This is a genomic window from Schaalia sp. JY-X159 (genome assembly GCF_014525425.1).
Lineage (GTDB): Bacteria > Actinomycetota > Actinomycetes > Actinomycetales > Actinomycetaceae > Scrofimicrobium.
The window spans coordinates 1-57,671 of the sequence record NZ_JACEXI010000001.1 but is presented as its reverse complement, the minus strand read 5'-3'; the positions used below and the strand labels follow the sequence as shown (position 1 = coordinate 57,671).

Here is a 57,671-nt window from a genome sequence, read left to right as displayed (position 1 = left end):
CATTCTTCGAGGCACTTGGCGATTTTGCGAGATCATCAACCATCCGAGAGAACTCTGCAGCTGAAACCACGTAGAGACAGCGGTCTTGACCGGGGGTAATTACGAGGCCGTCGGCAAGCTGATCGCGGAACTTCGCAGGCAGGATGACCCGGCCCTTCTCATCCATCTTTGGTTCATAGGTACCCAGGAACACACCCCACCCCCTCTCGATCTGTCCACAATACTCCACTTCCCTCCACTTGTATCCCTTGACGCCGTTATTTCTCAGATTTTGGCCAATAGTCTTTTGAGTATTCCCTGTTCAACCATGGGGGGAGGAAAGTGGGGGTAGTTCTCGAAATCTGGGGATACTTGGGCCCCGGAGGACTGGCTTGCACCCGCCTGGGCGCCACCGCCTGCTCGAAGCACGCCGGGAAGTAGGCACAGAAAAAGCCAACTGAAATCTCAGTTGGCTTCCTAGTTTCCAGTTCTTCGCCGCTACTGCCCTCGGTTCTGCCACCGTTCGCGACGTTGCGCATCCCGCTCTTCTTTCGAGATCTTGGGGGCCTTCTGCGCTTGCCGAACGCCATCATTTGTGGGTAGGGCATTCTTGTCAGTGCTCAAAGCCAAGAGAACACCGCCTACCATGCACGCAAAACCAGCTACACCCAAAAGGATTGTCCATAGCGCCACCCCGATTGTCACCCCGAGCAGAACTACCGCAAGGCCGACTGCCGCAAGGATCGAACCAAGGGCAATGCGACGCGGGGAAAGAGGTGCTGACGGGGCGCGCTCCGGAGCCTTCTCCGGCTCCGGCAATGATGAGGCCATCGTGTCTGCAAGATCGGGATCCTGCTGACGTAAGTGCTGCTCCATCTCAGCCAGAATCTGCTTCTCATACTCTGAAAGAGCCATCACTTACCCCCTGTCCCACATCAACTCGGTTCCCCAATATCACTACCTAGTCTACCCGGATCCCGACGCCCCAACTAACCATGCTTTCCATCTACACGCACCGGGGTGCTACTTCTTACCCGGAAGGAGCGATGCCGGCATGACCGCACCCGCTCCAAATCGCTCTTGAGCAGCATCCATTGCCAGTTCAGCCACCCGCGGACGCGGGTCTTCATCTAACAGCGTAGGAACCCCTCCGTCACCCCCGACCAATGAGGAGACGCCCACACCCGCTAGGCGAACACCACCCGATGGCAGCGAGCGCATCTCAATCAAAGAAGTCGCGACCTGAGCGATCTCACGGCCAACGTCAGTAGGTGCTAAGAGAGTCTTGGATCGAGCAGTGGTATTGAACTTCTGGTCGCGAACCTTTACGGTAACCGTCCATGCAAGGAGGCCCATCTTTCGTAGCCGTCTGGCGCAATCGTGAGCTGCCCTGAGGATAAAGGCCTTGAGAACCTCTGGCGATGTCACATTCACCTCGAAGGTTCTTTCCGTGGAAATCGACTTCTCCCGTTCCCTTGTCGACACTGCCCTGTCATCAACCCCCCATGCCAACGCATTGAGGTGCTGGGCACTGGCATTGCCAATCCATTGCGCCAAGTCACGAATCGGCACATTCGCCAACTGACCAACTGTGTCGATGCCACGTACCCGCAGAACCTCCCCCGTCCTCTTTCCAACGCCCCACAGCGCCCCGATGGGAAGGGGATGAAGGAAGTCAAGTGTCCGGTCCTTTGGTATGAGCAAACGACCATCGGGCTTCGCGTGCGCAGAAGCGATCTTTGCCACGCTCTTCGTTGCCGCAATGCCAACCGAAGCGGGAAGGCCCACTTCCTCACGGATTCTTGTTCGAATGAGGCCGCCAACTTCCACGGGCGAGCCAAACTGGCGGCGAGCACCGCTGACATCCAGAAAAGCCTCATCAATACTGATTGGTTCCACCAGTGGAGTCACGCTGTGCAGCACTTCCATCACCTGTTTGGAGTAGGTGCCATAGAGGTCGTGACGCCCAGGGAGCAAGACAGCCGCTGGGCAGAGTGCGCGGGCGCGCCCAATCGGCATACCCGCACGGACTCCAAACGCCCTCGCCTCATAAGTTGCGGCAGTGACAACGCCGCGGACTCCAATGCCGCCCACAATAACCGGCAGTCCCCGGAGTGCTGGGTTCTGTAACACCTCTACCGAGGCAAAGAAGCTGTCCATGTCGACGTGGAGAATCGGAGCCTCACTGTCGTCACCACCCCACTGACTGTGTACTTTGCCCCGCGGTGAGACTGACATTGCTTCCACCTCCTTACCCACCTACACCGTAGCTAGTACCTCCGACATTTCACGATCACTTGAGACTATGTAGGGTAAGGCAGTGGCCAAGGTACAAAAGAGAACTGCCCTCCCCCATTCGGTGACGCGGATGGGCACGGAGATATCCACCACCGGCTCCTCTCTTAGGGTCAGCGCGTCGGGAATCGAACAATCCGTCATTGACCTCAGTCGCCCAAAGACCATTGAGTTTGAATACCTGCAACATATGGACGTGCTCTTGGACATGGCTAATGAAGCATGGTCCATCCCGCATCTGCGCGCCTTCCACGGCGGAGCCGGCGCCTGCGCACTCCCCCTCGCATGGGAAGCCAAGCATCCGGCAATGTCACAGGTTGCCGTTGAAGTGGACCCTGAGCTCGTAGAAGTCGTTGGTCGGGCCGCCGGTATCAAGAGGAAACCTCGACTCAAGTTGAGAGTAGGAGACGCAGAGCAAGTTCTCGCTGGATCTGGAGCCAAGTACAACGTCATCGTTCGTGACGCGTTTGTTGGCCCCCGAACTCCCCGCCACCTGACAACTCGCAAGTGGACGAACCTGGTCGCATCGCGTCTCCTGGACGAAGGCGTCTACCTTGTCAATGTCGGCAGGGACAGGACCGCGCCGTCAAAGGAGGAAGTGGCAACCGTCCTCGACATCTTCGCCGTGACAACTGTTGTGACAGACCCAAAAGTGTGGCGAGGTGACCGCGGCGGTAACCTCGTCGTAGCGGGGTGGGTTGGCCTGCTACCTGACTTTGACGAACTAGACCGGGTGCTGCGACGGCTGCCCCTGCCTGCACGTCTCTACCGAACCGATGAGGTGAGGCGTTGGCTGGGTGGCGCCCAACCAATCGACCACTAGGGAACTACGCACCGCCCTCGTCCACGGGACCTTCCTTGAAGGGAGGCTCATCTGGCTCTTCGGGCAGGCGATCCAGCTCCCACACGTTTGGCGCACGGTGTCTTGGCCGAGGTCGAGACACGCCAGCTCCGTCCTCCACACCTTCAGAGTTCGCGTCGTCGCCAGTTGATCCTGGGAGTCTCTGCTCGCTTGCTGGCTTCTGCTTGGAGCGTGTCTTCAAGTAGCTCTCGATTGCGTCACCGATCGCATCCGCCATGGAGTCCGTTGGCGTACTATCCATCCGTTCGGCCTCGGGAAACACGGCTTGATCAATGCCAGTCAAGTCATCCCATCCAGGCAGGACCGCCTCCAACTGTGAGGTTGCATCCTCTGCTTCCTCCCCGCGCATCACGGAATCAATCTCGATTCCCTCGGCTGCAGCCAGTGAGATCGAGTCGAAGTGCTGTTCAAGACCCTGAACAGTGCGTTGCAGGTCGGGGTTGACTTCAAGAAGTCTTTCCACCTGGCTCGCGTCCTCGTCCGCCCCTCTCTCAAGGTCACCAATAGGTAGCTGCAGGTCAGCGATCTCCGCTAGACGCCTCAACAGTGCCGACGATGCTCTGGGGAATGTCACATCAGAGAGGTAATAGGGCACTGTCGCAAGCAGCGTTGCGCCAGTGACGCCTTCAAGATGAAGGTGGTACTGGAGGAATGATGTCAGTGGTGCCGGGAATCGAGCGGTGCCCCCCATCAGTGGCTGCTGCGGAATCACGTCGCGATCCGTGCTCTGCAGGTGCACTGTGGCGGGGCGGGTATGGGGAACTGCGGCTGGCAATCCGTGGAACGAAAAGATTGCTTCAACGCCGGCTTCCTCCGCCAGAGTGCCGACAGCATCACGGAAAGACTTCCAGCGAGCATCCGGCTCCGGACCATGAAGTAGCAAGATCGGGGTCCCGGCGTCATCGTGTACGAGGTCGAGGGCGATCTCAGGCTCCGACATGTCAGTCGTCACCCACTCGTCAACCTCCATAACAGGGCGGTGGGAGCGGTAATCGATCAACAGATCGGTGTCAAAAGTGGCGACACGTTCTGGCGACAGCGAAGTGAGAAGCTGAACCACAGCCAAGGTACCGGCTGAACCAGCATCCATGGCGCCCTCAAAATGAGCAATCAGGATTGGCGCCTTTGAACCGGCGGCAGGTCCTTTTGTGTAAAGGTCTTCAATACGCGCCATGATGCTCCCCTCCCGGTCACCAGTCCTAGTGTTCCCTTTCACCGTACTCGTTGCCTCCCTGATTCGGCGAGGAACTCAACAAACATTGCGCTGGAAGGTGAACTGAACTCTCTAAGAGTCACAAAACCTCCGGGTGCCGTCCGGTCCACGTTTAGGGAATAATGGACACTTGGTATTTTTCGGCCGGTAAGGAGCGAGTTTGAACACCGAGACTCCCAATCTTCCCAATCGAGAAGACGATTTGACGCAAGAACAAGAGTTCGTGAGTCACGCCTACTCGGTTCTTGATTCCATGAGGACCGACTACCGGGAAGCGCAGCGCCGTATCGAGGCTCAGGGCGCCTGGGGTTCACCCCAGGCTCGAACCGAGCGTGATGCCCAGGCCTCTCATTTTGGCGATCAGGCCATGCGTCTGGAGCAGATCCAAGACCACCTGGTGTTTGGCCGTGTCGATATGACGGACGCCAGCACCCACTACATCGGCCGCGCAGGCCTGCCGGACTCAACGGGGGGTCGTCTCCTTATCGACTGGCGCGCGCCGGCTGCTCGTCCTTTCTACCAGGCGACCGCCGTCACACCATCAGGTGTCGTACGACGTCGTCACATCGCCACATCAGGAAGCGTTGTAACGGGGATCGAGGACGACGTTCTTGACGTCGATGCCGCAACTGACCAGGGGATGACTTTCCAGGGTGAAGGCGCTCTTATGTCGGCTCTTGCATCTGCCCGTGGCGGCCACATGAGTGACATAGTTGCAACGATTCAGGCCGAGCAGGATGCGATCATCCGCTCCGATGATCAGGGAATCGTCGTTGTTCAGGGCGGCCCCGGCACAGGAAAGACGGCTGTTGCTCTACACCGCGCGGCGTACCTGCTCTACACGCACCGCGAGCGCCTGGAGCGATCTGGAGTTCTGATCGTCGGTCCGTCGCGGATTTTCCTGCGCTACATCGAGCAGGTTCTCCCCTCCCTCGGAGAAAACGGGGTCGTGTCGATTCCAATGGGTGAACTGGTGCCGGGTATCCATGCGGTCGAAACGGACCCCTCGGAAGTTGCATTTGTCAAAGGCAAGACCGCTTGGATAGAGACTGCGAAGGCAGCGGTGCGCGACCTTCAACGCCTACCTGCAGAGACAAAGGCCTTCTCGATAGGTGGCAAAACAGCCACGCTGACCCCGGCGGATGTGGCGGCGGCGCGGAGCCGCGCTCGCAGAAGCGGCAAACCGCACAACGTCGCACGCACGGGATTCGCCCTCGACCTAATAGACGTCCTCGTTAGACAAGTTGCCGGTGCAGATCCCGATTCGGAAGACCTTGACTGGTGGCGGGAGTCCGTCCGCTCCAGTCGCGACGTGCGCAGAGAGATAAATCTGTGCTGGATGCCGACGAGGGCGACCGATCTTCTGAGCCGCCTCTACACAAAACCTGATCTGCTACGACGGGTTGCCCGCGGGCTCTCGGCGCGTGAACAGCTGTTGGTTTCCCGACCGTGGGATGCCCCCTTCACGGTCGCCGACGTTCCTCTTCTCGATGAGCTAGAGGAGCTGCTTGGAACTTCCGAGGAACTACTCAATCAGAAACGCCGCAATCGCGCTGCACTGGAGAACGAGGAACTGGAACGAGTTCGCATGGCCATGGAGGGGCAGAACCTTGGTGGGGGGATAGTGTCAGCCGAGGTGCTCGCCGAACGTGCCCGCGGGGAACGGGAATGGACGTCCCTTGCCGAGCGGGCCGTTGCAGACCGCACTTGGACGTATGGGCATGTCGTTGTCGATGAGGCACAGGACCTCTCTCCCATGGCATGGCACGCGCTCCTGCGGCGCTGTCCGGCTCGCTCATTCACAGTCGTGGGCGACCTCGACCAAGCGCGCGGGCACCAACGTCCCGCAAACTGGGAGAAAGCACTGGGTCCAGCCAAGCGTGGACTGTCATCGGAGTTCATTCTCACCGTTTCCTACAGAACACCGGCGACTGTCACCACGCTTGCGCAGCAGGTTCTCTCCGACCTCGGACAACCGCCACTGTATCCACTGACATCTGCTCGTGAGGTCGAGGACGCCCTGGCAGACACTGTTGTTCAAGGTGGTGACACAAACGGTGACCGGGAGGAAGATCCCCTCTGGAAGGCTGTGCAGGACGTGGTGGCACAGGAGGAAAGCCTCCTCGACGCGACCACGGGCCACGGGATGGGTCGAATCGGCGTGCTTGTCGCTGACGAGCGAGCACACCGTTGGCGCGGTGACATTTTCGGTTCCACCGCCCTCGATCACCGGGTCAGTGTGCTGAGCGTGGCGGGAGCAAAGGGTTTGGAGTTCGACACGACCATAGTTGTTGAACCAACAGAAATCCTCTCCGACGGGCCCGGGGACCTTTTCGTTGCAATGACCCGTTGCACGAAACGACTCCATTCGGTTCGTTCGACTGAACTGCCACGAGCTTGGGCGAAAGCTGTAACTAGTGTTTCTGACGAATGGCACCCAGAAGCAGGCCACTAGTCGGGACCATCCTGCAAATGCTGAAGGACTTCGGCACAATGCTCTGGTGACCAAAGTTCTACTTCTTGAAAATCCCCACCCAATTGCCGCCGAGCTTCTGAAGCGAGACAACTACGAGGTCGAGGTCGTTCACGGCAGCCTTGATGAAGACGACCTCATCGCAGCACTGGATGGTGTCTCCGTCCTCGGCATCAGATCCAAGACGGAAGTGACGCGCAAAGTCCTTGCGCACGCACCAAAACTGGAAGTTGTGGGAGCGTTCTGCATTGGCACCAACCAGATCGCTACGGAGTTCGCGGCCGAACGTGGGATCCCCGTATTCAACGCCCCTTATGCCAACACGCGGTCCGTGGTTGAACTAGCGATCGGCGAGATTATTGCCCTTACGCGCCGTCTCACCGTGAAGAACAGCCGCCTGCACAAGGGAGTATGGGACAAGTCCGCTGATCACGCTCACGAAATTCGAGGGCGGACACTGGGGATTATCGGATATGGCAACATCGGCACACAGCTTTCTGTCCTGGCTGAGGCGCTCGGGTTACGCGTAATCTTCTACGACATTGCCGAGAGGCTCGCCCTCGGCAACGCCCACCCCGCCGCAAGCATGGAAGAGGTGCTGCGGGAGGCTGACATCGTCTCGGTGCACGTCGACGGTAGCCTTTCAAACACCGGCCTGCTTGGCGAACGTGAGTTTGCCATGATGAAGCCTGGCGCAGTCTTCATCAATCTGTCACGTGGGTTCACCGTCGACGTTAATGCACTTCGCAGCGCACTTGAGAGCGGTCACCTTCTGGGTGCCGCCGTCGACGTGTTTCCTGAGGAACCGAAGGCAAACGGGGACCATTTCACGTCGGAACTCGCGGGATTGGACAACGTGATCCTCACTCCCCACATCGGTGGCTCAACGCTTGAAGCCCAGCATGATATTGCCGTATTCGTGGCGGGAAAAGTCCAGGGATACCTCTCCCGTGGATCGACTACGCTCAGCGTCAACCTCCCCAACTTGAGTCTGCCTGCTTCCTCGCCACGCGCCCAACGACTCTGCTTTGTTCACCACAACACGCCGGGTGTCATGGCTCGACTCAACGACGTCTTCGCGCAGGAGGGTGTCAACGTCGAAGGCCAGGCACTGGCGACCTCGGGGTCACTGGGTTACGCCATCACGGATCTGCGCTCACCCCTGAGCGAACACGCCCTCGAACTCATTGGATCGTCATCGTCCTCGGTGAGAATGCGGTACTTTCCCATTAGGTAATAGCCAATACCACCAGGTCGGTGACCTGTGTGTGGGTAAGCAGCTACCATCAAACACAGTCGAGCATGGAGGCACTATGAACCTGACAGAACAACTACGCCAGGGCTACGCTCCGGGTGTCCCATACTTCACGGACTCCGGGTCAACGTTGATCTGCGACTTCCTCTTCGACACCGCTGCGTACTATCCCAAGCGGATTGCCCTGGACTTCCTCAGCCAGCAAACAACCTATGAGGAGCTGGTTCACCAAGTCCGCCAAGCAGCGAGCGTCCTGCGTGATTCAGGTGTGAAGCAAGGCGACCACATTGCGCTCATAATGCCCAACTGCCCCCAACATGTTGTCGCGGTCTTCGCGATTGCCCTGGTAGGTGCGGTGTCGGTCGAACACAACCCGCCCGCTCCCGAAGAGGAACTGAAGAGTGAGTTTGCACGACACAAGTCCAAGACCGTCATCGCGTGGCAGAACACCGTTGAAAAGCTTGGTTTTCTCGGTTCAGACGTGCGGGTCTTCGGTGTCAACCTCGCCTACGCGCTCTCCCGCACTACGCGCATGCTGCTGAGACTTCCACTCAAGTCTGTAAAAGAGAAGAAGAGGATCCTAGGCGCATCCGTGCCAGATTTTGTTCGTTCTTGGGATCATGAGGTGCGTGAAGCGCAGCCCTGGATGGGTGATGCAACTGCCCATGCTGACGATCCAGCGGTCATGTTGCACACGTCCGGCACCACGGGTACACCCAAGGCAGCCGTCCTCTCGCACAAGAATCTTGCCTCCAATGTCTTCCAAGCAATCGCTTGGGTGTCACCCCTTCGCGAGGGCGCTGAGGTCTTCTACTCCATTCTCCCGTTCTTCCATGCTTACGGTTTCACAGTCACTCTCCTAGCCGGAGTTCGCCTGGGTGCAACAATTGCGATCTTCCCGAAGTTCGATGTCTCGCAGGTGTTGCTTTCCCAGAAGAGGCTCCCCTGCACTTTCTTTTTGGGAGTCCCCCCGATGTTTGACCGTCTCCTAGCCGAGGCACCCCACCTCAACGTGGATTTGACATCGATCAACTACACAATTTCCGGGGCAATGCCGCTCTCTGAAGAACTCTCGAAACGCTGGGAGGAGGCCACAACTGGGTACGTAGTCGAGGGCTACGGGATGACCGAGGCATCGCCAATCATTCTTGGCTCTCCCCTGTCGCATGATCGCATACCGGGAGCCCTGGGTATTCCGTGGCCGTCGACGGAGATTCGGATTGTCGACCCGGAGAACCCGGAAGTCGATGTTGAAGAGGGGCAAATTGGGGAGTTGATCGCGCGAGGGCCCCAGGTCTTCCAAGGCTATCTAGACAACCCTGAAGAGACCGCGCTTGTTCTTCGTGATGGCTGGCTATTCACCGGTGACCTAGTGCAGGTTCGGAACGGCTTCGTCTTCATGGAAGATCGCCGGAAGGAACTAATCCTCTCGGGAGGCTTCAACGTGTACCCAAGCCAGGTTGAAGACGTTGTGCGTATGATGCCGGGCGTCGCTGACGTGGCTGTGGTTGGTATGCCTGGGGGCAACAAGGGTGAAGAGGTAGTGGCGGCCCTGGTTCTCGAAGGTGGCGCGTCGGTGACCCTCGCAGACGTACGTGAATGGGCGGAGAAGTCTCTGGCTCACTATGCACTGCCGCGCCAAGTTGTGGTTCTGCAAGAGCTTCCAAAGTCGCAGATTGGCAAAGTCATGCGGCGTTCCGTGCAACAGCAGATTGCTGAGCTTCAGAGCAACTTGGATGCGCGGTTCCCAACTTTGCGGGCCTCCGCTTCTGAGCTCAGTGAGCAGGTAGGTCAGGCAGCCGCAGCATTGAAGGAGTCGGTCGCGCAAGCCAGATCCGAAGCTTCTGAACGGGCCTCTGCGCTGCTTTCACCGGCAACGAAGACAGACGAGGACGACCAGGAGAAAGGCTCTGCCAGCAGCACCTCCGAGCAGTAGGAGGCCCGGCACAACTACGTTACTGTTGCCGTAAGTCGGCTATTGCGCGTTCAAAGTCTTCAAGAGACTGGAATGAGGAGTAGACAGAAGCGAACCGGAGGTATGCGACTTCGTCTAGTTCGCGCAGGAACGGCAACACGGCCTTCCCGACTTCATCTGCGGAGACTGTCGACTGCCCACTGACCCGCAGGGCCTCTTCGACCTGCTGCGCAATGATGGCCAAGTCATGTTCCGAAACCGGTCGACCCTGGCATGCCTTCCGCACGCCTACCGTCACTTTGTCGCGGGAGAAAGGTTCGACAACACCCGAGCGCTTCTCAACAGAGAACGACGATGTCTCGAGTGTTGTGAATCTGCGCTTGCATTCACTGCACTCCCGGCGGCGGCGTATTGTTGCACCATCATCGGTAACGCGGGTGTCGACAACGCGAGTGTCATCATTCTGACAGAACGGACAGTGCAAGGCGGCCCTCCAAATCATTGCTAGCACCTCAGCGATGCCAGTAGGAAGACTCTAAGATGTCCGGGGAGTTCCTGCAAAACCATTTCACTCAGCTGGGAGCAATAGTTCTTGTCCGGGGTGCAGAACATTGGCATCGAGTGCGTTCAACGACACAATGTCAGCCACCACGTCTTCTAAAGCCCGGCTTGACCCAAGGGATTCAGCCAGGCCCCAAACGGATTCCCCGGCAGTTACAGAGTGCACGTACGTCTCACCACCATAGGGCGCGGGACGGAGAGCCAGTCCCAAGCCGAGAGCAACCGAGAAGGCAACGACAACTGCGACGCTCCACGCCACAATCCGAAGTGCTACTGCGGTGAAGTCAACCCGCGGCAGGACGCTTGAAGCGGTCCCGGTAGCCTCAGCAGCGCTACGTGCTCCCGCAACGGCTGCAGACCCCATGGGCGCACGGGTACCAGCCACCGTAGCCGCGTCCGAGTCAACACTGACGTTGCCCGCTGTCTCCCGTCGCAACCGCCGACGAGCTTCATCAATCGAGACAACGGTCGCACCCCCCTGCGTCACGGGCCACACAGACACCTGGGCTGCGAGGGCGCTTCGACGCGGGCGTTCTGAGGGAACGGCCGAGGTCCCTGAAACCTCCAGTAGTGGTACCGCACTCATCACTTACTCCTTTGACACCGGTGGCAACTATGAACTTCCACACCGACAAGTTTCGAACAGTTGTTCGTCGAACACTTGTACGATACCAAGAGGTTCCGACATTTAGAAGACTCGCTCGAACATATGTTTCATTTCTGTGACAATTGCGCCTAAACTGGCGGAAACGGAAAGGGGTCCGCGATGTCTGATGAGTCAACTCTGACAAAGAGGCAACAACAGATTCTGAGTGTCGTTCGAAGCCTCACGGACGAAAGAGGGTACCCTCCTTCGCTCAGAGAGATTGGACGGGCGGTGAACCTCACCTCCCCATCAACCGTTAAGCACCACCTCGATGCACTGGAACGTGAAGGATTTATACAGCGCGACGCGGGGCGCCCTCGTGCCATTGATCTTCGGCGCGAACCCGCTGTGGAAGCACTGCGTCCCACGGAAGTGACAATCCCGGTTTCCCTCGCCGAGGGCGACTATGTGGCAGCGCCACTTGTCGGCCGAATTGCTGCTGGCACACCCATCACTGCGGAGCAACAAGTGGAAGATGTGTTCACGCTCCCAACCCGATTGACGGGGGGAGGCCAGCTTTTCGTCCTCGAAGTACACGGGGACTCAATGGTGGATGCCGCCATTTGTGACGGCGACTTCGTGGTCGTCCGCACGCAGAATGTTGCCGACAGCGGCATGATTGTCGCAGCCATGATTGACGGGGAGGCGACGGTCAAGGTCTTCTCTAAGGCAGACGGCCACGTCTGGCTACTACCCCAAAACGAGGACTACGCGCCGATCCCCGCCGATCACGCAACTATCCTCGGAAAAGTTGTGACAGTCGTGCGCTCACTTTAGGGGCCCTTCTGCGAAAACTCCTTCTTAGGGGCTCTTCTGCGAAAACTCCTTCGGGCCAGCCACCAACCCTAAGGTTGCTGGAGTCAAGTAAGGTTGCCGATATCGCCTAAGGTTGCCCGCAATTCGCAAAAACGGAGGCAACTCTAGGTGATACCGGCAACCTTGGCTGGTCACAAAAGGGGCTGTATGTGGTGCTCGAATCCTCCGGTCTGGAGGAGGCTGCGGTTGATGTAGTTTTGGAGGTTTCAAAATCATAGGGCGATGCCGCGGGGGTGGTCGAGGAGCCGGTTGGGCTTAGCGAGCCGGTTAGGACATACGGAGCCGGTCGGGCCAGCCCACCTTTAGATCTCACCGTTATGCAAGCCTGGTCGGCTCCCTATAGCGTAACCGGCTCCGTATGCCCTAACCGGCTCCGCAAAGCTGGGGAACCCCGCGGGCGCCTTGCACTTGGGCCGCCCCACCGGCACCCACACCCACACCCGCGGCACCCCACCCACACCCGCACCTCAAACCGCGAGATCGCATAGTATCGACAGTTTCAGGCCCAATAACAGTGTAATGTGTCGATACTATGCGATCTCGCGGTTTGAGGTAGGTAGTGACGGCAACGGTGACCGGTCGCAGAGGCGAGAAGGATACCCACAGCCTCTTCTGCGAAGAGCCTTCCACACGGCAAACGCGCCACAACCCAGGAGCTGTGGCGCGTCATGCACGCGCGTGGAACCGCTGCGCCTCAGACCATTAGAACCCGAGGGACTTCGCGACCGCCTTAATCTCATCCGCCGACTTTCGCAGGCCTGCGAACTCCCTACCGGACATCGGAGGAACCAGGGTGCGACCCGCGCCGTTGCGTGTAACCACGGTCGGAGCAGCCATGCATACATCACTAATTCCCGCCCAGTCCTCGAGCAGGCTGGAAATGGTCATGACACGGTGCTCATCCCGTAGAACCGCGGTTGCGATTGCAGTTGAAGCAAGACCGATTGCAAAGTTCGTTGCGCCCTTGCCCTCAATGATCTCGTAAGCAGAGTTCACCACATCCCTTGCGATCCGCTCCTTGAGTGCATCATCGAACGGCTTGCCTGAAAGCGTCGTTCCCCACTCTTGAACCGGGACGTTGCCAATCTCTGCAGACGACCACAAGGCGACCTCGGAGTCACCATGTTCGCCAGCAATAAGGGCATGGATTGACTTGGAGGAAATACCTGTTTCTTGCGAGATCAGGTACCGGAAACGCGAAGTGTCAAGAACCGTGCCCGAACCAAAGACCTGGTTGCGTGGAAGACCCGAGATCTTCAGCGCAGCATAGGTGACGACATCGACCGGGTTCGTTACGAACATGTAGATTGCATCCGGAGCAACCTCAAGCATCTGGGGCACGATGACCTTCATCAGATCGACCGTGGATTGTGCGAGGTCGAGACGTGACTGTCCGGGCTTCTGCTTAGCACCAGCCGTGACAATCACCAGGTCAGAGCCCTTGAGGATGTTGATGTCATCAGATCCCTCAACAGTACCCGTCGGGGTGAACTGAATGCCGTGCGCAATGTCCAGCGCATCCGCCCTCACCTTGGGGCCATTGATGTCGTACAGAGCGACTGAGCGGGCAACGCCCGAAATTGCTGCGGAGTAGGCAACCGCAGTTCCTACAGCGCCCGCGCCAACTACTGTCAGTTTGGACGGTCGGCCCATAGCCTTCGTTGAAGCCGTTGCTTTCTCTGCCATCGTGTCTCCTTCACTAGATGCTGTGATCCCCAGCTACATCTTGGCTGAAAACCGTGTGCCGCAACATGGATTTGGAATTTCGTTCACCGCTAGGTCCAGTCTATGCTCAGACACCCACCTCGCGCAGGCGCGCCGCGAGGTCTTTAGGGACCCGTCCCTTGAGCCGCACGCCAAGGTCGGTCCACTCTTCCTCGTCGACCTCCCCAACATCATGGGCTCTGCTCACCAGCCCCGCGTTCTTGAACGGGACGAGGAGGTCAATTTCAACTTCTGGTCGCGGGAGACGGCTGGCAACCTCTAGACGCAAGGCTTCTATGCCAAACCCAGTTTGAGCTGAGACTTCGAGAGCGTCCGGGTACAGTGCTCGGAGGCGTGCCCGCTCCGTGGCAGACGCAAGGTCTGTCTTGTTCAGGACGACGAGTTCTTTACCGCTGTCAAAGCCCTCTATCCCACTCAAAACGTCGCGAACTGCCTCAACTTGAGACTGAGGGTCAGCGTGAGACGCATCAACAACGTGCAAGACCAGGTCTGCCTCACCAATCTCCTCGAGTGTCGAGCGAAATGCCTCCACAAGCTGCGTCGGAAGGCTACGCACAAACCCAACGGTGTCCGTAACCGTATACTCGCGCCCGTCCTCGGTCTCAACTCTGCGAACCGTAGGGTCCAAGGTCGCGAACAGCGCGTCTGCCGCCATCACATCCGCACCTGTCAGAGCGTTGAGCAGTGTCGACTTCCCGGCGTTGGTGTAGCCGGCGATAGCGACAGCTGGCACCTCTCCTCTACGTCTCGACAGTCTCCGAGTTACGCGACCCGGTTCCATTTTCTTGATCTGCTGACGGAGCTTTGCCATCCGGGTGCGGATACGACGTCTATCCAACTCAATCTTGGTCTCGCCGGGACCACGTGATCCGATGCCTTCACCGCCCGCGACTCGACCGCCGGCCTGCCGAGACATCGACTCACCCCAACCACGCAGACGAGGGAGGAGGTACTCAAGCTGGGCTAGTTCAACCTGCGCCTTCCCCTCCCTGGACTTAGCGTGCTGAGCAAAAATATCGAGAATGACAGCAGTCCTGTCGATGACTTTGACGCCGACTGCGTCCTCGAGCGCACGCCGCTGCGAAGGGGCAAGATCCCCGTCTACAACAACGGTGTCCGACTCCGTCTCATGGACAACCTCCCGTAGTTCCTGCGCCTTGCCCTTGCCCAAGTAGGTCGCGGGATCCGGCTTATCCCTGCGCTGGAGCATCGCCGCGGTCACTGTGGCACCGGCCGTCTGGGCGAGGGCGGCAAGCTCGCGAAGAGAGTTCTCGGCATCCGCCGCAGTGCCTTCAGTGCGAAGGCCAACGACCACTACCCGTTCCAGTCTGACCTGGCGATACTCGACCTCTTGAATGTCCAAGAGCTCCGTTGAGGCAGCTAGGTGAGCAGATCTGCCCACAGAACGACGGTCCTGCCAGTCCTCATGGGAGGAACCTGTCAATCCCAGACCTACGATATCAATCGTGCCCGGGAGGGCCGCTGCATGATCATCCACTTCGGAGAAATCCGACTCATCCCGGGCAAGGATCCGCGCAGCAATCACCTCAGCTCGGGAGACCTGCGCTTCTGACGTCTCTTCACCTGAGTATTCGGTTTCGTCTTGACTCATGCTTCGATGCTAGTACGAAGTATGGCTCTCTTCACATGCCTGGTTCGTTCACACCTGCCCCTAGAGTGAGCACGCAGAGCTTGTAGTCTTAGCGGGTGAGTGAACACTATTTCTCCCCGCATAAGGACACCGATACCAACGATCTGGGAAAGCTACGCGATGTTCGCGTCGCCTACCGTGGTCATGACCTCAACCTTGTGGCGGGAGACAAGGTCTTCTCAGCATCGGAAGTCGATCTCGGAACGGAACAACTGCTTCACAAAGCACCTCCATTGCCAGACGCAGGCACTTTTCTCGACCTCGGCTGCGGATGGGGGCCGGTCGCGCTGACCATGGCTGCGGAGTCTCCGGCCGCAACGGTGTGGGCCGTGGACGTAAATGAGCGTGCTCTGGCGCTGACACGCATCAATGCCCACCGGGCCAGGCTTGACAACCTGCGGATCCTCGAGGCAGCAGTTGCGCTAGAGGAAGCCCGCCAGTCCGGTACGCGCTTCGACGTGATCTGGTCAAACCCTCCGATACGCATTGGCAAGACCTCTTTGCAGAGTCTTCTCCTTGAATGGCTGGATCTTCTGGCGGAGCAAGGCGTTGCATACCTTGTTGTCAATCGTCATCTTGGCGCAGATAGCCTGGCAAAGTGGCTTGACGACCAGGGATTTGTCGTTTCAAGGCTCGCATCCCGCAAGGGCTTCAGGATCCTTGAAGTCTCACGCGGTAAGGACAGAACTTAGGAGTTCCCGCGCGCGCCCCGCCACATCACCCTGGCGATCCACGTCAATCCACGTGATCCGCGGGTCTCGACGAAACCACTTCATCTGGCGACGGGCCAACTGTCTTGTCGCGATTGCCGTTGCCGAAATGGCCTCATCAACCGTCAACACGCCGTCGAGGACGCCCAGCGCCTGCGCGTATCCTGTGGCGCGTCGGGCAGTCTTGCCCTTGCGGAGCCCAAGGCCTTCTAGGCGCCGCACCTCCTCAAGAAGACCCCCGTCGAACATGGACTGTGCACGCCTCGCGATGCGCTCATCAAGGAATTCTTTACCCGCGCGCAGCCCGATCTGAACGGCGGGAAGCGCATAGGTATACCGCGGCAGAGACGATGAGTACGGGCGGCCAGTAAGCCTGACGACCTCCAAAGCACGAACGATCCTGCGTCCATTCGCACTGCCAATCGACTCGGCTGCCTGTGGGTCTAGCGCCATCAGCGTTCTGTGGAGCTGAGCCGGGCCCTGAGCCTCCAGCTCAGCCTCAAGTTGAGCACGAACAATCGTGTCCGTCGGGGGAAACTGCATTTCGTCAAGAAGTGCGCGTAGATACAGGCCCGATCCACCCACGACGATCGCTTGCTTACCGCCCTCTGCGATCCGTTCGAGAATATCGCGAGTCGCCTCCTGGTAGGCGGCAACCGAAGCATCCTCAGTCACGTCGAGGACGTCCAATTGGTGGTGAAGAAAACCCCTGCGGTGCTCTAGAGGCAGTTTTGCCGTCCCAATATCCATCCCGCGATAAAACTGCATGGAGTCAGCGTTGACAATCTCCACACGCTGGGGGCCACCGAACGACTCTGCAAGGTCGAGGGCGAGGTCGCTCTTTCCCGTGGCAGTTGGGCCAACAATTGCGACAACAGGCTGACTACTCACTGCGGTGACGCACCTTTAGCGGGTGCGCAGAACAGGAATACCCAGTGAGACGCCCACTGGATCTGCATCAACGCTGTCTTGCTTTTCCTGCCAGACATCACCTGCCCTTGTTGGACGAACCGTGTACAGTCCCCCATCACTCAGCGCCGAGTCAGCCAACAGGTGGTAGGGGGCTCCGTGAGTCACTTCCACATCGACAAAGTCGCCTGGCCGTGGCTTGGTGGCACCATCAGGCACAGCGAAGTGGATCAGGCGCCCGTCGCGGGCGCGTCCTGACAGCCTGTGACTCTCTCCGGACTTGCGACCTTCGCCCTCGGCCACCAGCACCTCGACCCGCGTACCTACCAGAGCAACATTCTCTTCCAACGAAATCCGGTTTTGCAGATCAAGGAGCCGCGCATACCGCTCAGCTACGACTTCGGGCGGCACGGAGTCCGTTCGGGCGCCAGCAGGTGTCCCAGGACGTGGAGAGTACTGAAATGTGAATGCCGATGCGAATCGAGACTCCTCCACAACATCTAGTGTTGCCTGAAAATCCTCTTCAGTTTCGCCCGGGAAGCCAACGATTATGTCCGTAGTAATTGCGGCATCGGGAATCGCAATGCGCACCTTCTCTAGGATGGAAGCAAACCTCTTGGCCCTATAGGAACGCCTCATGTCCTTGAGAACCCTGTCGGAACCAGACTGGAGCGGCATGTGTAAAGAGGGCATTATGGCGGGTGTTTCAGCCATTGCTTCAATGACGTCATCCGTGAAGGCCGCGGGGTGAGGAGACGTGAACCTAAGCCTTTCAAGGCCGGGGGTTGCTCCAACCTCCCGAAGCAGCTTTGCGAATGCCCCCCGATCACGGAACGAAGCGCCGTAAGAGTTCACATTCTGCCCCAGCAACGTCACTTCGATAGCGCCTTCGGAGACAACGGCTGCGACCTCGTCGAGGACTTCGGTTGGGAGGCGGTCACGTTCACGGCCACGAAGCCGCGGAACAATGCAGAAAGTACAGGTGTTGTTGCACCCCACCGAGATGGACACCCATGCCGCGTAGGCAGACTCCCTGACTGAGGGCAGAGTCGAAGGAAAGACTTTGAGTGACTCTTCGATTTCCACTGCAGCTGCCTGGTTGTGCTCGGATCTGCGAAGCAACGCAGGCAAGACATCCAAGTTGTGGGTTCCAAACACCGCATCAACCCAGGGTGCGCGCTCCACAATACCGTCACGCATCTGCTGGGCTAGGCACCCGCCGACGGCAATCTGCATGCCCGGTCGCTCACGCTTCACAGAGGCGAGCTGTCCGAGGTTGCCGAACAGGCGGTTTGCAGCGTTCTCACGAACGGAGCACGTGTTCACCACGACAACGTCAGCGCCGCCGTCGCCGGCATCGGTTGCCCTCAACATTGCACTGGGCACACTCTCAACTGGCACCAGTCCGGAATCCTCAAGAAGTCCGGCAATACGCTCAGAGTCGTGTTGGTTCATCTGGCACCCGAGAGTTCGAACCAAGTATGTGCGTGGCACATCGGCAGACCCCAGGAGGGACATGGGCTCGTTTGGAGCAGTATTATCATTCATCGCCAAGCCAGCCTAGTACGGTCCGGCGACCATCCCAAGAACGCCATCGCAAACACCTGCGAGTCTGATCAGGTTGAAGAGTGAGTCCCACGTTCATCAACTTCGCACTCCACTACCTCTCCAAGAAGAGTAAGAGCCTCTGCCACGGTGGCTGAGCGCACCGCTGATCTGCCACCAGAAAGGTTCAGCTCGCGTACCGTGATCTGCGAAGGGCCGACGACAGCGATATAGACGAGCCCTTCCGGGCCGTCCTCAGAGTCGCCAGGACCGGCAACCCCGGTGGTTGCCAACCCGTAGTCTGCGCGGCAAAGTCCGCGTACACCTGCGGCCATCTGTCGTGCGACCTCAGCTGTAACAGGGCCGTGCCTGGCAAGGAGGTCCTTATCAACACCAAGAAGTGAGCCTTTCAGATCAGTTGCATAAGCGACGATCCCGCCCCGCACAACCTCACTTGCACCAGGCATGTCTATCAGCCTGGCGCACAGGTCACCGCCGGTTAGCGATTCAGCCGTTGCCACAGTCCACTCGTTGCTCTTAAGAATGTCTGCAATTGTTTCAACGAGGCTCTTGTTTTCACTCAAGCGACACCTCAGCTCCGTGCGCAAGCTCATCTTCAATCTGCCGACACACAGTCAAAACGACCCCCGTCGAGAAGCCTCGACGGGCTAGGAATGACGATAGCCGCCTCTGCCACGTTTCGCGATCAAGTGAGGAGATCTTGCTGATCGGACTATGTTTCCTAGCCGCAGCCAGCGCCCGAGCCAGCTCTTCATCTTCATCTATCTGCTCTACGAGCGCTTCGCTGATTTGCGACGTGACACCCTTCTGCGCCATCTTCCTAGCGAGGCCGCGCCGTCCCAAACCTCGGTTTGATCGCGCCAATAAAACTGCAAACCGCTCGTCGTCCAAGTATCCGTAGCCTTGCAGCCTCCCCAGTGTCTCCTGAACCTCTGCTTCATCAAAGCCACGGCTAAGCAGCTTCTGTTCCATCTCGAAGCAGGAATGATCCCTGACGCCGAGGACGCGCAAGGCTACGTCCATGCTGCTTCCAGCTGCGGCTGCTCCCTTATTCGAAGTCTGGCTCTTCACTTACAGCCGCCTCTGCCTCAGCAACAGGTTCACCAATGCCTAAAGCTGCGAGGATCTTTCCCTCAATCTCATCTGCAAGGTCTGGATTATCGACCAAGAATTGGCGAACGTTCTCTTTGCCTTGCCCCAATTGGTCATTGTCGTAGGTGAACCACGATCCAGACTTGCGCACAATCCCCGCTTCAACGCCCATATCTATGATCGAGCCTTCACGCGAGACACCCTTGCCATAAATGATGTCGAACTCTGCCTGCTTGAACGGAGGAGCCATCTTGTTCTTGACGATCTTCGCGCGGGTGCGGTTGCCGACAGGGGCTCCCGCTTCCTTCAGAGTCTCGATGCGTCGAACGTCGATACGCACTGAAGAATAGAACTTGAGCGCCTTTCCACCAGTGGTGGTCTCTGGGGAGCCAAAGAAGACTCCGATCTTTTCGCGGAGCTGATTGATAAAGATTGCTGTCGTACCGGTCGCAGATAATGCACCAGTAATCTTTCGAAGCGCCTGGCTCATCAAACGTGCCTGAAGGCCCACGTGAGAATCACCCATCTCACCCTCAATTTCTGCCTTAGGTACCAGGGCAGCAACTGAGTCAATGACGATAATGTCAATGCCGCCCGAGCGGATGAGCATGTCAGTAATTTCGAGTGCCTGCTCCCCCGTGTCCGGCTGTGAGACGAGGAGGTTATCCGTGTCAACACCAAGCGCACGGGCATAGATCGGGTCGAGCGCATGCTCTGCGTCGATAAAGGCAGCATTGCCGCCGCCACGTTGAGCGCTTGCAACTGCGTGAAGTGCAACAGTTGTCTTCCCTGAGGACTCAGGACCGTAGATCTCGACAACCCGGCCCCGCGGGAGCCCGCCGATCCCAAGTGCCACATCAAGTGCCAACGACCCAGTGGGAATCACCTTGACTGGTGGGCGCGCATCATCACCTAGACGCATCACCGACCCCTTGCCGAACTGGCGATCAATCTGACTGAGTGCCAGGTCCAGCGCCTTATCCCGATCGCCTCCTGGGGCTATGGTTACTTTCGAACTGGCTGCACGCGCCATAAGTCTTCCCTTCGTCAACAGCCTCTCCGGCTGAGTTACATGCTGGTCTTTGGATTCAGGAACCCTCACCGAGACCTGATACGCAACGATATGCCCGACCACCGACATAATCGGGTCGGTGATTTCCAAGCTGTGGAAAACGCCGACCCGCGCTACCTGGGGATAACCTTACTCGAACATGCGTTCGATTCAAGTTCGACACGCGTCCACGCCTACCTCTTCTTGACAGGGCGTCTATGGACCCAGCGGGCGTCCTCGCCCATCCCAGTCTCATCTATCAGGGCATGCCATATGACGTCGTGCTTGGTGCCTCTCTCAAGTGCTTCTTCAGCGGTTTCGCCCAGCTTTGACAAGTGCAGATCGTGAGCAAGAGAACGCCCTAGAGCGGTTCCAAAAACCTGCTCTAGGGCGTTCCAAAACTCAGATTTATTCACCTGTTAGAAACCAGAGAACCTGCGAGCAGGTCATCCGGAACAGTATCGGGCACAGTGGCTGTATCGAGAACCATCATGCGGTCTGCGACCTCGCGAAGCACGAACCAAAGTGGAACTCCCAAAGCGGAGCAAATCGACTCGAGTAGTTCGGAGGAAGCTTCCTTCTGTCCGCGCTCCACCTCACTCAAATAGCCGAGGGAGACTTGCGCTTGAGAGGAAACCTCACGCAGAGTACGCTCTTGCAAGGTGCGAAGCGAACGCAATACATCACCCAACTCGCTTCGCAATAGTGGTGGCTTTGCGGAAATGACACTCATCATCCCGCTACTGTAGCTCGTCTTGACTCCAGGACGGATAACCTGTCCGTTGCGAGCGCCTGCCCGGGGGCGTGACGGCACGCCCGGCGGGCGGCGAAGTTGATTTTCAGTGTTCATGCACACTAAAACGATGTTCGGCCATGGATTATTGCGTTATCCGCATCACATGCAGACGCCCCGCCCACCCCGAGCCAGACAGGACTTAGCGCGCCCACTAGGCTCACATAACAGTGTCATGTCCAGTGAAGTCGGGCCAACCCGGCTCGCTACGGTGTCGCGGTAAAGCTTGAGCACTTAGGAGCGGCGGTGCTTAGCGAATAGTTCAAGACTGGGCGGCTCCCAAAGGAGCCCGTGTGCCGAGTGGGTCCTTACTCCGAGTGCACCTAGCCTCTGTGTCAGGTAGTTGACTAGGCCCTCAACATCTCTTGCTTGTTGATAGGTGATGTTCACAATGTGCCACCCTAAGTCTTCGAGGTCCTGCTGTCGCTTCACTGCAGCTGCAGCGACCTGGTGTGCCGGGGATTCAATGCCCGGGTCACTCGCATCCAATACAGCAAGTGCGCGGCCAAACCAGTGGACTCTCTTGTCTCGACCTGCGCGTAAGTCACACAGTTCGTTGCGGAGATCCTGCTTGATGTGAGCCGCTTGAGCCTGTGAACGTTCCAGCTCCCACCTGTCAAAACGGGAGTGATAACGAAGTAGCACACTTACGTCGTGGAAAGCCTGAAGCGGATGGGCTGATCTAACGAGGTCAAGAACCAGGATTGGAAGCGGACTTATCGGCAGTCCACGCTTCGTGAACAATGATGTGTCCAGGGAGTCGGCGAAGACGTCGGTCTGTTTGATCCGGGTCTCGGAAACCGTTGTACTACCGACGTGCATGGCCCACATGCCGGTCTTAGTCCCCGAGCGCACCTTGCGGCGTACGCTGACGTCCGGGTTATTCCACCAGGGATCCAGTCCGAGGACGACCAACGCAGACTCACCTGTAAATGCAAAGCCCTCGGAACCAAAGGCGCGAGCGTTGAGAGCAAGCAATCTCGCTTCGGCAACGCGGGCCCGTACGCTCCAAGATGCAGGGTCCGCCGCAAGCTTGTCGACACCGATATAGACTCCCCGGTCTACGCGCAGAAGGCGCTCTTCAGTTACGCGGCGCGGTCCAACACGCACACCATTGGCATTGAGAACCAGATCGCTTGCAGATAGGAACATCCTCCAAGAATGACGCAGTGGATGCTCCCGACGGCGGAGCAGATTGTCATCTCTGTGGAAAACGCCCGAATCGCAGCACTGTGGAGACTGACGCCGACTGCAACGGTCTAGGAGGTCTTGGCGCTCGCTGTGCCGATGACGGCCGAATTTCCCGAGAGGCCTTTGCGTATTCAGAGGTCCGCCAGGATTCTTGCGTCTTGAGAGTCTCGCCACGATTAGCGAGCCACATCGGTCATAGCGAGCCCGCCTGGCCCCACAAACGATCTAATACGGTGTTATGCAAGCCGGGCTGGCTCCCTAAGACCCAGACGGCGCGCTATGGCCAGGACGGCTCGCTGTTTTTCGTCGACCGGGCGGGTTGGGGATCGGGAAGTGGGGTCGGAGGGGTGCAGGTCGGCGGGATCAGGGTTGCGGCGGGGCTGCCGACGCGCGGCCCCAGCCAGTGGGCAGGACGCCACGTAGGAAGGCCGGCAGCCTTCCGGACGCTTGGAGCGCATCGCGGGACGCGCAACCCGAGCCTTTTGTCTCCTACGCCTCATCCCCGTTCTGCTTCTTCATGGCGTGTGCCGCCACGACCGCGTACTGCACCCCGGACCACACCGTTACCACCAGCGCTGCCAGGGCGATTATCCAAATCACGATGAGGAGCAGCTGCAGAATCAGTGCATTTGAGAACGCATCCCAGGGGACGATCAACATCATGATCAACACCATCTGCAAGACGGTCTTGAGCTTCCCACCAGATGACGCCGCCACGATGGTGCCCCGTCTGCGTAGCACCTCCCGCAGGATCGTAATCCCAATCTCTCTCACAGCAACAATGATGGTAAACCACCAGGTCAGGTCGCCAAGGACTGACAGAGCAATGAACGCGCCCAGGGTGAGGAACTTGTCTGCCAGCGGATCGGCAAGCTTCCCAAAGTTAGTAATGATGTTGTGCTTACGCGCAATCTCACCATCGAGATGATCCGTGTACGCAGCAATCGCAAATACGGCCAGCGCCCACCAGCGTGATCCCGTCGTGTTCTCAAGCAAGAGCCACAAAAAGACAGGGACAAGCACAAGGCGGAGGACCGTCAGCGCATTGGGTACGTTCACCGCAGAAGGAGCCTTGTTCTCCCCTTTTCCTTCACCACCGGACATAATGATGCACCCCTAATCCCTGACTCAAAAGCTCCGCGATCCTCATGATATGCCACTTCCGCCACTGAACTCTGGAGTGATACGGATCGGCTTCGTTGCAGCCTCAGCAAACGCCCCCGTGCCCGGACTTTCCCGCTCATCACGGTATGCACTGCCGCGCGCAACCGTGTGCGACTGGAGTGCATCTTCATCGCTCCACCGCGGAGACAATTCGGTGACCTCCTCGACTGCCGCGCCCTCGTCATCCCAGTCATCCCCATCCTGCGAACCGGCATTGCCATCGTCAGCCGTCGTATCCGGCAGACTCTGTGCTTCCCCACGAAGAAGTGCGAGGACGGAAGGGAGTTCCTCGGGAGCCACCAGTACCTCCCGGGCCTTGGAGCCCTGCGAAGGTCCAACGACGTCGCGTGATTCAAGCAGGTCCATCAGACGGCCAGCACGTGCAAACCCAATCCGCAGCTTCCTCTGTAGCATTGAAGTCGATCCCAGCTGGGTGTTAACCACAAGTTCTGCAGCCGACAGGAGGTCATTGAGGTCATCGCCGATGTCGTCCGCAACCTTCGCGGTGCTCTGCTGAGTCATCACGGTTTCGTCATATTGAGGGTCTGCTTGGGTGCGGCAGTACTCCACGGCAGCGCTTATCTCATCCTCATCCACCCACGCGCCCTGAACACGCATCGGTTTAGCAGCTCCCGCCGGAAGATAGAGAGCATCACCCTGCCCAATCAGCTTCTCTGCTCCCGGCTGATCGAGGATGACTCGAGAGTCCGCCAGGGCGGAGGTTGCGAAGGCAAGTCTGGAAGGAACATTGGCTTTGATGAGCCCCGTAACAACATCAACTGAAGGCCTTTGTGTGGCAAGCACCAGGTGAATGCCAGCAGCCCGCGCCAGCTGGGTGATCCTCTGTACAGAGGACTCAACATCGCGCGGTGCAATCATCATCAGGTCCGCCAGCTCATCTACGACCACCAGAAGATACGGGTACGGTTTCAGGCGACGCTTGGATCCGGGCGGAGGACTAACCCTTCCTTCACGGATGGCGGCGTTGAAGTCGTCAATGTGTTTGAACCCGTACTCCGCAAGATCGTCATAGCGTGCATCCATCTCCCGAACCACCCATTCAAGGGCTTCGGAAGCCTTCTTCGGGTTGGTGATAATGGGTGTCACCAGGTGTGGAATGCCTTCGTAAATCGATAGTTCCACACGTTTAGGATCGATCAGAATCAGTTTGACCTGGTCGGGGGTCGCCCTCATCAAAATGGAGACAATCATCGAGTTGATGAATGAAGATTTTCCGGACCCGGTTTGCCCCGCCACCAGAAGGTGGGGGGTACGGGCAAGGTTCGTAACGACGTAACCGCCCTCGACATCCTTCCCAACACCGACGAGCAGAGGGTGATGGTTCTTCTGGGCTTGGCCGCAGCGTAGGACATCGCCGAGGACGACCGTCTCCCGATCTGTGTTGGGAATCTCTACGCCGATCGCAGACTTACCGGGAATCGGAGCAAGTATCCGCACGTCCGCACTGGCAACAGCATAGGAAATATTTCCTGCGAGGGCGGTGATCCGATCGACCTTCACCCCGGATCCAAGAGTCACCTCGTAGCGGGTCACTGTTGGCCCCCGCGAGAACCCTGATACATGAGCATCCACGCTAAACTCATCAAGGACGCCCTGCAGGGTCTCTATCACCTGATCATTGACAGCCGAGCGTGTTTTATGGGGCCTTCCACGCTTGAGTAGATTCGGCATGGGCAACTTGTACTCACGCGCTGGCTGAGGCGGTTCAAGCCACTCATCATCCGTTCGCGGGACATCTGTGACGTCGAGGGCGACGGTGGCACGCTCATCCTGCGGGGAACGCGGGTCCACAGCGGTCTGGTCGAAGGCTGGCGCGGACTGCACGAGCGTCATATCCTCTTCCCCCGTGATGGGAAGTGGGAAAGAGTCATCGAGCGGATCGAGAGGATCAAACGAGTCTCTCTCGGTTTGGGCGACCTCGGCTTCCAGGTCGTAAAGCGCTTCCCCAGTCCGGGCGCCCCGCCCGATTCGTTTGCTGCGATTCTGCGTGACTCTGTTGTCTTCCAGCCACTGATCGCCGTCGGTCGCGAGGACGACTGCCTCTTCCTCACTCTGGCCACTACCCTGCCTGCTGCGGCGGATACGCCCCCCCAGGTCCTTCGCTCGCGGCGCGACCTCACGTAGCGGAGTCTTGGTTCCCAGAAGCACCGAGTAGATCAGCAGGAGGACCAGTAGAATTCCCGCGACGACCGGCGAAAGAAGACGTGCCATGGGAGACGCGATAAACCAACCCAGCACCCCGCCGGCTGCCTCAATTGCGGGGAAGTCGGCGATGGGAGGGTTGCCACGGAAAAGCTGCACCAAACCGGTCAGGGATGCCACGACACCCAGGGTTCCAGCAGCGCGGTATGGCAACATCTCAATGTTGCGACGACGCCGGAAAAGCGCGGCCCCGCAGAGGGCCAAAACGACTGGAACCAGGACCGCGAAGACACCGACAGCCCCAGCGACACCATGGTGAATGGCTGAACCAAGGGTTCCCGCAACGCCAAACCACTCCCGGACAGCAACAACCACGGCCAGCGCAACAAGAATGAATCCAAGCCCGTCACGCTTCATCTGTGGGTCAACTGCGCGCCATGAGGCAGCCAATGAGGATCCCATCCTCGCCAGAGCACCCGGTGTCTTCTGGCTCTCATCTTCATCAGTGACAGCTGCGCGCGGCGTCCTAGAGGATCCTCCCCCCTTTCGGGTTGAGGATCCGGGGCTGGCAGCTGTTGCTCCCTGCTTCGAAGGCCCGTTTGAACGGGTTTTCTTTGATGTAGCCATAACAAATTGACGCTACAAGAATCACGTGGGTGAACCCCTGCGGCGCGCCGCCTCTCCCCTACTCAGCGTCCATTATGCCAACGACCGCCGGGGTCGCTCGGGTCGGAACAATGTCGTGATGTCCGGCCTCAATCAATGCATCCACATCCTCGAGTGTGGGAACCGGGAATGCCGTGGAGTGGTTAATCTCAACCGTCGCTGCCGCGTTAGCACGGAGACAAGCTTGCACCAGCGTGTTTCCAGCCAGGAGTGAAGCACACATTACTGCCACGTGTATGTCGCCCACGCCCGTTGTGTCGACGGGGGTCGCGGTGAAGGCCGGGATAGCGGTTACCCGCGTCCCACAGTCTTCTATCACCTCACACCCCAGGGGACCCATCCTCCGAACAATGCTCGCAGTTGGCCGCAAAACGCCCTGGAACCACTCACCTGTTGTGTGAGGTTTGAGGTTCAGCGTGAAGACTGCGGCCTCCCTGATGTTCATGGTGACAATGTCGGCCAAACCCAAAACTTCCAACCAAACCTCTGTGGAAACCAGTGCGACAGCAGGAGAAGCGGCCACAACCAGTGTCACGCCTTCAGGGAGGCTCTTGAGCCATGTGATGATCGACTGGGCGCCTGCCTCTGAGACGAGGTCGGCCCCACTGACATGAACGACGTCACCCGGTTCCACATGGACGCGTTCAAGCAGCTCCTGGGAGGACTCTGCTTCAACACCGGGCGCCACCACCTGCGCCATCTTGCCGTCCTCTTCGACCATGGTGACTGCGACACCAATGTCTCCAACGAGGGCGGTCTCAAAGGTCTCGATACCTGCACTGAGCAGGCTCCTGCGGATGGAGTGCGAGTTCGGCCCGGTTCCCAGTGGTGAGGCCAAGAAGGTTGCCACCTCTTGAGCACGCGCACCGGCGGCCACAATGTACCCACCACCGGGCGAAGAAACCGCCCGGCTCGCCCGCACCTGATCCCCCTCTGAGGGAACTTGCTGCACATTAAGCGTCACAGCGAGGTGTACGGCAGCTGTCGTGATGAATCTGTGGCGTGAGCGCAACGATTCTTTAGGCGCGGTATGCCTCAGGTACCCGGAGAACTGCCGTCCCTGGTCATCGACGAATCCGTACGGTCCGCTTCCTCTCACTGCTGCACCACAATCGGGACGATCACGGGGCGCCGACGCAGCCGACGCGCAACCCAGCGACCCAACGTGCGCCGCAGCGTTTGCTGCAATTTGTGGGTAGATACATTCCCGGGAGCAGCCGCATCCTTGAGGGCCTTTACCAGTTCGGGACGGATCTCATCAAAGATCTCGTCCTCCTCAGCAACTCCGACCGCCCGTACCACAGGGTCGGACAGCACCATTCCCGATTCTTTGTCGACAACCGCATAGACGGTGACCAAACCTTCTGAGCCGAGGACTATCCTCTCGGCCAACTCATCTTCCGACAGGTCGCCGATTGATGAACCATCAACGTAGACCAGTTCATTAGGAACGACTCCCGCAATGCGAGCACGTCCGTCCTCGAGATCAACAACCACTCCGCCCTCGGCCAACACCACGTTATCCGGGTCAACGCCGGTCCTCACAGCAAGTTGCCCATTGGCGACCAGGTGGCGGATTTCGCCGTGAACGGGCATGACGTTCTTGGGCTGGATGATGTTGTAGCAGTACAGCAACTCCCCCGCGGAGGCATGTCCAGAGACATGCACTTTCGCATTCCCCTGGTGAACAACCTTGGCACCCAGCCCTGTCAGATCATTGATAACCCGATAGATCGAGCTTTCGTTACCCGGAATCAAACTCGAAGCAAACACAACGGTGTCGCCGGGTCCCACCTCAATACTGTTGTGGTCGCCCCGGGCAATTCTCCCGAGAGCAGCCATCGGTTCACCCTGGGATCCTGTCACCATGTAGACGCGCTCACGGCGCGGGATGCTATTCATTTCAGACAGCGGGACCACGATGTTCTCTCCCGTGTCCAGATACCCCAAATCCGCGGCAATGCGCATATTCCGTTCCATTGAACGTCCAACGAACACGACCTTGCGGCCGGTCTGCGCAGCCGCTTGGAGGACCTGCTGCACCCGATGAATGTGGGAGGCGAAGGACGCAACAATGACGGCACCGGAAGTCTCAGCAAATGCCCGCTCTAGCGCCGGCGCGATCTCGATTTCGGAAGTTACGAACCCGGGTACTTCAGCATTCGTCGAATCGACGAGGAACAGGTCCACGCCCTCGGCCCCGAACCGTCCAAATGACCGAAGGTCGGTGAGGCGGCCGTCTATGGGGAGCTGATCCATCTTGAAGTCACCGGTAGCAAGAACTGTCCCGGCAGCCGTGCGAACGAACACTGCAAGTGCGTCAGGAATCGAGTGGTTTACCGAGACGAACTCAACGTCAAATGGCTTCAGCGCAACGCTTTCGCCCTCGGCGACAACGTGGAGGTTCTTGGTCGGGAGGCGGTGCTCAGCAAGCTTCGCTTCAACCAGCGCCAAGGTAAGTCGGGAGCCATAGATGGGAATGTCTGAACGCAACTTCAGGAGGTAGGGAACCGCGCCAATGTGGTCTTCATGCCCGTGGGTCAGTACGAGGGCGGTAACGTCCTGGAGCCGGTCCGCAATGTAGCCGAAGTCCGGCAGAATCAGGTCAACTCCGGGCTGGTGCTCAGAGGGAAAAAGCACCCCGCAATCGATGAGGAGGATTTTCCCCTTAGTTTCCAGAACCGTCATGTTGCGGCCAACTTCGCCGAGTCCCCCCAGGGGGACCACTCGCAACACATTCTTGCCCACGGGGCCCGGTTCGGAAAGGTTCTCGTAAAGATTGTTCATACCCACAGCTTGCCACGTCCGCGACACTTACCGCGCCACCAACTCCTGGCGGCCTAGTCAGCAAGCGCAGCGAACCAGAGGTGCTCCACAACCTCACCCACACCGGTATCGACACTTCGCCGAAGACCAACCGGGGCGAATCCTGCCTTCTCAAAGAAGCGAACGCGCGCCTCATCATCACCGACAATCCAAATCACCAATCCGGGGCATCCAGATGGCCGAAGAGAATCTGCGATAGCGGCCAACAGTCGGGAGCCGTGACCACTACGTCGACTCTCCGCCTCAACCTCGAATGCCAAGATCTGCGCCGAGGAGGTGGGAACGTCAAATGGTAAGCCAGGAACTGAGGCAGGCCCGCTCCCGCCGACCTCGTCCGAAGCGGTGCCCGTGACGTAGGCGGCAAAGCCAACAACTTCCTCACCGTTGCGTGCAACAAGGACCCCGCGGCTCGCATCACCCTCCTGACTGATCGTGGTGGACCAGATTTCTTCAATGTCATCAACCGAGAGTTGGGAAGCGACCCGATCTCTGTACTGCTGCCCCACGACATTGACAACCGAGTCCACAAGGGATGCAACCTGGATCGACGCTACGGCTCCAGCATCCTGCGACGTAGCGCTGCGTACTGTCAGGGGAGGTGTTCGCTCAGTCATTGGAACTCACAATCGCACTGGCACTGTTGGTTTCTAGCATCAGGCGGGCCACCGCCTGAACGTCCTCGCCGTGAACGGCATCAATCCGGGCGAGGGCGTCTGATACAGAGGTAAGTTCGCCGACCAACTCTGCGCGGGCCAACCGTGACATTCGTGAGCCGGTGTCCTCAAGATTCAAGGTCACACCACCCCTGATCTGCCCTTTCGACCTCGACAACTCCTTATCGGATGGGCCTTTTTCGGCGAGCTTCTCAAGTTCTCCCCACATGACCTTCTGCACTTCGGAGAGATTGCGCGGAGCGCACCCCGCATACATGGCGAAGCTTCCCGAATCCGAATAGGCCGAGGAGAAGGCATAGGTCGAGTACGCAAGGCCCCTCTTCTCACGGATCTCCTGGAAGAGACGCGAGGACATTCCACCGCCGAGTAGGTTCAGTGCCACACCGCTGGCCGGACCGACAGGATCCAGTGCTGCGAGCCATGGGCCCCCCACAATGACGTGAGCCTGCTCGATGTCACGCTTGAGGACGAGGTGCCGCTCGTGATCTGTGCTTGCGGCGGGTCCCGGCTTGCTCGGAGTGCGCCTTCTGGGCAGGTTGTTGGTTGCCAGTTGCTCTGACCACGGCGAACCAGCAAGCGCGGCCTGGAGACGGTCTGCCAGCTCGTCATGATCAACTGCGCCGGCAACGCTGACGATCAAGTCGTCGGTACCATACTTGCGATGGTAGAGGTCACGGATCTTGCCCGGATCCATTGCCTCCACCGACTGGCGCGTTCCACCAATGGGGCGGCCCAGTTGTGACCCGCCGTAGATTGCCCGCGCGAAGGCCTCGCCGACAACATCGGGAGGGGAATCCTCTCCCATTGCGAGCTCATCGAGAATCACGCCCCGTTCGACCTCGACGTCGTGATCAGAGATAACCGAATCGGTGACCATGTCCGTGAGAACCGGCAGAAGAGCAGGGAGGTCATCGGCAACCATGTGGGCCCAGTAGTATGTGGCTTCCTTGGTCGTCGCCGCATTTGATTCCGCACCGACAGCGTCGAATGCTTCGGCAATATCGAACGAACTCCGCACGTGTGTGCCCTTGAAGAGGAGGTGCTCCAGGAAGTGGCTGATTCCGCCCTCGCCCGGTCCCTCATCTCGGGAGCCAACTGCCACCCACATACCGAGCGATGCCGACAGGGCGCCGGGGATTGCCTCGGTGATGAGGCGCACCCCGCCCGGCAGAATCGACCGGCGTATTTCGAGGCCGGAGTCGTCGATAACGGACGTTGCACTGTTGGGACCCAGCGGGAGTGGAGTCGGAGTGGCTGGATCGACATACCTTGGTAGTGAGGGCAAAGTACAGCTTTCTATGACGGTGGCTTAGGGAACCTGCTGGTGCGAACGACACCCCGGCACTGCGCCCGAATATTCGGGGTCTCTCGTGCCGGGGTGTCGCGTTCAGTCTACCGCTTCGCGGCGACTGGTTGTGGAAGGAAGGACTTAGCCTTCCTGTCCCTTGTTGTCATTGCGGCTGCGGCGGCTACGCTGACGGGGACGACGAGGGCGATCATCGCCCTTGTCGGCCTCTTCGGACTTTGCGTCACCCTCAACTGCCTCACCCTGCTCGTCCTCAACAACTGCGTGCAGGGACAGCTTGCCGCGATCATCGATTTCGGCAATCTGTACTTCGACCTTCTGGCCCACCTGCAGGACGTCCTCGACGTTCTCAACACGCTTACCACCAACCAGGCGACGGATCTGCGAGATGTGCAGCAGGCCATCCTTACCCGGGCTCAGTGAGACGAAGGCTCCGAACGAGGTCGTCTTGACGACCGTTCCAATGAACCGCTCCCCAACCTCTGGCATCTGCGGGTTGGCGATCTGATTGACGAGGGCGCGAGCGGCCTCTGCGGCCTCGCCTGAAGAGGCACCGATGTAAACGGTTCCGTCGTCCTCGATCGTCAGGTCGGCTCCGGTGTCTTCCTGGATCTGGTTGATCATCTTGCCCTTCGGGCCGATGACTTCGCCGATCTTGTCAACGGGAACCTTCACCGTGATGATGCGCGGTGCAGTCATCGCCATCTCATCCGGGTGATCGATTGCCTGGCTCATGACATCCAAGATTGCGAGGCGCGCGTCGCGGGCCTGGCCGAGGGCGGACTTCAGAAGATCCGAATCGATCCCGTCCAACTTGGTGTCCAACTGCAGTGCGGTGATGAACTCGGAAGTACCCGCAACCTTGAAGTCCATGTCGCCGAAGCCATCTTCAGCGCCGAGGATATCGGTCAGGGTGACCGCGCGGCTCTCGCCATCAACGATCCCGGTCATCAGACCCATTGCAATACCGGCAACCGGTGCGCGCAACGGAACGCCAGCCTGCATCATCGACAGTGTCGAAGCGCAAACGGAGCCCATCGAGGTGGAGCCATTGGAGCCAAGGGCCTCAGAGACCTGACGGATCGCGTAGGGGAAGTCCTCACGCGACGGCAAGACTGGGCGCAGGGCGCGCTCGGCAAGGTCACCGTGGCCGATCTCGCGGCGCTTCGGGGAACCAACACGACCGGTCTCACCAGTTGAGAAAGGTGGGAAGTTGTACTGGTGCATGTAGCGCTTGTGCGTCTGCGGGCTGAGGTTGTCCAGCTGCTGCTCCATGCGCAACATCGCCAGGGTGGTGACACCAAGAATCTGGGTCTCACCACGCTCAAACAGCGCGGAACCGTGAACGCGAGGAAGAACCTCAACCTCGGCTCCCAGAGAGCGAATCTCGGTTGGTGTCCGGCCGTCCATGCGCACGCCATCACGGAGGGTGCGGTTGCGAATGGTTTCCTTCTCAAGGCTGCGGAAAGCGGCCTTGAGGGCCTTCTCCGAATCGGGGAACTGGGTGAGACCAGCAGCGATTGCCTCCGCCTTGACGGCGTCCACAGCATCCATGCGAGCGAGCTTGCCCTCGGTCAGCAGGGCCTGAGCGAGCTTGTCACCGACAGCATTCTTGACCGCAGCGAACTCTTCATCGGTGTAGTCGAAGAACAGTGGGAAGTCCGCGGTTTCCTTTGAAGCCTGGTTTGCAACTTCAATCTGTGCTTCACACAGAACACGCAGGAAAGGCTTGGCAGCTTCGAGGCCGCCTGCCACTACGTCCTCGGTCGGCTTCTGCGCGCCAGCCTGGATGAGTTCCCACTGGTTGTCGCCGCCACCGGCCTCGACCATCATGATGGCGATGTCGGAGGTGCCGTCCTCTTTCTCAACGATGCGCCCGGATACCACCATGTTGAACACGGAGTTTTCCAGTTCGGAGTAGCGAGGGAAAGCGACCCACTGGCCGTCAATAAGAGCCAAACGGGTTCCTGCGATGGGACCGGAGAACGGTAGGCCCGCAATCTGGGTCGACATGGAGGCCGCGTTGATCGCGAGGACGTCGTATGCGTCATCGGGGTTGACGGAAAGAACGGTCTCGACAACCTGAACCTCGTTGCGCAGACCCTTCACGAAGCCGGGACGCAGGGGCCGGTCGATCAGACGGCAGGCGAGAATCGCTTCGGTGCCGGGACGGCCTTCGCGGCGGAAGAACGAACCGGGGATCTTGCCAATCGCGTACTGGCGTTCCTCAACGTCAACCGTCAACGGGAAGAAGTCAAACTGGTCCTTAGGGGTCTTGCCAGCAGTTGTCGCCGACAGGACCGTCGTTTCCTCATCCAGGTAGGCAACGGCTGAGCCTGCTGCCTGCAGGGCGAGACGACCGGTTTCAAAGCGCACGGTGCGCTTGCCGAAACGGCCGTTATCAATAATTGCTTCTGCCGAAACCACTTTGCGTGGTGTCAGTGTCACTTCGGACATGGTTTCCTTTTCATTTGGAGTCCACTGCCGTCGGCCTTCGATCGAAGCCCACGGAACCATCTGCTCCGTAAGCCACTGTCGAAAACCGCGTCTAGCAGTGGTTACTCAGTTTTTCTCTTAAGTTAGTGTTTCGGCCCGACTCCACAGTGGAACCGGGCCGATCAGTAGGTTATCGACGCAAACCGAGACGTTCGATAAGGCTACGGTAGCGTTCTACGTCGATGCCCTCGAGGTAGTCGAGGAGGTGACGACGACGGCCAACCATCAGCATGAGTCCACGACGTGAGTTGTGATCATGCTTGTGAGTCTTCGAGTGTTCGGTCAGTTCGGTGATCCGCTGGGTTAGCAGCGCGACCTGGACCTCCGGAGAGCCAGTGTCGCCCTCATGCGTCGCGTATTCCGAGATGATTGCTTCTTTTTGATCCTTTGACAGCGCCATTTGCACTCACTTTCCTTTGGTCGTTGCACGGAGCGCCGGGGCCATAACACCCGGGCAGACTTACCGTGGCCGATCTAACGGCACCGACAAGACTATCAGTGGGCGCCCTGCAATCCGCCCCCGTGTGGGAGTTATCGCAACTAGGTGGCGTGAAATGTAGCACCAAGCACTCTAGCGAGCCCGCTGGGCCGGGAGGTATCCACCGTCCTCCAATCCCGCTTCGATCTCAAACCTGTTGCTGAGCGCATCGCGGCCCGCTACAGCGTAGAGGAGGGGAAATAGAGCGCCGTAGCGGTACCACTGCGTGACGTGGCGCTTTTCGTGGGCGATCACCGCCCTCGAAGGGAGCGGCCCCGTCAGGAAGACCCGCCCGACGCATACTCCCCCACGTGGGTATGCACACTGCGGCAGACCAGACGCAATGACAATGTCACCGTCACGCCGAAAGCTGGAATCGCGAAACACTGCCGCGTAGCCCACCGCGACCGCCGACACCACTTCGGTGGCCAGTTTCGTCAGTCCATTGCAGAAGAGCATGCGTCCGAGGACGAGCTGGGAGATTGAAGCCCCTGTCATCTACACGCCGACCTCGGCTGCCTTCTTTGCCCCCATTTGTTTGAGGACAGTAACGAGCAGACCGCCCACAACCATGCCCGCAAGCACCGCGACCAAGAAACCCCAGAACGGATCAATCGCAAAGAACACGAAGGCGCCGCCGTGAGGGGCGCGAGATCCAACGCCGAGCGCCATGCTGATTGCTCCGGTAACCGCACCTCCCGCCATGATTGAGGGGATGACCCTGAACGGATCTGCGGCCGCGAAGGGAATTGCTCCCTCTGAGATGAAAGCCGCACCAAGAAGCCACGCTGTCACGCCGTTCTCGCGTTCGGCCGGGGTGTAAAGCCTGGGTCGGATCGTTGTCGAAAGTGCCATTGCAAGGGGTGGAACCATTCCTGCCGCCATGACCGCCGCCATGATCATGAATGATGCTTCAGTCTGTGCTGCCAAACCCGTTGTTGCAAAGAGGTAGGCCGCCTTGTTGACCGGACCTCCCATATCGAAGCACATCATCAAACCGAGAATGATGCCGAGGACGATCGCCCCCGACCCCTCCGACATTCCAGTCAACCAGGACGTCAGCCCCGTCATCAGCGCCTCGAGGGGACGCCCCAGAAGCATCAGCATCAAGCCACCGACAATGGCAGTTGTCAGAAGCGGGATGATTACGACTGGCATCAAACCTGCAAGCCACCTCGGCGGCTTGAGCGTTGTGAACCAGTAGGCGACCAAACCAGCCAGGATCCCTGTGATCAAACCGCCGATGAAGCCCGCACCAACGAAAACTGAGATGGCGCCGCCAATGAAGCCCGGAGCTATGCCGGGGCGTCCCGCCAAACCAAATGCGATATATCCGGAGAGTGCCGCCACGAGGAACCCCATCCCCGCCTGCCCCAGAACCAACAGGACCGAGCCAACGTAGAGCAGGAAGCCGTTCTTTGCCAGCAGATCGGTCCCGACCTCGGCTGATAGAGCTGACACGTCAGGTAGGTTCCACAGGGTGTACGACCGTACGACCTGATCGCCAACGTCCGTGACGTTGTACCCGCCAAAGAGGAAGGCCAGGGCAATCAGGAGGCCGCCAGCTGCCACGAAGGGGATCATGTATGAGACACCGGTCATGAGCGCCTGCTGGATCCTCTTCGGCCAAGAGACTCCTGCTCCACCGCCGGATGCCCCTGACGATTCGGATCCACTTCCCGCGGCAACGCGCTTCGCATTGGGGTCCTTGGCGGCCTCGAGTGCCTCCTGAATCATTTTGGGGCCCTCGCCCTTGTTCATAGGCCTCTTCACGCTTGACTCGACCAGTGGCATGCCCGCAAAACGATCACGCCCAGCGATATTGACGTCTGCTGCGATGATCAGGGCGCCGGCACTAGCAATCTGCTCCGGGGTGAAAGGTTCGATACCGCCGGATCCCTGCGTCTCCACATAGAGTTCAACGCCAGCGTCCTTCGCTGCCTGTTCTAGCGCCTCGGCAGCCATGTATGTGTGAGCGATCCCCGTGGGACACGAGGTGATCGCCAGCAGGACCGGCGTACCTTCGCCGCTTCCAGGTGCCGCGTGTTTCGGAGCGCGCTCTGCCGCTGGCGATGCAGCAGTATCCGGTGGCTCAACGACATTCATGATCAGGGTGGAGACCTCCTCCGGCGTCTTCGCATCCCGAAGTGACTGAACGAATTCTTTACGGACGAGGGCGCGGGACAGTTTTGCCAGCAGCTTCATGTGCTGGGATCCGGACTCATCCGGAGCAGCAATGCCAATAACGAGGTCTGCGGGACCGTCTTTGGCACCGAAGTCGACGGGTGTGGCAAGCCGGAGGAATCCCAGGGAGGCAACTTCGACCGCAGTGGTTCGGCAGTGGGGTATTGCGATCCCACCTGGCATGCCGGTTGGGAACTGTTCTTCCCGAGCCTCCATTGCTTCGCGCAGACCGGCTTCGCTGGCTCGACCGGTCCCGGCAACCAACTGCGCCATTGCCGCAATCACCGCGTGCTTGTCGCCCTCGACCGTGACATCTAGGGCAACGAGGTCGGGAGTTATCAGTGGTTCGCTCATGTTCTTGTCTTTCTCTTGACTCTGTATGCGGTCAAATCTCTTCGACTGCCTCAAAATTTGGACTCACCTGCTGAGGGGTTGGGATTGTGGTGCCGGGAAGGGAAACGGCTGCTGCGCCATAGGCAACCGCGTAGGCGAGCCTTGCGGGGGCATCCAGACCTGCCTCGCGGGCAATCAGGTACCCGGCTGTCGCAGAGTCACCAGCACCCACGGTTGAGACGACATCGACTTTCGGTGAAGGCGAGTACCACGCTCCCTCACCAGTAACGAGGAGTCCGCCCGCCCCGCCCAGGGTGACAAGGACCTCTGCGACACCGCGACCGTGAAGCGCAAGAGCTGCATCTTTGGCTGCCGAGAGGTCCCCATTTTCTGCTTGTCTCTCAATATGAAGTCCATCGTGTCCCGTGAGCTGCCCCAGTTCGAGGCCGTTCGGCTTCAGAAAGTCCGGTGCCGCGTCCTCGAAGTTCTCTCCCAGAGCAATCAGTGGCGCGTCCGAAGTGTCCACCCCAATCCACACCCCTAATGGCCGTAGACGCCGAACGAGGCGCGCGTACTCATCAACGGGAAAACCTGGCGCCAATGACCCGGAAAGCATGACCGTGTCGGCGGCGGCTGCTGCTTCAACTAGTGCAGCTTCCACCGCGGCTACTTCGCCCTCGTTGAGAGTCGCTCCCGGTTCATTGATTTTGGTTGTCTCTCCCCCTTTGGCAGACTCTCTACCACCGAGCACTGTCATGTTGGTTCGTATCTGACCCACCACGGGAATCGCCTCAAAGGGCAAATCGTTCTCGGTTAGAAGTCCGAGCAGGGGGTCGTCATCCCTGGCTGGCAACAGTGCGACGACATCTAGCCCTGCGCCAACTAGTCCCAGCGCAACGTTGATCCCCTTGCCGCCGGGTTGAGTTGTGTCCACTTCAATCCTGTGGACACCACCTGGGACGAGGGCGGAGCCGAGGGTAACCGTTCTGTCCAGAGATGGGTTAGCGGTAAACGTGACAATCATCAGCCCAACCTTCTATCAGATGGCCGGCTGCACACCGAGATGAACCGGCTCCACTGGTAACTCTACTAACCAATGGGTGATTTGGGCCACAGGTTGAGGCATTCTCTCGATCGCCCCCTCTACCGCATCCTCACCGTCGCCGTCGCCCTCGCCCTCGCCCTCGCCCTCGCCCTTGCCCTCGCCCTCGCCCTTGCCCTCGCCCGAGCCGAACCCACCAAACATCCTCACCGCCACCGTCGCCCGAGCCGATCAAACCTCTCATCCGCGAGCCGACTACGACATACGGAGCCCGCCAGGTCCGCATAACGGTGTAATCTTAGCGACTCTGAGCCTAGCGGGCTCCCTATGGCTTGGTCGGCTCCGCAATCGCGCGGTCTGACGACGACAGTCCGAGGCAGACCACAGCATTCCCAGAAAGACCACAACACCCCGAGGCAGACCACGCCAGTCCGAGAGCAATGGCGACCCGTAAACTACGTGACCCGTGCAGGTACTGAAATGTATATGTGGGGAGAAAAAGCGAGCCTGGGGTGCGTACCCCAGACGATCATTTCGCCCCCACGTATACATTTCGCGACGCGCCGGAGCCGAGGAATGGCCTCCGCCACCCCCGTGCCACACGGGCCGACTGGGGAGCGCTCTCATCCGCCACCGTCGCCCGAGCCGACCAAACCTCTCATCCGCTACCGTCGCCCGAGCCCATCAAACCTCTCATCCTCGAGCCGACTACGCCATACGGAGCCCGCCAGGCCCGCATAACGATGTAATCTTAGCGGCTCTGAGCCTAGCGGGCTCCCTATGGCTCGGTCGGCTCGACAATCGCTGAGGGCGGCAGGCCGGGTTCCTGGGGTCAGGGCGGCAGGCCGGGGGCAACGGCCGGGTTCCTGGGCGTGAGCCGCAGGCAGTGGAGGCAGGCCGGGGGCCGGGGCCAACTACCGCGCCAGCGACCTCAAATCCCCGCGGTCACCCTGCCCGGATCGATCCGGGAAGCGCTTCGTGCCCCCAATATCGCTGCGGTGGCGCGCAGGTCATCATCCATACGGGCAAGAAGCTGATCGATAGAGTCGAAGACCATCATCGGCCGTATCCTCTTCACAAACACGACGGTGACGCGTTCGTCGTACAGGTCCAAGTCGGCCCGCCCGAGGACGTGGGCTTCCACTGTCCTGACAGTTCCCTGAAACTGAGGGTTCGTCCCCACCGAAATCGCGGCTGGGAGGAACTCCTGACTTCCCCCATCACTCTGACTCACGTCGCGCACCAGCCATCCCGCGTAGACCCCGTCAGCCGGAACCATCTGCCCTTCGACCTCGAGATTTGCTGTTGGAAAGCCAAGTTCGCGGCCTCGTTTTGCCCCGTGAATAACATGACCCCACACCCGCGGAAAGCGGCCGAGGACGCGGCTGGCCTCTTCCACATTTCCGGATGCCATCTCTTCTCTCACCCACGAGGACGACCATCGTCTCCCCGAAGGTGACTCAACGTCGGTCACCATGGAGACGTCAAACCCGTGTTGACGGCCCAGTTTCCGCAAGGTTTCAATATCGCCGGAGTTGTTGCGACCAAAACGGAAGTCCTCACCAACCACAACCTCCACTGCCCCGAGCCGCTCCACGATGTAGGACACCACAAAGTCCTCGGCACTCAGCATGTAGAGATCGGGAGAATACTGCGCGACAAACACCGCATCCAACCCGGCAATGGCCATCGCATCAAGGCGATCATCAAGGGAGGCAATCAGCTCGAGAGGTTCTTGGGGGCGGTGCACCGATCTGGGGTGAGGGTCAAACGTCAGCGCGACCGACTGGCAGTTGCGTTTACGCGCTCTCTCCACGCACGTTGCGATGACTCGCGAATGCCCCTGGTGCATGCCATCAAAGTTCCCGATGGTGACAACCGATTTTTGGTTGCCAGGAACTTCATTCAGGTTCCTCCAGACCTCCACAAGACCTTCTTCCATAGAGCCGCCCCGTCGACTGCTCGGCGGGGCGGGATAAGCAGGGGCGAACGCCTAGTTGGTTCCTCTTAGGCCCAGGTTCGTTCGACCCTCATCATCTACCGGCTGACCTTCGCGGCCCTTCTTGTTGCCGCCGCCTCCGCAACCGCAACCACCGCAACCACACCCACCTGACTTGCGTTCTTCTTCGTTAGCCATGCGTGCAATCCCTTCATCATTTCTGCGCCACCAGGTGGCGAGATTGTCCTCGATCGTTCCCATCACTGTGCAAACACAGACACGGTCTTAAGGTCCAGCGTAGTCCCTTCGACGACGCGCACCAGTCCTAGCACGTGACTTTGGTCCCCCACCGGCACTAGTGCCCGGATGTCTGGAAACTTAGGGTTGGCTGATCCGCCGGGTAGGGTGTCTATGACCTCTCCACTCCCTGGAGCCTGACCGTTGCGGAACCGCGCCGCAGCCTCACGGGTTACGACCAGTGTGGGGAACAGTGTTTGAGCAGCGCGGTCCAGTGCGATCAACGGCAGTGCTTCGCCCTCGGCATCACCGGCGAAAAGATCCTCCAGATCATGACACTGCTCTATTTTCCACGGGCCCGTCGCCGTTCTACGGAGCGCGGTCAGGTGTCCCCCGACCCCCAGGTCACGACCGAGGTCGCGAGCCAGCGCACGAATGTATGTCCCCGAGGAGCACTCGACAACCACATCCACATCCACAACCGGAACGTCAGCATTGTCGTTGTGCGCGGTCGCCACCGCGGGCTCCCCGATGACTTCGAAACGGTGGATCACAATGGGACGCGCCTCAAGTTGGACGTCCTTGCCAGCCCGGGCAAGGGCGTAGGCACGCTTCCCGTCAACCTTGATGGCGCTGACAGTGGTCGGTACTTGAAGGATCTCCCCACGATACGTATCCAGCGCCCGGTCGATAGCCTCACGCGAAAGTGGATGGCATCCCGCTTGGTCAACAATCTCGCCCTCGGCATCATCCGTGTTGGTGGAAATACCCAAACGAATCGTCGCCAGATAGGTTTTCGCCGCACCCGAAACGTACTGCAGAAGTTTCGTCCCGCTATTAATACCGAGGACGAGGACGCCCGTGGCCATCGGATCCAGTGTTCCCGCATGACCAACGCGGCGCGTCTTCGCGAGCCGCCTCCCCCTCGCAACAACGTCGTGAGACGTCAGGCCAGCTGGCTTATCAACCAGGAGGATCCCGGCCTCAACGCGACGCGGTTCGACCGGCCCTGTTCCCGGTCCTTGGGCTGTCCCCTGTTTCAAAGCTGGCCTAGTCGTCCTCTTCGACTAATTCTTCGTCGACAACATACGGCGAAGCATCACCGGCGAAGGACTGGCCCTGAGCAGCAGCGGCAATCTTTGCGTCATTCTCTCGAGCCGCACGGAGCGCCTCCTCGATAGATGCCGCAGCCTCTGGAAGCGCGTCAGCCTGGAACGTAATGGTCGGGGTCAGTCGGATACCCAGGGCCGCACCCACCTCGGAGCGGATCAGCCCCTTGGAAGATTCCAGCGCCCTGCGCGTCTTCTTCTGCTCTTCCTCATCGCCCATTACCGTGTAAAAGACCGTCGCGTGCTGCAAGTCGCCCGTGACCCGCACGTCCGTTACAGTGACGAAACCAAGACGCGGATCCTTCACTTTGCGCTCAAGAGTGCTCGCCACCGACTCCCGGATGCGCTCTGCAATACGACGTTGCCGTCCTTGATCAGCCATGACGATTCCCTTCCATCGTTGAATCCGCACACGCGGAAATGCACACACTAGCCTAGAGCAAAGGCACCCACCGGAAACTACCGGCGGGTGCCTTTACGCTAGACGGGCAAGAGGCTAGGCGCGCGCCTTCTCTCGCATCTCCCAGGTTTCAATCCGGTCACCCTCTTGGATGTCCTTGTAACCCAGGGTGACACCACATTCGAAGCCCTCACGGACCTCGGTGACGTCATCCTTCTCGCGTCGTAGCGACTTGATCTCAAGATCTTCTGCCACAACCACACCATCACGAACCAGGCGAGCCTTCGCACCACGTCGCAATGTACCGCTACGAACGATCGAGCCCGCAATGTTTCCGAACTTGCCAGAACGGAAGACCTGGAGGATCTCTGCACTGCCCGTTGCGACCTCTTCGTAAATTGGCTTGAGCATGCCCTTCATGGCGTCTTCGATTTCCTCAAGCGCACGGTAGATCACCGAGTAGTACTTGATCTCGACACCCTCGGAATCAGCCAGTTCCTGAACGCGCTCAGCCGGGCGAACGTTGAACGCAATGATCACAGCGTTGTCAACGGTTGCCAGGTTGACGTCGTTCTGTGTAACAGCACCAACACCGCGGTGGATGATACGCAAGGCAACGTCCTCGCCCACATCGATCTTGAGCAACGAGTCTTCCAGCGCCTCCACGGCACCGGCGACGTCGCCCTTGAGGATGAGGTTGAGGTGGTCAACCTTGCCTTCCTTAAGAACGCGGTCGAAGTCCTCAAGCGTGACACGCTTGCGGCGGCGTGCAAGCATCGCCTGACGTTCCGCTGCCTCACGCTTGGATGCAATCTGGCGAGCCGTACGGTCATCAGACGCTACAAGGAAGGTATCCCCCGCGCGCGGCACCGACGTCAAACCAATCATCTGCACTGGGCGAGCAGGACCCGCCTCTTGGATCGGGGCACCATACTCATCGAACATGGCGCGAACACGACCGTGCGAAGAACCAACCACAACGGCATCGCCAACCCGTAGCGTGCCACGCTGAACCAGCATGGTAACCACGGCGCCGCGACCCTTATCCAGGTTTGCCTCAATAGCAACACCGCGCGCTTCTGCCTCAGCGTTCGCATTGAGATCAAGCGTTGCGTCAGCGGTCAGAAGAACCGCCTCAAGCAGGCTGTCAATGTTGATGTTCTCCCGAGCAGAGACATCGACAAACATGACGTCCCCACCGAAGTCTTCAGCAACAAGACCGTACTCGGTTAGCTGGCCACGGATCTTCTCCGGGTTAGCGTCTTCCTTATCGATCTTGTTGACCGCGACAACAATCGGAACTCCGGCTGCCTGAGCATGGTTGATTGCTTCAACCGTCTGCGGCATGACACCGTCATCTGCGGCGACAACCAGAATCGCGAGGTCGGTAACCTGCGCGCCGCGGGCACGCATAGCGGTGAACGCTTCGTGGCCCGGGGTATCCAGGAAGGTGATGAGTCGTTCACCATCTTCGCTTGGAACACCAACCTGGTAGGCACCTATGTGCTGGGTGATGCCACCGTGCTCACCTGCAACGACATCCGTGTGGCGGATGGCGTCAAGCAGGCGCGTCTTACCGTGGTCGACGTGGCCCATGACAGTGACGACCGGGGACCGTGGCTGCAGATTCTCCGCATCTTCAAGCTCTTCAGCGCCGAGGTCGATGTCAAAGGACTCAAGTAGCTCCCTGTCCTCATCCTCTGGTGAGACAACGCTGACGCGGTAGCCCAGCTCTGCACCCAAAACCTCAAAGGTGTCCTGATCCAGGGACTGGGTGGCTGTCGCCATCTCCCCCAGGTGGAACAGAATCGCGACAAGGTCAGCGGGGTTGACGTTGATCTTCTCGGCGAGGTCGGCGAGGGACGCCCCCTGGCGAATCTGCACCTCTTGGTCATTGCCACGAGGTATCGAGACGCCGCCAATTGCGGGCGCCGACTGCTGCTCAAACTCTTGACGCTTTGCTCGCTTCGACTTGCGGCCCTTCTGGCTGCGACCTCCGCCACGACCGAATGCGCCTGGTGCAGCACCGCGACCACCGCCGCGACCACCGCGCGGAGGCGAGGTGAAGCCACCGGGAGCCTGCCCCGGAGTTGCAGCGCCACCACCGGCGCCACCCCCACCAAATCGGCTCGGGCCACCGCTTGGGCGTGCGCCGCCTGGGCGTCCTCTGCCACCACCGCTGGGGCGCGTGGAAGACGGAGCCTCATTACGCTGGAACGAGGCCGAACCCGGCATCATTCCGGGGTTAGGACGAGGTCCCCCACCGGGCCGTGGAGCAGCATTTGCGCCACCTGCCGGCCTCGGAGCGCCCGGACGCGGCGCACCGCTACGGGGAGCCCCTGGACGCGGCATGCCCTGGCTTGAAGCGTAGGGGTTGTTGCCGGGTCGAGGTCCACGAGGACGCCGCCCTCCGGACGGTGCCGGGGCTGCGGGCCTCGGGCCACCGGGACGTGGAGCGGGTGCAGCGGAGGCAGGCTTGGCATCCTTCGCCGCAGGCGCGGCAGGCTTCTTGACCACTGCGGGACCGGGGCTCGGCGCAGCCTTGGGTTGAACCTCAGGCTGGTCGCTGAAAGCTGGGGTTGCAGCCGCGGTGTCGGGAACTTCCGGCTTTGGCTGGGGTGCGGCTTCTTTGACGGGAGCCACAGGTCCTGGCTTGACGGCTCCGGGCTTGGGTGCGCCAGCCGCAGGCTTGGGCCCAGGCGCAGGTGTGGGCGCAGGCGCATCAGGCTTCGCCGTCGGCGCGGGTGCCTTCGCCTGGGTTGTGGGGCTCTTCGCTGGCTTGGCGCTCTTCGCTGGCGCAGCCGGTTCACTCTTCGACGCAGAAGCATATTCTTCCAACATCTGGCGAACAATTGGGGCTTCAACCATTGAAGATGCGGACTTTACAAACTCCCCGCGCTTCGTAAGGTCTTCCCTTAATGTCTTACTGGTGATGCCGAGCTCTTTGGCGAGCTCGTGTACGCGCATCCTTGGCACAGTTTCTCCTCTTCGGGTCCATCCCCAAGAAGAGAGGACGGACAACTAGACCTGCTGGCAGCTCATCGCTGGGTACTCATCGGGTGCCCATCAGCTTCCAACCCGCTTCCGTTGTTTATGAGGCGTCCGCCTCAGTCCTGCACAGCAAAGAAGTCCTCTAACTGCGCCCATGCTTGATCACCTCGACAGTCACATCGGAGTGATCGGCTGAGCCGACCCGAGCTGCGTGCCTTCTGGTAACACCTCTGGTTACGGTGAAGCCACACGCCACGACCGGGCAAACTCTGCTTCAAATCTACCTGTAGGGAAGATTGTGGATTCTCAACAATACGAACCAGCTCCGACTTGGCTTGCCTGCGCCCGCAACCGACACATGTTCGGATGGGGGTCCTAGTATCAGAGAGTAGTTCCGTCATAAGTATCCGGAAAACAGTCTAGTCGCCTAACCAGCAGGTTCCACCCATCCACTATGAGCGAATCATCACGCAACGAGGCCGAAGGGATCTCCCCTCCGGCCTCGTTCGAAACCCATCCGACTAGTTGTCGATGTTGTCCGCTATCGAAGAGCGGGAAACCTCAACTTCGCCCTCGGCAGTATCCGAATGGATGTCAATGTGGTACCCGGTCAGGCGTGCCGCGAGTCGCGCATTCTGCCCATCCTTACCAATGGCGAGGCGGAGCTGGAAGTCCGGCACGATCGCCGTGGCTGTCTTGTTATCCCTAGAATGAACGACGACTCGTGAGACGCGGGCTGGTGAAAGAGAGTTCGAGATGAACCGAGCTGGGTCTTGCGACCAGTCGACAATATCGATCTTCTCCCCACCGAGTTCAGCCATCACGTTACGAACACGGCCCCCCATGGGTCCAATGCAGGCACCCTTGGCGTTCACGTCCGGCCGCGTTGCGGCAACCGCAAGTTTCGTGCGGTGTCCGGCCTCCCGGGCAATCGCCTTGATCTCTACCAGACCCTGCTCAATCTCAGGAACTTCGCGACGGAAGAGGCCCTGAACGAGGCCGGGATGGCTACGCGACAAGACGATCCTCGGACCCTTGTCTGTGCGCTCAACCGACACCACGTAGGCACGGATGCGGTCACCGTGTTCGTAGGTTTCGCCCGGCACCTTCTCATTGTCCGGAAGGATCGCCTCAAACTCGTCGCCCAACTTGACCACAGTCGCGAGCCGGTCACGGCTTTGTTGCACGACACCCGTGACAACGGTGCCCTCTTTGCCGGCGTAGGTTCCCAGCACTCGGGAATCCTCGGCTTCACGCAGACGTTGGGTGATCATCGAACGGGCGGTGACGGTGGCAATCCTGCCGAAGTTTGACGGCGTATCGTCAAACTCGCCCAGGACCGTACCGTCCTCGTCTGTTTCCGTCGCGATTACAGATGCGCGGCCCGTCTTGCGGTTAACCTCAATACGAGCCTGCTCAATGGCACCGGGCATGTTGTGGTAGGCCTTCAGCAGGGCCTCCTCAATGGCTTCAACCAGGGTGTCCAGGCTGATGCCCTTATCCTGTTCAACCATCCGCAAAGCGGTCATGTCGATTTCCATGTGCTAGCTCTCTTTCGGAGTCTCCACAACGAGATGTGTCTTCTTGACATCGTCGAAGGGAATTGTGCGGGTGCCGTGGGGGCCATCAACGGTGAAGCCATCATCTTCAACCGCTGTGATGGTTCCGTCGACCTTGTCATCATTCTTCAGTACAACCTTGACTGCCTTGCCGACAGAGCGGCGATACTGACGCAGGTTGGTGATCTGACGATCCGCTCCCGGTGATGTCACCTCAAGCGTGTAGGCACCATCAATGGGGTCGTGCTTGTCCAGCGCCAGTGAGAACTCACGAGCCAACTGAGCAACCTGGTCAGAAGAGAGATCAGCACCGGCACGCTCCAAATCGACCGTAACGGTAAGAACCTGGTTGTTTCCACTACCGGTGAGAGCCACGTTCTCAACCACAGAGTTCTGGGCGGCCGCGAGAGGCGCCAAGAGCTGCTCTACTGCATTCTCAACGTTTTCGTTTGCCATTGTCGATTCTCCTATCAACGTTCTGGGGTATTCACCCCCGACGTACTTCAGCGATCAAGCACATTTTCACTGTGTTGAACCCATGTTACTTGCAGATCATGGGATGATCTCACAGTGCACCGATTCCTGGCCTTACCTCACACCTCGACCTGGACGAAGATGTGTGCCGCACTGTGTGCCTCAGCGGGTGTTGCACTGGGGCTCGGTGGTTGCACCGGATTACCCACTGCAGCCGACTCAATTGCCGGTACTCCCGACGCAGTAGAGTTGTCGACGCTTTCTCCCGCTCAGACAATGAGGGACAGTGTGGCGAGGTCGGAAGCAGCCACCGTTGAGCGCGCAGCTCAGATGGCACGCGCCGCCACAGAGTGCGCCACCTGCGCAACTATGCTCAGTTCCGTAACCCAAGATGCCGAAGCTCGACTAGCCGCAAGCGGCGGCCTGTGGGAGCCCTGGGGTGACTTCTCGGATCGTGAGGATGCGGAGTCATTTGTTGAGGTTCCGGCCCAGATTGGGCAGGCCCCTTACACAGTGGGCCCACTTGCCGCATTTATGCTCCGCAGTGCCCGGGAACAGTTGGATGAGCTGGCGCAAGTGGAGGGCTTGACAGGCCCGGAAAGGGAAGCACTGGCGTCGCTTCTGGCGGGTCGTGTGGCTTCTGCACAGCTCCTTGCCGATGGGTTTGCGGTCGACCTCGCGACGGCGGTGGCCGACCTTCCCGAGTCTGCTACGAGTCCAGCTGCCCCCGTGGAAAACAGTCGAGCCTCTGGCATTGACCAAATGTCCGGGGCAGATCAAATGTCCGGAATCTTGAGCTCCGAGCAACTCGATGATGACTCCGAGTCGACCACAGAATCCGCCCTCGTCCTGTTTGACTGTGCCCGCACTTCCGCGCTGTCTCTAGGGGGTCAGGGGCTGGAGCACGACACCGCGAGCGCCCTTGCTACTTTGCTGAATGATCGGGTGAAGCGACTGCTTGAAGTCGGCGTAGAAGACACCCGGCCCTTGCGTTGCACCACCCCGCAGGGCACGGTTGAGGGTGTGCTAAGGGATATTTTGACTGCGGATCTCTTGTTGGTTGGTTCCCGCACCGCTTCCTTGCAGGCACCCGCCTACATTTCGTACGATGCGCAGTTGTGGGCCCAGTTGGACCCGGTGTCTGCGCCAACAGTGTCCCTGCTGCCAATAGTCGAGGAGAATGGTGAACCCCAATCCTGATCAGACCCCCGAGAATCCACCCGTCTATTCCAAGGAGATGGCTCGGGAGGCGAAACGCTCAGAGCAGTGGCACCGTGGCGCCCTTATCGGGTTGGCGATCACAATCGCCGGCTACCTCATCACCAGCTTTATCTCCGCCCCCCGGTTCCTTGAGATCACGTTTGTGGTGGCAGCGTTCGTGTTCGCCATGGCGTACATGGGCACCACCATCTGGGTCTACTCGCTGAGGACTGAGAGGAAGCGCTCTGCGAAACGCGGGCAAGACGAGGGCGAAACGAATCCCTAGTTTGCGTCAGGAACCCGGGTCGACCACCTCAGCAGCAGGTGACCGACCCGGGCCTATCCTTCCCTTATTTCAACAATGAGGTGCTACGGCACCGCTGTTACCGGCCCCCTCGCCTGTGTCACTGCCCTCTCGTCTTGCCCCTGATTATCCGTGTACTCAATGACCACTCGGATGAACCCGTCGAGATCGCCGTCAACCAGGAGGTAGGCGCTGTCCTGCAGCGGGTCGGAACCAGGACCTTGGATGACCGTCCAGTCGTCCTCGGGCGCATCCGCGGCGAGGGCACGCTGCCACGTGTACGTGAAGACAACATCCTCGGTCCCGTCCTCATCAGTTGGAACCGTCACGGAGAGCGTTGAACCAACCTCCAGGTTTCCCGCCAGGTCAGGCGGCACCGGCTCATCGTTGACATTCACGACCGTTGACCCCGTTGGCGCAGAGACAACGGTGTGGGTCGTTCCTCCCAGCTCGAAGGTGACGCGCGCGATTAGGTACATGTCAACCGCGTCGTCGTTCGGAATGAACGTCGAACGGTTGGGTGCGTCCGTATCCGGTGCGACCCCACCGATGGTCAACTCTTCGCGCTCAGTGATCTCTGTCGGAGAGGAACCTTCACCACCGATCCAGAAGAAGCGAATGTTGCTAGCCTCTGTCAGATCGAAAGGTTCCCCCGAGAGGTCGAGGAGTTCCGCAACCACCGGTTCGCCCTCGAGCATGTCGGGTGTTGTCGTGAGGACCAACTCGCCTTCAGAAATGCAATCGAGCACCGTCTGCGCTTCGGGATCAAGCAGGACACAGTTGTCCTGGAACTGGAGGATCTCGATGTTGTTGAGAATGTCAATCCCTTCCGACTCCTCCGCCTCAACCGCACCTGTGTGCTCAATCTGCCAGTACCCGTCACGGATGTGTGTGATTTCGTATGCGGAACGAATGTCCTGGTACAGAGCAGTGTCAACAGCACTGCTTCCAGGGTCGTCGTAGCGGATCTCACGGACTATTTCGAGGTCGCCCGGGTTGATGGTGCCATTGAGGAGTCGCGCCCGGTATGGTGCGGCACTTGGATGCTGCTCAATAATGCTGCCGTCCGGACCAACCCAAGCAAGGTCGGCCGCTAGGTAGGCGTCCCCATCCAGGTAGTCGTTCCCGTATCTGCCTTCGATAAGGTCGCTCCCCTGGCCACCGATGATGATGCTGGGGAAGCCATCCGAATCGATGACCGGTCCTGTTCGCATAAACTGCTGTCCGAAGTTCATGCCTTCGGGATAAAGCATCTCGCGCAGTCCTCCGACGAGGTCTAGTGTCGACTCCGTCATCTTGTGCAAATATTCTTCATCCCCCGCAAACTCTCCTTCAACCGCCCGGTTGGGCCCGCGAAGGATGTCATCTCCCGCACCTCCTGACAGTCCCTCGAGCTGGTCGAACCTGTCTCTGACCGCAGTTACGTCGGGGCGCTGGAGCAACGTGAAGTTGAAGTCAGCATCCACACCCTGAGTTTCTCCATAGTAGGTAACCCAGTCCCATCCCATGTTGCCCAGATGTCTGTCGGTACCGTGTCGTTCGGCGACGAGGATGTCATCTCCACCTTCGCCTTCGATGTCATCATCCCCGCCACGTCCGAGGACGACATCATTGCCACCGATTACGTCGGCCTGGAACTGATCGGCGTTGTCACCCTGCGCGAGGTCGGCGTGTGATCCGCCCTCGACCCAGTCGTCGCCCTCACCACCGAAGATGTTGGCGCGACCTGTCCCCCCGAGGTAGGTGTCGTTGCCGTCGCCGAGGAAGACTGTCCCGATGTCGCTTCCGCGGGTGACGAAGTCATCTCCCCCGCCGCCAAGCAGCAGGTCGAATCCTGGGCCACCATTGACGACGTCGTTGCCGAGGCCGGCGCGGATCTCATCATCACCGAACAGGTCGGTGAGGATATCGTCCCCGATGCCACCGTGGATGAGGTCGTTGCCAGACCCGCCCTCGATCACATCGTTTCCTTCGCGGCCCCACAGCGCGTCGTCACCTTGATCGCCGCGGATCCTGTCATTGCCGGTTGTTCCATGAACTTCGACGTGCTCTTCACCAACGAACCTGTACTCCCCATTCGGTAGGCGTGAGAAGCCTGGTGGAAGGGGGTTGGGATTGTCGAGGTCGAACTCGATTTGGTTGACGCTGAAAACGCCGGCGGGGATGTTGCTCGCGTCCGTGTTCCGCTCAATGAGTGACGCAAAAGAGTTGCCTTCAAGAGCTGCAAACAGCTGGTTACCCTGGTTGCGGAACAGGTAGTAGAAGCGATCACCAAACTGCAGGTCCTCAAGAGTGTTCTCGAAGACGTAGTTGAAGGTCGCCCCCAGCATCCCACCGAATGGATTAAGCCTCTCAGCAAGACCACCCGTCCAGAAGTCAACGTCGTCGAGGCCGGTCTCCACTCCTTCCCAGCTGCCAGACCCGTACATGAAGTCAAGCCGGTCGGCTGGTGCACTTGGGCGAACTGGTGCTAGAGCGGCAAGCTGCGCTTCCACTCCGGCGTCCACCGCGCCCGGTCCACCGAGAATCACGATCTTCTCAACTCCAAGACGCCTGATCTCTGCAATCACCTGTCCGGGAATCGCACCCGAGGTCGGCACAAGGAGAAGTGGCGCATCTGCTCGGCCAGCCCCTGGAGCAGCGCCGAGGGCATCGGGGAAATTCTGCCCGGTCGCGATGTAGACCGTGTTGGTTCCATCAGGGTAGGTTGCCTTCGAGATCTCAACTGCCGTGTCGTACCGTGATGCCCCACCGAGTCGTGTAACTGCACCGGTCGTGTAGGTCCTCAAAGAGGTCGCGACAGCAGAAGTCACGACACCATCGCCGCCCAGAATGATGATTTCTTTGGGCCTGAGGCGGCGCAACTCAGTAGCGGTTGCGGGGGGCAGGCTGCCCGGTCCGGTTAGGAGGATCGGCGCCCCAGCGCGCGCGGCGCCACCGGGTCCACTGGGTGAAGCCACGGCCCCTCCCGCCAGTGCGTCGGGGAAGTTCGCGCCCGTGGCGATATAGACGCGGTCAACACCCGGGGTGAAGACGCTACGACTAACACTCGCTGCGGTCTCATACCGATCTGCTCCAAAAACTCGAGTCACTGCAGCAATATCTGCCAAAGCGTTCTCAACATCCGTTGAGACGACGGATGGGCCACCAAGAACAACGATGCGACTCGGCCGTAAACGCACCAGCTCAGTTGCGACCGATACGGGAAGCGATCCCGCCCTCGTCAAAAGGATTGGGCCATCACGAAGACCAGCGGCTGGACCACCGACGAGGGCGTCCGGGAAGTTCTCCCCGGAAGCAACGTACGCCACGGGTACTCCACTGGGGAACGTAGCTCGGCTGATCACCGCGGACGTCTCGTAGCGGTCACTCCCGGAGAGTCGCTGCACAAACTCGGCTCCAGCCGGAGCACCGTTGACCACGTACGCCGCGGCCCGACGCTTCTGTGCCACTGTTTGCGCCTCAACCACAGTGGGATGAGTGCCATACGCTGCAACAAAGTTGACTAGGGAGGCATTCTGGCCACCACGACCGAAAATGTTGCCGTTCTTCAAACCATTCCCAAAATCAATCCAGTTTGAATAAGGTCGCAGACTGATGTCACCACTTTGTTCGTAGAACAGGGCGCGAGCTGCTTGGAAGCTCGGTGTGCCGGTGTCATTGGCACGAATCAGGTTGATCGTTGCGAGGTCAAGGGGAAGACCAAGCAGATTGTTGCGCAAGGTGTCAACAATGAACTCGTCAATCTGGCTGCTCTGCTGGTCGGTCGTTCCCATGATTATCGACCCTGCTGCTTGCTCCGGCGTCAAAGTGGAGTCGGCATCAAAGGCGCGGGGGTTCAAGAACCCGTCGAGCAGTGAAACATCCGCTGTGCCGAAGCCATCGCGGTGGATTGACTCGGTCATCATTGAGTGGCCGAACCGATAGACCACATTTGCGAACTCGGCGGGGATATCCGCATTAATGTCCGGGTTGTAGCTGTTCTCGTTGAAGACCACCTCTTCGATTGCCGGTTGGATTCCTCGACCGAACTCCTCGAACACCAAGTGCTGGTACTCCATTTCGGTCACGAAACGTGCTGCTTGGAACAGGCGCTGCTCGTACGTCCAGTCGTCAGCTTCGGGTCCCGGGAGAACCTGGTCGGGGCGCTGGTTTGGCCATTGGTGTTCCAAACCTTGGTATGCCTTCTTTAGCTCCGGGTTCTGGTTCAGCACATCCTCGATGTGTCCAACCATTCGGTTGTGTTCCGAGTGGAAGACGTGGTGCACGGCGGTGAGGCCGATGTTTTCGTTGCCACGCCCGTCCCCCGTAATGAAGTGTTCGTCGAGCGAAACATTGTCATAGCCACTTAGCTCACCCCTGATAGGGGCGCCACTGGCGTCGCAAACAGGACCTTCCGGAGGGATTGGTTCACCAGTCGCGTCATACTCCTGTGGCTCCAGGGCCCCAGTTTCACAGTTGAACAAAGGGGTTGCACCGTGGGCAATGTCGTCCAGGAAAGCGTGGTTGGTGTGAATTGCCGCAGCCGTATTGACCGGGGCACCCAAGGATCCTTCAACTGTTCCCGCTTCAGTCACCACGAGTGGGAATCCACTGGGGCCGGGAACGAAGTTGCCGTAGAGGTCTGTTGCCACCATCGGCACATTGAGCACGTCATCATCATTCAAGCCGATGCCAAGGACATTCACTGCCTGCGCCTTGACGTCCGCCCAGGTCGCGAGTCCGCCGGTAGGTGCATCAAGCAGGTGTCCAGTCGCGGCAGGCCTACCATCCACGAGCGCATACTCCCGAAGAAACACCTGGTGCGCGGGGTGGGATGTGTAGGTCTGGTTCTGATCCACATATGGAGTGGTCTGGTTGTTGTGTGTATCGTCAGCGGTGCCGATCACGCCGTCGGGGCCCGCTCCGCGTTCCGCTCGGGTGAGCGTTAGGAAGTTCGTTGCAGACCCGGCAACATACAGGGGATCATCTGGCTGGAGTGGCACAACAATCGTTCCGTAACCGCCCTTGTTTATGAGGTCGAGGCCGTGATCGAAGAACTGACCAAAGAACCCGAAGAACGTGTTGGTTGGCGCCGATAGTCCTTCATCGGTGGCGGTGTTGGGAATCGTCACTGATCCATCCGCGTTGATCGTTCCGCCGTCTGTTGCCTCGGCAGCATTAACCGCTGCCGGGTTTGCCGTGGTTTGATCGACGATCAAGTTGCTGATGACACGCGGGGTGGAGTCATAAACAAAGTGGCCCGGCTCGTGCTGGGCGTAGCATGTTGGCTCGAGATTTGGAGGCAGTCCGGGTGCTAGCGGTTCACAGACTTCAACGTTCTGACCCGCGCCCGGCGCTTCAGGAATGTCAGGCCTTGGAGTTCCCTGCTTGTACTGCGCGGCAACGAGCCTTTCAAACGGCTCATCTGCAGCACCCCAGTGGGTTCTTCCATTCACCAGGTTATTGAAGCTCCCGTCAACGGTGCGCAAACCAAGTGGCAGCTTGACGTCGGGAACACATTTCCCTGAACGGTCTGTTGGTGTTGGGCAAAGGAGCGCAGAAATGCCTCCCCCTGTTGTGCTGCGATCGTGCGCCTCCGCAATTTGGATCTGGCGCAGGATGAAATCGAGGTCGTTTGCATTGACATAGAACGACGTTGTCTCCGCCGTTTCCGTTGCGGCCTCAGCCTTGGGTCCGGTAGCAACAACAACGGACGCAACAAGGGCTAGGGCTGCGAAACCTGCTGCCAGACGTGGGCCCCAGCGACGTCGGTGTCGCGGTGATCGATCTGGGCGATGCTGAATAGACGACATGGTTGCTCGCTCTCTGCGGGCAGGCGGTGAGAACCTAGACAGATTGCCCTAAGAAAACTGGCTCTTTACGTCAGGTAATCGCGCTTCGGTGCGCACCCTCGCGCCACGCTCGTGTTGACTTTCCACCACGCCTTGGTGGCTTGATCACCACTATCTAGGGACCTTGGTCCCGGAAGGGGGAAATTAACCCTCCCAGAGCAAGACAACTACCCTCGACACCCAATTCTTCTCGGGCTGCCCACCCACCAATCATGGACGGGTCTTCGGGTACCAACTCGGTACCCCCGCTGGGGCTCGAACCCAGGACAAATGGATTATGAGTCCACTGCTCTAACCGACTGAGCTACGGGGGCTGCTTGCGCGGACTAACTTTACCTCAGCCTGAACGATCCTTCGACTCAACACGTTGTCCACCCCTCACCCAAAGCGTGACGCCGACTACTCTTGGCAGATGAGATTGTTCAAGAGAGACACCCCTGAGACCACGCAGCAAGACTCAACCGAAGCGTCACCGCAAGGGGGCGCACTCCCCAGTGCCGCCCTCGCCGACATCCCGAAAGACCAGCGCGGGGGCCCTTACGAGGAACTTGAGGATGGGCGTTTCATTGTGGTGGGCCGCAACATCATCATGGTTACGGACGCCACCCACATGGTGGACTCCGGTTTGTGGCATGAGGTCCAGTACGCGTCGTGGGACGCACGGACCCGGCAGTTCCGCCTCGTCTGGTCCCAACCAGACCGCCCCGCCCTCGTCGGAAAAACCATCAGCGACAACCCCAAGTCACTTATGGAGAAAATCACCCACCGCGTGGACGACACAATCGTCGCAACGCGTCGCTTTGCAACCTCAACCGGAGTGTCAGTTGCCGCCACGGTGCGTCGCCGCGTTGACGGTGAACTTTTCTCGGCAGTTGTGGCCTCCGGCCCTATCAGCGATGCGGACCAGGAAAAGGCTTACGAACTTGAAACCAAACTACGTGAAGAGTTGGGAATGGATTCCTAGAATTCCCGGGGGCTAATGGCCCCGGCAGACTGTTGGTCCCGGCGGACCGTTAGCCCGGCTCTTCTGTAAGTTGATTATTGGCTGGTCGCAGAAGGGGCTGTGGGTATCGTTCCTGCCTCTACGACCGGTCACCGTTGCCGCCACTACCCGCCCCCACCTCCGCGAGATCGAATGGCGTCGACACATAACGCTGTTATTGGCCCCTAAACTGTCGATACTATTCGATCTCGCGGAGGCGGGCGGGGTGGGGGTGCCGCGGGTGTAGGCGGGGCGGCACAAGTGCAAGGCGCCCGCGAGGTTCCCCAGCATTACGGAGCCGCCCACGCCATACGGAGCCCGATAGGCCCAGCGCAGCCACGGATTACACCGTTATGCAAGCCTGACCGGCTCCCTATGGCGTAACCGGCTCCGTATGTCCTACCTGGCTCACTAAGCCCGACTGGCTCCGCAATCATCGCGGTAGCGGGTCACCACGGCGGAGACGAAGGCTGCGGCAGCGGTTCCCACGGTATGACCGCTAACCCAGTAGTGGCCACTATCCCCAAAGTGCTCGACTACGGATAAACGGGGATAACGGGGGATAACGGTGCGCGTTTGGCACGATTTCGTGCGTCATCACATCGTTATTCAAGCCAAACGCGCACGGTTACGCCAAGCGCGCACCGTTACGCTCGGGGGCGGCCCCAAACAGTACGACACCGCCCTCACATCCGAAGAAGAACCTTGGGCCAGAAAATGATGGGCAGGCAAGTGGCAACCCTAACGACACGCCCAAACCCCGGAGTTTAGACACCAATAATGGCCACTATCCCCAAAGTGCTCGACTACGGATAAGCGCAAAACAGGTCGGAGCCCAAGTGGCCCCGACCTGTTCAAGTGGCTCCCGCGATTGGATTCGAACCAATAACCGTCCGATTAACAGTCGGATGCTCTGCCGTTGAGCTACGCGGGATTGCGAAGAACAGTCTAGGTCGGTCCATGAAGCCTGGGCAAATCCTCAGGAGTGCCAAATCCCTCACTATGCAAACTTGCGGAAGTGAGCGGCGGGGAATATTGGCGGACTAGCCGATCCGTACCCAGTCAGCACACCCACTGGTTACGAACATGAGGTCTTCAGAAGTCAAGGTCACCTGCGTTAGCTCATCCGTTGTCACGGTTTCATCGTCAGCCGAGTCCATGCCGATCGTCGCACGCGTCCATGAGCAACCAACCTGTCCGGCACTCTCATAGGTTCCCTCTTCGACCTCGAGACCCACTAGGAAGATTCCCTCACCCGGAAAACCCTCCGTGGCGGCGGGACCAAATCCAACTGATGGGGCTGAGCCTTGCGCGCCCGCATCGCTTTGAGACTCGAGGATCCACACTCTTTCGCGGAGCTCTTCTAGCTGCGTGTCTCGATCAAAGAGATCGTTGGACAGGGTCGCATTCTCAGACTCTAGGGTCGCGACCTGGTCCCTGAGCTCAGTGTTTTCGTTACCACCGGCAAGGGAGAATCCCAGAAAAAGACAGGTCACTCCCACCGCAGTTGGAAGGACCCAGCGCTTCTTAGGCTTTTGCGGCAACGGTTCGCCGTAGGGCGCCCAGGCTCCGCCAGGGCCGGGCTGGGCCGGCCAAGAAGCGGGAGGTGGTGCCGAGGGCATACTACCTTGCGGAGTGCGGGGCTCCTGTGGCGAGGCATACGGGTTACCGCTGGGCTGCGCGGTCTGGCCCGTATTCGGCACTGGAAGGCCCGCGGGCGGCGGGCTACTTACGGGCGTCTGCGGGGGTGGCGCGGGCTGCGTGGCGCTCCCCCATGGATTCGTCGAAGCGTAGGGGTTCGTCTTGTCTGCTGAGCTCGGCGAAAAGCGGTTGTCACTCATTGCAGAGCGCTACGTCAGCATCATGAAGAGCTTCTCCAGCTCCTCGATATCCATTTGCTTGTCGGGATCCGCATTTGGGTCACCGTCTTCACCCGGTTCCCTCAAGCAGTCTTGCATCGCCGTGGAAACAATCAGAAAACCTGCGCGATCCAGCGCTTTCGAAACAGCAGCCAACTGTGTTACCACATCCCTGCAACCCGCACCGGATTCGAATGCGTTGATGAGGCCGTCCAGTTGTCCGCGAGCCCGCTTGAGGCGATTGGCAATCTTCTTAGCTTCTACCGGCGCAGCTAGGACCGCAGTAGTCTCAGGGGCAGACTTACTCACCTCAACGGATACGTCCATCTTTTCGGACACATTTCCCCCTCTGCCTCACAACGATTGTTGATCTAGGTTACCCCACTGTTTCTGCGCGCAACCTGGGTGTCCCTACCCTGAATGGGCGGCCTAGGGATTTCGGATAGTGGGCCCTCTTAGACTGGGGGCCTTACTGAAAGAGAGATCCGTAGGATGACTGCATCACGAAGGCGATTTAGCCAGGAGTTCAAGGACGAGTTGTGTCAGGAGGTGATTTCTACCTCGAGGCCGATTAGGGATGTCGCTGAGGCCTATGGGGTTGGCGCCGAGACTTTACGCAGATGGCTGATCAAATATCGTGAGGAACACGGCGGTAGTAACGAAGAGCTCACCTTGTCGGAGCGGGCTCGTTTGAAGGAGCTCGAGCGTGAGAATCAGGAGTTGCGGGCTGAGACGGCATTCCTAAAAA

The 57,671-nt window shown here is 59.3% G+C and carries 49 protein-coding genes and 2 tRNA genes (1 of these 51 running past the window's edge); 10 read left to right on the top strand and 41 right to left on the bottom strand.

Features of this window, described 5'->3' with window-relative positions; all coding sequences use genetic code 11:
- The 3 genes from mraZ to dinB form a co-directional block, all read right to left on the bottom strand.
- A protein-coding gene (gene mraZ, locus IDL90_RS00255) for a division/cell wall cluster transcriptional repressor MraZ (protein ID WP_182141008.1) crosses the window boundary here: on the bottom strand, positions 1-193 show its beginning. Its footprint begins 239 nt before the window's first position; the window shows 193 of its 432 coding nt (coding positions 1-193); the start codon lies at positions 191-193; the stop codon falls past the left edge of the window.
- Between the two features lie 284 nt (positions 194-477).
- Complete coding sequence (locus tag IDL90_RS00250; RefSeq protein WP_182141009.1) at positions 478-894, bottom strand: DUF3040 domain-containing protein; 417 nt, start codon at positions 892-894, stop codon at positions 478-480.
- A gap of 108 nt (positions 895-1,002) precedes the next feature.
- Positions 1,003-2,217, bottom strand: a complete 1,215-nt coding sequence (gene dinB / locus IDL90_RS00245; RefSeq protein WP_187993940.1) for a DNA polymerase IV — start codon at positions 2,215-2,217, stop codon at positions 1,003-1,005.
- Positions 2,218-2,299: 82 nt separating this feature from the next.
- Here dinB and IDL90_RS00240 point away from each other — a divergent pair, with 82 nt between their 5' ends.
- Positions 2,300-3,097: a spermidine synthase gene (locus tag IDL90_RS00240; protein ID WP_187993939.1), complete on the top strand. Its 798-nt coding sequence runs from the start codon at positions 2,300-2,302 to the stop codon at positions 3,095-3,097.
- Between the two features lie 4 nt (positions 3,098-3,101).
- Here the strand turns inward: IDL90_RS00240 and IDL90_RS00235 are convergent, their stop codons facing one another.
- Positions 3,102-4,310: a PAC2 family protein gene (locus tag IDL90_RS00235; RefSeq protein WP_187993938.1), complete on the bottom strand. Its 1,209-nt coding sequence runs from the start codon at positions 4,308-4,310 to the stop codon at positions 3,102-3,104.
- A gap of 199 nt (positions 4,311-4,509) precedes the next feature.
- Here IDL90_RS00235 and IDL90_RS00230 point away from each other — a divergent pair, with 199 nt between their 5' ends.
- The 3 genes from IDL90_RS00230 (at position 4,510) to IDL90_RS00220 (ending at position 10,013) form a co-directional block, all read left to right on the top strand.
- Positions 4,510-6,804: an AAA family ATPase gene (locus tag IDL90_RS00230; RefSeq protein ID WP_262508930.1), complete on the top strand. Its 2,295-nt coding sequence runs from the start codon at positions 4,510-4,512 to the stop codon at positions 6,802-6,804.
- A gap of 46 nt (positions 6,805-6,850) precedes the next feature.
- The gene (serA, locus tag IDL90_RS00225) at positions 6,851-8,059 is read left to right on the top strand and encodes a phosphoglycerate dehydrogenase (RefSeq protein ID WP_182142710.1); all 1,209 of its coding nucleotides are present in this window, start codon (positions 6,851-6,853) and stop codon (positions 8,057-8,059) included.
- A gap of 76 nt (positions 8,060-8,135) precedes the next feature.
- Positions 8,136-10,013: an AMP-binding protein gene (locus IDL90_RS00220; protein ID WP_187993937.1), complete on the top strand. Its 1,878-nt coding sequence runs from the start codon at positions 8,136-8,138 to the stop codon at positions 10,011-10,013.
- Between the two features lie 19 nt (positions 10,014-10,032).
- On the opposite strand, the gene nrdR is transcribed toward IDL90_RS00220, so the two are convergent.
- Together nrdR and IDL90_RS00210 are read right to left on the bottom strand one after the other, a co-directional pair.
- Positions 10,033-10,494, bottom strand: a complete 462-nt coding sequence (nrdR, locus tag IDL90_RS00215) for a transcriptional regulator NrdR (RefSeq protein ID WP_182141014.1) — start codon at positions 10,492-10,494, stop codon at positions 10,033-10,035.
- Between the two features lie 66 nt (positions 10,495-10,560).
- Positions 10,561-11,139, bottom strand: a complete 579-nt coding sequence (locus IDL90_RS00210; RefSeq protein ID WP_182141015.1) for a LysM peptidoglycan-binding domain-containing protein — start codon at positions 11,137-11,139, stop codon at positions 10,561-10,563.
- Between the two features lie 180 nt (positions 11,140-11,319).
- Between IDL90_RS00210 and lexA the strand changes: the two genes are divergently transcribed.
- The gene (gene lexA / locus IDL90_RS00205; protein WP_182141016.1) at positions 11,320-11,976 is read left to right on the top strand and encodes a transcriptional repressor LexA; all 657 of its coding nucleotides are present in this window, start codon (positions 11,320-11,322) and stop codon (positions 11,974-11,976) included.
- A 741-nt stretch (positions 11,977-12,717) separates the two neighbouring features.
- Here the strand turns inward: lexA and IDL90_RS00200 are convergent.
- Together IDL90_RS00200 and hflX are read right to left on the bottom strand one after the other, a co-directional pair.
- A complete protein-coding gene (locus IDL90_RS00200) occupies positions 12,718-13,701 on the bottom strand; it encodes an L-lactate dehydrogenase (protein WP_182141017.1) in 984 nt (327 codons plus the stop codon).
- A gap of 106 nt (positions 13,702-13,807) precedes the next feature.
- The gene (hflX, locus tag IDL90_RS00195; RefSeq protein ID WP_182141018.1) at positions 13,808-15,352 is read right to left on the bottom strand and encodes a GTPase HflX; all 1,545 of its coding nucleotides are present in this window, start codon (positions 15,350-15,352) and stop codon (positions 13,808-13,810) included.
- A 95-nt stretch (positions 15,353-15,447) separates the two neighbouring features.
- Here hflX and IDL90_RS00190 point away from each other — a divergent pair, with 95 nt between their 5' ends.
- Positions 15,448-16,083 carry a class I SAM-dependent methyltransferase gene (locus tag IDL90_RS00190; protein ID WP_182141019.1) on the top strand — a complete coding sequence of 212 codons (636 nt, stop codon included), beginning with the start codon at positions 15,448-15,450 and terminating at the stop codon, positions 16,081-16,083.
- On the opposite strand, the gene miaA is transcribed toward IDL90_RS00190, so the two are convergent.
- The 28 genes from miaA to rimP all read right to left on the bottom strand — a co-directional run bounded on the left by miaA (position 16,060) and on the right by rimP (position 46,726).
- On the bottom strand, positions 16,060-16,992 hold the full coding sequence (gene miaA / locus IDL90_RS00185) for a tRNA (adenosine(37)-N6)-dimethylallyltransferase MiaA (RefSeq protein ID WP_187993936.1): 933 nt from the start codon (positions 16,990-16,992) through the stop codon (positions 16,060-16,062). The two genes, IDL90_RS00190 and miaA, sit on opposite strands and share 24 nt — an antisense overlap.
- Before the next feature lie 15 nt (positions 16,993-17,007).
- Positions 17,008-18,528 (bottom strand): tRNA (N6-isopentenyl adenosine(37)-C2)-methylthiotransferase MiaB, encoded by a 1,521-nt coding sequence (gene miaB, locus IDL90_RS00180; protein ID WP_182142711.1) that lies wholly within the window; start codon positions 18,526-18,528, stop codon positions 17,008-17,010.
- A gap of 98 nt (positions 18,529-18,626) precedes the next feature.
- Positions 18,627-19,139 carry a CinA family protein gene (locus IDL90_RS00175; protein WP_262508929.1) on the bottom strand — a complete coding sequence of 171 codons (513 nt, stop codon included), beginning with the start codon at positions 19,137-19,139 and terminating at the stop codon, positions 18,627-18,629.
- On the bottom strand, positions 19,132-19,647 hold the full coding sequence (locus tag IDL90_RS00170; RefSeq protein ID WP_187993934.1) for a regulatory protein RecX: 516 nt from the start codon (positions 19,645-19,647) through the stop codon (positions 19,132-19,134). Before IDL90_RS00170 ends, IDL90_RS00175 begins: the two co-directional genes overlap by 8 nt.
- The gene (recA, locus tag IDL90_RS00165; protein WP_187993933.1) at positions 19,625-20,701 is read right to left on the bottom strand and encodes a recombinase RecA; all 1,077 of its coding nucleotides are present in this window, start codon (positions 20,699-20,701) and stop codon (positions 19,625-19,627) included. The genes IDL90_RS00170 and recA overlap by 23 nt, the downstream gene beginning before the upstream one ends.
- 212 nt (positions 20,702-20,913) lie before the next feature.
- On the bottom strand, positions 20,914-21,135 hold the full coding sequence (locus tag IDL90_RS00160; RefSeq protein WP_182141024.1) for a DUF3046 domain-containing protein: 222 nt from the start codon (positions 21,133-21,135) through the stop codon (positions 20,914-20,916).
- A complete protein-coding gene (locus IDL90_RS00155) occupies positions 21,132-21,452 on the bottom strand; it encodes a helix-turn-helix domain-containing protein (protein WP_182142712.1) in 321 nt (106 codons plus the stop codon). Before IDL90_RS00155 ends, IDL90_RS00160 begins: the two co-directional genes overlap by 4 nt.
- 294 nt (positions 21,453-21,746) lie before the next feature.
- Entirely contained in the window at positions 21,747-22,664 is a 918-nt protein-coding gene (locus IDL90_RS00150; protein ID WP_187993932.1) for a hypothetical protein, read from the bottom strand.
- 528 nt (positions 22,665-23,192) lie between these two features.
- Positions 23,193-23,762 (bottom strand): CDP-diacylglycerol--glycerol-3-phosphate 3-phosphatidyltransferase, encoded by a 570-nt coding sequence (gene pgsA, locus IDL90_RS00145; protein ID WP_316930253.1) that lies wholly within the window; start codon positions 23,760-23,762, stop codon positions 23,193-23,195.
- 87 nt (positions 23,763-23,849) lie between these two features.
- Positions 23,850-26,657 carry a DNA translocase FtsK gene (locus IDL90_RS00140; RefSeq protein WP_187993931.1) on the bottom strand — a complete coding sequence of 936 codons (2,808 nt, stop codon included), beginning with the start codon at positions 26,655-26,657 and terminating at the stop codon, positions 23,850-23,852.
- 58 nt (positions 26,658-26,715) lie between these two features.
- A complete protein-coding gene (locus IDL90_RS00135; RefSeq protein ID WP_182141028.1) occupies positions 26,716-27,795 on the bottom strand; it encodes a PfkB family carbohydrate kinase in 1,080 nt (359 codons plus the stop codon).
- A complete protein-coding gene (locus IDL90_RS00130) occupies positions 27,792-29,483 on the bottom strand; it encodes a ribonuclease J (RefSeq protein ID WP_182141029.1) in 1,692 nt (563 codons plus the stop codon). The genes IDL90_RS00135 and IDL90_RS00130 overlap by 4 nt, the downstream gene beginning before the upstream one ends.
- Positions 29,484-29,536: 53 nt before the next feature.
- On the bottom strand, positions 29,537-30,136 hold the full coding sequence (locus IDL90_RS00125) for a GNAT family N-acetyltransferase (protein ID WP_182141030.1): 600 nt from the start codon (positions 30,134-30,136) through the stop codon (positions 29,537-29,539).
- Entirely contained in the window at positions 30,129-31,481 is a 1,353-nt protein-coding gene (locus tag IDL90_RS00120) for a pitrilysin family protein (protein WP_182141031.1), read from the bottom strand. Before IDL90_RS00120 ends, IDL90_RS00125 begins: the two co-directional genes overlap by 8 nt.
- Before the next feature lie 144 nt (positions 31,482-31,625).
- On the bottom strand, positions 31,626-33,959 hold the full coding sequence (locus tag IDL90_RS00115) for a polyribonucleotide nucleotidyltransferase (protein WP_182141032.1): 2,334 nt from the start codon (positions 33,957-33,959) through the stop codon (positions 31,626-31,628).
- A gap of 169 nt (positions 33,960-34,128) precedes the next feature.
- Entirely contained in the window at positions 34,129-34,398 is a 270-nt protein-coding gene (rpsO, locus tag IDL90_RS00110; RefSeq protein ID WP_182141033.1) for a 30S ribosomal protein S15, read from the bottom strand.
- Positions 34,399-34,569: 171 nt separating this feature from the next.
- Positions 34,570-34,974, bottom strand: coding sequence for a Fe-S oxidoreductase (locus IDL90_RS00105; protein ID WP_182141034.1), 405 nt, complete (start codon positions 34,972-34,974; stop codon positions 34,570-34,572).
- Positions 34,975-37,014 carry a fructose-specific PTS transporter subunit EIIC gene (locus IDL90_RS00100; protein ID WP_182141035.1) on the bottom strand — a complete coding sequence of 680 codons (2,040 nt, stop codon included), beginning with the start codon at positions 37,012-37,014 and terminating at the stop codon, positions 34,975-34,977.
- A gap of 31 nt (positions 37,015-37,045) precedes the next feature.
- Positions 37,046-38,017, bottom strand: coding sequence for a 1-phosphofructokinase family hexose kinase (locus IDL90_RS00095; RefSeq protein WP_187993930.1), 972 nt, complete (start codon positions 38,015-38,017; stop codon positions 37,046-37,048).
- Positions 38,018-38,032: 15 nt separating this feature from the next.
- Positions 38,033-38,245 (bottom strand): hypothetical protein, encoded by a 213-nt coding sequence (locus tag IDL90_RS00090; protein WP_187993929.1) that lies wholly within the window; start codon positions 38,243-38,245, stop codon positions 38,033-38,035.
- A 721-nt stretch (positions 38,246-38,966) separates the two neighbouring features.
- Positions 38,967-39,962, bottom strand: coding sequence for a bifunctional riboflavin kinase/FAD synthetase (locus tag IDL90_RS00085; RefSeq protein ID WP_182142713.1), 996 nt, complete (start codon positions 39,960-39,962; stop codon positions 38,967-38,969).
- Positions 39,963-40,028: 66 nt separating this feature from the next.
- Positions 40,029-40,172 (bottom strand): hypothetical protein, encoded by a 144-nt coding sequence (locus IDL90_RS00080; protein ID WP_187993928.1) that lies wholly within the window; start codon positions 40,170-40,172, stop codon positions 40,029-40,031.
- 62 nt (positions 40,173-40,234) lie between these two features.
- Complete coding sequence (gene truB / locus IDL90_RS00075) at positions 40,235-41,254, bottom strand: tRNA pseudouridine(55) synthase TruB (protein WP_223175086.1); 1,020 nt, start codon at positions 41,252-41,254, stop codon at positions 40,235-40,237.
- A gap of 7 nt (positions 41,255-41,261) precedes the next feature.
- Positions 41,262-41,702 (bottom strand): 30S ribosome-binding factor RbfA, encoded by a 441-nt coding sequence (rbfA, locus tag IDL90_RS00070; RefSeq protein WP_187993927.1) that lies wholly within the window; start codon positions 41,700-41,702, stop codon positions 41,262-41,264.
- Positions 41,703-41,816: 114 nt separating this feature from the next.
- A complete protein-coding gene (gene infB / locus IDL90_RS00065) occupies positions 41,817-44,687 on the bottom strand; it encodes a translation initiation factor IF-2 (protein ID WP_223175085.1) in 2,871 nt (956 codons plus the stop codon).
- A gap of 140 nt (positions 44,688-44,827) precedes the next feature.
- Positions 44,828-45,112, bottom strand: coding sequence for a YlxR family protein (locus IDL90_RS11760; RefSeq protein ID WP_187993925.1), 285 nt, complete (start codon positions 45,110-45,112; stop codon positions 44,828-44,830).
- Positions 45,113-45,232: 120 nt separating this feature from the next.
- Entirely contained in the window at positions 45,233-46,252 is a 1,020-nt protein-coding gene (gene nusA, locus IDL90_RS00055; RefSeq protein WP_187993924.1) for a transcription termination factor NusA, read from the bottom strand.
- A gap of 3 nt (positions 46,253-46,255) precedes the next feature.
- Positions 46,256-46,726: a ribosome maturation factor RimP gene (rimP, locus tag IDL90_RS00050; RefSeq protein WP_182141043.1), complete on the bottom strand. Its 471-nt coding sequence runs from the start codon at positions 46,724-46,726 to the stop codon at positions 46,256-46,258.
- 114 nt (positions 46,727-46,840) lie between these two features.
- On the opposite strand from rimP, the gene IDL90_RS00045 reads away from it, so the two are divergent.
- Together IDL90_RS00045 and IDL90_RS00040 are read left to right on the top strand one after the other, a co-directional pair.
- On the top strand, positions 46,841-47,944 hold the full coding sequence (locus IDL90_RS00045) for a hypothetical protein (protein ID WP_187993923.1): 1,104 nt from the start codon (positions 46,841-46,843) through the stop codon (positions 47,942-47,944).
- Positions 47,925-48,230 (top strand): hypothetical protein, encoded by a 306-nt coding sequence (locus IDL90_RS00040; RefSeq protein WP_187993922.1) that lies wholly within the window; start codon positions 47,925-47,927, stop codon positions 48,228-48,230. Before IDL90_RS00045 ends, IDL90_RS00040 begins: the two co-directional genes overlap by 20 nt.
- Positions 48,231-48,313: 83 nt before the next feature.
- Here the strand turns inward: IDL90_RS00040 and IDL90_RS00035 are convergent, their stop codons facing one another.
- Together IDL90_RS00035 and IDL90_RS00030 are read right to left on the bottom strand one after the other, a co-directional pair.
- Positions 48,314-54,043 (bottom strand): peroxidase family protein, encoded by a 5,730-nt coding sequence (locus IDL90_RS00035; RefSeq protein WP_187993921.1) that lies wholly within the window; start codon positions 54,041-54,043, stop codon positions 48,314-48,316.
- 279 nt (positions 54,044-54,322) lie between these two features.
- Positions 54,323-54,396, bottom strand: a tRNA-Ile gene (locus IDL90_RS00030).
- A 98-nt stretch (positions 54,397-54,494) separates the two neighbouring features.
- On the opposite strand from IDL90_RS00030, the gene IDL90_RS00025 reads away from it, so the two are divergent.
- Complete coding sequence (locus IDL90_RS00025; RefSeq protein ID WP_187993920.1) at positions 54,495-55,046, top strand: hypothetical protein; 552 nt, start codon at positions 54,495-54,497, stop codon at positions 55,044-55,046.
- A gap of 877 nt (positions 55,047-55,923) precedes the next feature.
- Here the strand turns inward: IDL90_RS00025 and IDL90_RS00020 are convergent.
- The 3 genes from IDL90_RS00020 to IDL90_RS00010 all read right to left on the bottom strand — a co-directional run bounded on the left by IDL90_RS00020 (position 55,924) and on the right by IDL90_RS00010 (position 57,250).
- A tRNA-Asn gene (locus IDL90_RS00020) sits at positions 55,924-55,998 on the bottom strand.
- Positions 55,999-56,107: 109 nt separating this feature from the next.
- Entirely contained in the window at positions 56,108-56,686 is a 579-nt protein-coding gene (locus tag IDL90_RS00015) for a hypothetical protein (protein ID WP_187993919.1), read from the bottom strand.
- A gap of 228 nt (positions 56,687-56,914) precedes the next feature.
- Positions 56,915-57,250 (bottom strand): metal-sensitive transcriptional regulator, encoded by a 336-nt coding sequence (locus tag IDL90_RS00010; protein ID WP_182142715.1) that lies wholly within the window; start codon positions 57,248-57,250, stop codon positions 56,915-56,917.
- A 165-nt stretch (positions 57,251-57,415) separates the two neighbouring features.
- Between IDL90_RS00010 and IDL90_RS00005 the strand changes: the two genes are divergently transcribed.
- The coding region (locus IDL90_RS00005) for a transposase (RefSeq protein WP_187993918.1) at positions 57,416-57,671 on the top strand (256 nt) is incomplete at its 3' end.

What these genes read in the sequence shown, in the direction of transcription:
- IDL90_RS00250 (WP_182141009.1), bottom strand. Translation starts at nt 894, where the DNA reads ATGGCTCTTTCAGAGTATGAGAAGCAGATTCTGGCTGAGATGGAGCAG.
- dinB (WP_187993940.1), bottom strand. Translation starts at nt 2,217, where the DNA reads ATGTCAGTCTCACCGCGGGGCAAAGTACACAGTCAGTGGGGTGGTGAC.
- IDL90_RS00235 (WP_187993938.1), bottom strand. Translation starts at nt 4,310, where the DNA reads ATGGCGCGTATTGAAGACCTTTACACAAAAGGACCTGCCGCCGGTTCA.
- IDL90_RS00220 (WP_187993937.1), top strand. Translation starts at nt 8,136, where the DNA reads ATGAACCTGACAGAACAACTACGCCAGGGCTACGCTCCGGGTGTCCCA.
- nrdR (WP_182141014.1), bottom strand. Translation starts at nt 10,494, where the DNA reads ATGATTTGGAGGGCCGCCTTGCACTGTCCGTTCTGTCAGAATGATGAC.
- IDL90_RS00210 (WP_182141015.1), bottom strand. Translation starts at nt 11,139, where the DNA reads ATGAGTGCGGTACCACTACTGGAGGTTTCAGGGACCTCGGCCGTTCCC.
- lexA (WP_182141016.1), top strand. Translation starts at nt 11,320, where the DNA reads ATGTCTGATGAGTCAACTCTGACAAAGAGGCAACAACAGATTCTGAGT.
- IDL90_RS00200 (WP_182141017.1), bottom strand. Translation starts at nt 13,701, where the DNA reads ATGGCAGAGAAAGCAACGGCTTCAACGAAGGCTATGGGCCGACCGTCC.
- hflX (WP_182141018.1), bottom strand. Translation starts at nt 15,352, where the DNA reads ATGAGTCAAGACGAAACCGAATACTCAGGTGAAGAGACGTCAGAAGCG.
- miaB (WP_182142711.1), bottom strand. Translation starts at nt 18,528, where the DNA reads ATGTCCCTCCTGGGGTCTGCCGATGTGCCACGCACATACTTGGTTCGA.
- recA (WP_187993933.1), bottom strand. Translation starts at nt 20,701, where the DNA reads ATGGCGCGTGCAGCCAGTTCGAAAGTAACCATAGCCCCAGGAGGCGAT.
- IDL90_RS00155 (WP_182142712.1), bottom strand. Translation starts at nt 21,452, where the DNA reads ATGAGTGTCATTTCCGCAAAGCCACCACTATTGCGAAGCGAGTTGGGT.
- IDL90_RS00150 (WP_187993932.1), bottom strand. Translation starts at nt 22,664, where the DNA reads ATGTTCCTATCTGCAAGCGATCTGGTTCTCAATGCCAATGGTGTGCGT.
- IDL90_RS00140 (WP_187993931.1), bottom strand. Translation starts at nt 26,657, where the DNA reads ATGGCTACATCAAAGAAAACCCGTTCAAACGGGCCTTCGAAGCAGGGA.
- IDL90_RS00130 (WP_182141029.1), bottom strand. Translation starts at nt 29,483, where the DNA reads ATGAACAATCTTTACGAGAACCTTTCCGAACCGGGCCCCGTGGGCAAG.
- IDL90_RS00125 (WP_182141030.1), bottom strand. Translation starts at nt 30,136, where the DNA reads ATGACTGAGCGAACACCTCCCCTGACAGTACGCAGCGCTACGTCGCAG.
- IDL90_RS00115 (WP_182141032.1), bottom strand. Translation starts at nt 33,959, where the DNA reads ATGTCCGAAGTGACACTGACACCACGCAAAGTGGTTTCGGCAGAAGCA.
- rpsO (WP_182141033.1), bottom strand. Translation starts at nt 34,398, where the DNA reads ATGGCGCTGTCAAAGGATCAAAAAGAAGCAATCATCTCGGAATACGCG.
- IDL90_RS00105 (WP_182141034.1), bottom strand. Translation starts at nt 34,974, where the DNA reads ATGACAGGGGCTTCAATCTCCCAGCTCGTCCTCGGACGCATGCTCTTC.
- IDL90_RS00100 (WP_182141035.1), bottom strand. Translation starts at nt 37,014, where the DNA reads ATGAGCGAACCACTGATAACTCCCGACCTCGTTGCCCTAGATGTCACG.
- IDL90_RS00095 (WP_187993930.1), bottom strand. Translation starts at nt 38,017, where the DNA reads ATGATTGTCACGTTTACCGCTAACCCATCTCTGGACAGAACGGTTACC.
- IDL90_RS00080 (WP_187993928.1), bottom strand. Translation starts at nt 40,172, where the DNA reads ATGGCTAACGAAGAAGAACGCAAGTCAGGTGGGTGTGGTTGCGGTGGT.
- rbfA (WP_187993927.1), bottom strand. Translation starts at nt 41,702, where the DNA reads ATGGCTGATCAAGGACGGCAACGTCGTATTGCAGAGCGCATCCGGGAG.
- infB (WP_223175085.1), bottom strand. Translation starts at nt 44,687, where the DNA reads ATGCGCGTACACGAGCTCGCCAAAGAGCTCGGCATCACCAGTAAGACA.
- IDL90_RS11760 (WP_187993925.1), bottom strand. Translation starts at nt 45,112, where the DNA reads ATGACGGAACTACTCTCTGATACTAGGACCCCCATCCGAACATGTGTC.
- nusA (WP_187993924.1), bottom strand. Translation starts at nt 46,252, where the DNA reads ATGGAAATCGACATGACCGCTTTGCGGATGGTTGAACAGGATAAGGGC.
- rimP (WP_182141043.1), bottom strand. Translation starts at nt 46,726, where the DNA reads ATGGCAAACGAAAACGTTGAGAATGCAGTAGAGCAGCTCTTGGCGCCT.
- IDL90_RS00040 (WP_187993922.1), top strand. Translation starts at nt 47,925, where the DNA reads ATGGTGAACCCCAATCCTGATCAGACCCCCGAGAATCCACCCGTCTAT.
- IDL90_RS00035 (WP_187993921.1), bottom strand. Translation starts at nt 54,043, where the DNA reads ATGTCGTCTATTCAGCATCGCCCAGATCGATCACCGCGACACCGACGT.
- IDL90_RS00025 (WP_187993920.1), top strand. Translation starts at nt 54,495, where the DNA reads ATGAGATTGTTCAAGAGAGACACCCCTGAGACCACGCAGCAAGACTCA.
- IDL90_RS00015 (WP_187993919.1), bottom strand. Translation starts at nt 56,686, where the DNA reads ATGCCCTCGGCACCACCTCCCGCTTCTTGGCCGGCCCAGCCCGGCCCT.
- IDL90_RS00010 (WP_182142715.1), bottom strand. Translation starts at nt 57,250, where the DNA reads ATGGACGTATCCGTTGAGGTGAGTAAGTCTGCCCCTGAGACTACTGCG.